Raw genomic sequence first — 57116 nt, 5'->3', positions numbered from 1 at the left:
GCGATGTACGGCACGCTCGCGTTGCTGTCGGCCGAGGACCAGGCGCTGGTCGCGGGCTGGCTGGTGAACAAATTCCGCGGTGACGTCGGGTTGCTGCAGCCGGGTCTGAACAGCCTGGAGAAAGTCACCGGACGGCCGGTGCTCGGCGTGCTGCCGTGGCTGGACCGGGTGTGGATCGACTCCGAGGACGCTCTCGCCGCGGCCGGATGGCGGCACGAAGCCGCGCAACGCGGATTGCGCGTCGCGGTGGTGCGGTTCCCGCGGGCGTCCAACGCGACCGACGTGGACGCGCTCGCGGCGGAGCCGGGCGTGACGGTGAGCCTGACCGCCGATCCGGACACCGTCGCCGCGGCGGACCTGGTCGTGCTGCCGGGTTCGAGGGCCACTGTGGACGATCTGAAGTGGTTGCGCAGCAGGGGTTTGGCGGACGCGGTGACGGCACGGGCCGCAGCGGGGCGTCCAGTGCTGGGGATCTGCGGCGGGTACCAGATGCTCGCGGAGTCCATTGAGGACGACGTCGAATCCGGGGCCGGTCTGGTAGACGGGCTCGGGCTCTTGCCGACGCGAGTGACGTTCGCGGGGGAGAAGGTGCTCGGCCGTCCGGTCGGCGAATGGCGCGGGCATCGCGTGGACGCGTACGAGATCCACCACGGCAGTGCCGGTCCGGCGGACGCGGAGTCGTTTTTGGACGGTTACCGCGTCGGTTCGGTCTGGGGCACGACGTGGCACGGTGCTCTGGAGAACGACGGATTCCGGCGCGCTTGGCTTTCCGAAGCCGCGGCGCAGGCGGGCATCGAGTGGCGAGCGGCCGAGGGCGCGCCGGGGTTCGCGGACCTGCGCGAGGACATGCTGGACCGGCTGGCCGACGCGATCCAGTCCGAAGTGGACACCGGAATGCTGATGGCGCTGGCGGAGGCGGGCGCGCCGGGCGGGTTGCCGTTCGTGCCGCCGGGAGCTCCCTGACCGGAGGGTTCAGGCGAGTCCGGCGTCGTGCACCAGGATCGCGACCTGTGTGCGGTTCGCGGCTTCGGTCTTGGCCATGATCCGTCCCAAGTGGACCTTCACGGTCGCCTCGCTGAGCCCTAGCGCGCGGGCGATCTCGGCGTTGCTCGAACCCTGCCCGACGGCCACCGCGACCTCGCGTTCGCGGGGTGTCAGGGGTTCGAGCCGGGCGCGGGCGGGTGTCGGCGTGGCGGCGGTGGCGAAGTGCGTCAGCAGCCGCCGGGTGATCGACGGTGACAGCATCGCCTCGCCGCTGCCCACCACGTGCATCGCCTTGATCAGCTCGCGCGGCGGCGTGTCTTTCAGCAGGAAACCGGTGGCACCGTGGCGAAGCGCCTCGTGCACGTACTCGTCCAGGTCGAATGTCGTCAGCACGACCACCGCGGGCGCGTCCGGTTCGGCGGTCACTCGGCGGGTCACCTCCAGGCCGTCGACCTCGGGCATCTGCACGTCGGTGAGCACGAGGTCGGGCCGGTGTTCGCGGACGAGCGCGAGCGCTTCGCGGCCGTCGTCCGCTTCCGCGACCACCTCGATCCCCGGGTCGGACTCCAGGATCATCCGGATGCCGCTGCGCACAAGCACCTCGTCGTCGATCAGCAGGATCTTCAGCACGATTCCTCCGCTCGCAGCGGGAACGCGGCCCGCACCCGGTAGCTGCCTGTGCCGTCCGGGCCGGCGCGGAGTGTTCCGCCGGTCAGCGTGACGCGTTCGCGCATGCCGATCACGCCGTAGCCCGCGCCCGGCAGCCCGGACGAATCGGCGAGCGGGTTGGCGACTTCGACCACCAGGTCGTCGTCGGATGTGGACAGTCGCACGTCGATGGTCGTTCCTGGCGCGTGTTTCGCCGCGTTCGTGAGCGCTTCCTGCACGATCCGGTACGCCGCGCGCCCGATCGGGTCGGGCACGTCCGGCATCGGTTCCGGCAGGCTGGCGCGCACCTGCGCACCGGCGGCGGAGAGGTCGTCGGCGAGCTGGCGGACCCCGCCCAGCGTCGGATCCGGCAGCGAACGCGGCTCCGGACCGTCGTCGCGGAGCACCTTCAGGATGTCGCGCAACTCGTTGAGCGCGGCGGAACTCGATTCGCGGATCACCTCGGCGAGCTGCGCGGTCTCGTCGTCCTTGGCCCGCACGGAAAGCGCGCCCGCCTGCAGCGCGACGATGCTGACCCGGTGCGCGACGACGTCGTGCATCTCGCGCGCGATCCGCCGCCGCTCGGCCGTCACGGCCCGCTCGCCGAGCAGATCGCGCTCGCGTTCGGCCTGTTCCGCGCGGTCGCGCAGGGCCGCGAGCAAGGCCGCGCGCTGGTGCATCCACAGCCCGGCCAGCGTCGGGACGACGACCTCCATGACGAGGGCGAGCCCGAACGTCTTCCAGTCCGGCAGGTTCGCCGGCCGGACGAACGACACCAGCAGCCCGGTTTCCGCGAGCACGGCGACCGCGGTCGGCCAGCGGAGCCCGCGCAGCGAAGCGACGGTGTAAAGAGTGACGGAGGTGCCCCACAACGGCGGCGTGGCCAGCGCGACGCCGACCGAGACCAGCATCGCGGGCAAGGGGAACCGGCGGCGCAGCAGGACTGCCAGGAACATCACCGCGACCGCGACCGGCCAGAACCACGGGTGGTCCGCGTCCGGCAGGTCGCCGGCCAGCGTCAGGCCGAGCACGGCGAGCGCCACGGCCAGGTCGATCAGGTGGTTGCGCACTCCGCCACCGTAAGCCCTGCACGAAATTCCCCCACCGGGCGTCTTCGAGGGAAACCGGGGTCCGGCGGCCGCTCCGGTTGCCGAAGGGTTTTCCCCGGGTATTCTGCCGAGCGTCGCGATCAAACCCAGCCCGGGAGTGCGGATCATGTCCTACGCCGTCGATTCCACCGCCGTGTCGACTGTCGGCCTGGAGTCCTCCCCGGTCGCGGACGCGCTCGCCGGGCTGCGGGCGAACGAGGCGCGTTACTTCAAGAACAAGTACGACCACGTCTTCACCGTCGAGCCCGCGGCCGAGGTCCCCGAGATCATCGACTGGGTGCACCGGATCCTCAAGGAAGAACGCGATCTCGTCATCGCCTCGCGGCCGCTCGAGGCGACCGAATTCGAGGTCGACGGCATCCGGATGTCTTACGTGTTCTACGAGAGCGGCCTGTCGATCAACGTCATGTACACCCTCGAAGAGGGCGGCAAGCGGGCAGTCGGCTTCAAGCTGTCCGACGGGATGGACGTCCCGGAGGAACTCGCCGACAAGTTCAAGTTCGCGCGCCAGAAGTCGAAGCTCGCCGGGACGATCCGCGGGTCCTACTTCGTCATCAAGAACGCGTACTGACCCGCAGCGCGGCGCTGCGCAGGCACAGCAGCAGCGGCAGGGAACTGTCGTCGCGCAGCCTGGGCGGCAAGGCGTTCGCTTCGGCCACCGGTACGCCGTCGGCCAGTTCCTCGCCCAGCGCGGCCAGGTCGATTTCCAGGACGGTGACTCCGGCGCTGTAAAGCCGTTCCGCGCCCTTCGCGCGGCGGCTGGTCAGTTCGGTGCTGTCGACGGACAGCCGGGTCACGCCGAAGAACTCCGGTTTCGCGCCGCGTTCGAGCCAGCGTGCGAAACCGGTCAGCCGCGTCTCGGAGATCTCGTTGGGGCGGACGGCCGCCTCTTCGCACAGTTCGCGTTCCATCCCCGCGCACACCGCGGTGTGCAGGGTCCGGCGGGTTCCTCCTTGCGGGGTAAGGAGATCCCGCGGTTCCAGGCTGCCGCTTCCGGACGGGGCGAGCAGAAGCCCGCTGGCTGAGTTGCGGGCCGACTGGCGGACCACGACGAGCAGGCCGTCCGAGGTGAACGCGATCGTGGACACGCCGACGAGGTCGGCGAGCGTGCTCGCGCCGAGGGTTCGCAGCGCGCCGGACGAGTCGGTCAATTCCTCGTTGCGCAGGTCGTACTCGTGGCCGTCGGCGGAGTTCGTGATGCGCAGCGACGCCAGTTCGTTGCTGCAGACCGCGTCGAAGAACCGGGCGCGATGCAGGACGATCGGCGCCGGCCGTGCCCCGGCGACCGGCAGCGGTTCGCCGCGCATGCCGACGATCGGGCCGTTGAACAGCAACCGGCCGCGAGCCCGCAACGGCAGCACGTGCGGTGCGGTCGCCTTCAGCTTCGCGGGCAGCCGGTAGGGATCCTCGGCGACGGTGATGCTGAAGGTGGTTTCGGCCAGCGCCGCGTCGATGGCGTCGCTGACCAATGCGGTGCCGCGGGAGGGAACCGCCAGGTACTGCGCGTCGGGATAGGCCTGCGGCGGCGGGGTGTCGGCGATCGGGAACGGCGCGACGATCGCGGTGAACTCGTAACCGGCCCACCGTTTCCGCAGCAGGCGGATGTCCCGCACGAGGGTCAGCAGGCCGAGCAGGAGCGCGACGATCGACACGACGACGCCGAACGCGCTCGGCAGGATCGTGACGGCGCCGAGCACGACCCCGAGCGCGGACACGGCGACCGGCCATTCCCCGGCTCCGACGAAGACGAGATAGTCGGCCGTGGCCCGGGCCCGGCGGGTCAGTTTTCCCATCGCCGCACTGTTTAGCACGGATCGGGCCGCCGGGTCACCGAGTCGGGTGAAGTGTTACCGCGAGATCGTTCAGTAGAGGTGGTGACCTGCCGCGGTGGTCCGGCGGGTAAGGGAGGTCTCGGCACCGCGACGAAGTAGTCAAACCCGTTGCGCCGCAACGAAAACTTCTCACCGAGTGCTGATCATTCGCCCAACGCACCACGAAACTCGCGCAACCCCTCGATCAACGCCAGAATCGACGGCCGGGCGTAGTGGTCCCGCCGCCATCCGGCGTACAGCGGCACCGTCAGCATCCCGTCGGGGGTTTCGATCGGGATGGAGCGCAGGCCGAACCGGACCAGGTCGGTCACCAGGCACACCTCGCCGCGGCCGGCGGCGCGGGCCTGGGCGACGCTGGGGGAGCCGGTTTCGTTCAGTTCGGCCGGGACGAGTCCGGCGCGGTGGAACGCCTCGTCCACGACCAGGCGCGCGGCGTTGCTGCGGTTCATCACCAGCAACGGTTCGGTGGCCAGTCCGGCCAGCGGGATGGACTCCGCGTCGTACCAGCGGTGGCCGGGCCGGACCTGCGCGCTGACCAGGACCCGGCCCAGCGCGGCGGTTTCCAGCTGCGCGGGCGGCGGGGACGTCGAGATGCCGAGGTCGGCGCTGCTGTGCAGGAGCCGGTCGAAAACCTGGTCCGGCGGGACCGGGAAGGCATCCCGCAGCACCGGTCCGGCCTTGCCGGTGGCCATGAACGGCGCCAGCAGGCTGTCCACTGTGCTCGGCGGAGCGACGAGCGTCAGCGGGGTGTCCTCGGTGCGGCCGATCGCCGCCATCACCGCGCCCGCCTCCTCCGCGCGGCGCACGAGGTCCTGGGCGATCGGCACGAACCGGGTGCCTGCCGCGCTGAGGGTGAGCGAGCCTGGCGACCGCGAGAACAACGCCACCCCGAGTTCGGTTTCCAGCGCGCGAAGCTGCCGCGACAGCGACGGTTGCGCGACCCGGACGGCGCGCGCCGCGGCGGTGACCGAGCCTTCCCGCACGACGGCCAGGAAATAACGCACCACACGCAGTTCCACGCCTATGCCTCCGAGGTATCGGAATGGGTCCGGACAGGTATTGGACAGCATAGGTCGCGGGACGAAGACTCTGGGGAACACCGCCGCCAGGGAGTTGCCCGTGAACCACGAAACCGCCACCGGCCGCCGGGCCGCGCTCGCCTCCTTCGCCGGGACGGCGATCGAGTGGTACGACTTCTACCTGTACGGGACCGCGTCCGCGCTGGTCTTCGGGAAGCTGTTCTTCCCCGAGCTGAACCCGGCGACCGGCGTGCTCGCCGCGTTCGGCACGTTCTGGGTCGGCTTTCTCGCCCGGCCGCTGGGCGGGATCGTGTTCGGGCACCTCGGCGACCGGGTCGGGCGCAAGAACACGCTGGTCGTCACGCTGCTGCTGATGGGTTTCGCGACCTTCGCGGTCGGGCTGCTGCCGACGTACGCCAAGATCGGCATCGCCGCGCCGTTGCTGCTCGTCGCACTGCGCGCGGTGCAGGGCGTCGCGGTCGGCGGGGAATGGGGCGGCGCGGTCGTGCTCGCCGCCGAGAACGCGCCCGCCGGACGCGGGTCGTACTTCGCGATGTTCGCGCAGCAGGGCTCGCCCGCCGGGTCGATTCTGTCCACAGTGGTCTTTCTCGCCGTGAGCGCGTTGCCGGACGAGCAGTTCCTGACCTGGGGCTGGCGGGTGCCGTTCCTGCTGTCCGGGGTGCTGGTTGCGCTGGGCCTGCTGATCCGGCTGAAGGTCGAGGAACCGGCGGAGTTCGTGCGCGCCAAGGCGAAAGCCGCCGTCGCGAAGGTGCCGCTGGTCGAGGTCCTGCGGACTGCGTGGCGGACCGTGCTGCTCGGCATCGGCGCGAGCATCATGGGCATCGCCGCCGCGTACTTCAGCAACACGTTCGTCCTCGCCTGGTCCACGAACGAACTCGGCATCGGCCGCCAGACCATGCTGTACGTGCTGCTCGGCGCGTCGGTGGTGCAGTTCTGCTGGCAGCCGGTCGCGGCGCGGCTGGCCGAACGCGTCGGCGAAACGCGGTTCATGGCGGTTTCGCTGGGCTGCAACATCGTGGTGACCGTGCCGATGTACCTGCTGATCGCGTCCGGCAATCCGGGGCTGGCGTTCGTCGGCATCGCGGTCGCGACCGTGTGCGGCTCCGGCTACTACGCGGTGCTCGCCGGATTCCTCACCCGCGGCTTCCCGATTCACCTGCGGTACACCGGAATCTCCCTGTCCTATCAGCTGTGCAGCACCATCTTCGGCGGCACCACGCCGTTCATCGCGCAGGCGTTGCTCAACGCGACGCACGGTGCGATCTGGCCGGTCGTCATCTACCACGTCGTGCTGCTGACGTTGACCCTCACCTGCGTCCTGGCGCTCGCCCGCCGGACCGCTGCCGTCGCCGACTCCGCAAAAACCCTGACCCGACAAGGATGAGCTCAGTGCGTCTCGATGCGTTATTCCACAATGGACGTTTCGCCACGCTGGACCGGGACCGTCCACAAGCGACCGCGCTCGGCGTGATCGGCGGCCGGATTGTCGGATTCGACGACGAGGTCCGCGGTCTCGCCGCGGACACCGTGGTCGACCTCGGCGGCGCGCCGGTCGTCCCCGGCCTCAACGACGCGCACCAGCACTTGAGCATGCGCGGCAAGCTGATCCGCGGACTGGACGTCTCGGCCGAAGCCGCACCGACGCTCGACGCGCTCTACCAGGCCGTGGCGGAGCGAGCCGCGACGCTGCCCGCCGACGCGTGGGTCACCGGCGCGGGCTACGACCAGAACAAGATCGGCGCGCACCCCACCGCCGAAGCCCTGCACCGCGCCGCCGGAGGACGGCCGGTCTGGCTCACGCACACGTCGCGGCACATGGCCGTGGCGAGCACCGAAGCCTTTGCCCTGGCCGGATATCCGGACCGGCTGGATGTGCCGGACGTTCCCGGCGGCACCGTGGTGCGCGACGAGGACGGCCGCGCCACCGGCTTGCTGCAGGAACGCGCGACCGTCCTGGTCGACCGCCTGCTCCGCCCCGAGGCGACCGAAGAGGTCATCGCCAACATCGCCGCGGGTGCGCACGCCGCCCTCAAAGACGGCCTGACCAGCGTCACCGAGCCTGGCATCGGCACCGTCGACGGCATCGGCCACGGCCGCGCCGACTTCGATTCCTTCCAGCGCACCCGCGAACGCGGGCTGCTGGGCGTGCGGATGACGGTGATGCCCTACATCACCGCCCTGCGCGACTGCGGGCCGTTCGAACCCGGCGGCGAGTGGTTCGGGCTCGACCTCGGCGTGCGCACTGGCGTCGGCGACGACCGGCTGCGCATCGGCCCGGTCAAAATCCTCTCCGACGGCTCGCTGATCGGCCGCTCCGCCGCGATGTGCTGCGACTACGAGGACGCCCCCGGCAACCAGGGGCTGATGCTGTTCGAGCCGGACGAACTGCGCCGCTACATCCTCGAAGCGCACCGATGCCACTGGCAGATCGCCACGCACGCGATCGGCGACGCGGCCCTCGGAGCGGTCCTGGACGCGTATGAGGAAGCTCAGCAGAAGTACCCGCGCGAGGACGTCCGGCACCGCATCGAACACTGCGCGGTCGCCGACGATGCCGCTGTCGCGCGGATCGCGGAGCTGGGCGTGATTCCCGTGCCACAGGGCCGGTTCCTGTCCGAGATCGGTGACGGACTGCTCGCCGCGCTCGGCCCGGAACGCAGCCGGCTGGCGTATCGGATGCGGAGTTTCCTCGACGCCGGAGTGGTTTTGCCGGGCAGCACGGACGCTCCGGTGGTCGCGGCGTCGCCGTTGCTGAGCATCCACGACATGGTCAACCGCCGGACCGCGGCTGGGCAGCCGATCGGGCCGGAGGAAGCGGTGACGGCTGAGGAAGCGTTGCGGGCGTACACAGTGGGTTCGGCGTATGCGGTGCATGAGGAGAAGGTCAAAGGCACGCTGAGCCGGGGGAAGCTGGCCGACTTCACGGTGCTGAGCGACGATCTGCTGGCGGTCGCCCCAGGGAAGATCGGCGAGATCACCATCGGCGCGACAGTCGTGGGTGGTGAGGTCGCGTACAACGACGGTGCCGCGCACTAAAAAGGACGGGTGCGACGCCGTTGTCGCACCCGTCCGACAGCCGGGGCCAGCGCGGCGGCAGTGACGCGTCAACCCCGAAACTGAACGGGGCGAAGCGCGGCGACGCTGCCGCGCTCGGCCCCGAGTCTGAACGGAGCAGGCGCGGCGACGTTGACGCGCCTGCTCCGAGTTCTCAGGAGATCGGCCGGTCCGTCGGCGCGATCGGGGCCGGGAGCACGCCCCGGCCGGTCAGGAAGGCGTCCACGCCGGCCGCGCACGAGCGGCCCTCCGCGATCGCCCACACGATCAGCGACTGCCCGCGGCCCATGTCGCCCGCCACGAACACATTGTCCACAGTGGTCTTGAAGTCCTTGTCCCGCACGACGTTGCCGCGCTGGTCCAGCTCCACGCCCAAGTCGGTCAGCAGGCCCTCGCGCTGCGGGCCGAGGAAGCCCATCGCCAGCAGCACCAGCTGCGCGGGCAGCTCGGTCTCGGTGCCCTCGACCGGGACGAACTTGCCGCCCTCGTTGCGCACCTCGACCAGCTTCAGCGCCCGCACCCGGCCGTTCTCGTCGGCCAGGAACTCCTGCGTGTTGACCGAGTACAGCCGCTCGCCGCCCTCCTCGTGGGCGGACGTGACCCGGTAGATCATCGGGTACGTCGGCCACGGGTGCGCATCGGAACGCGACTCCGGCGGCTTCGGCATGATTTCCAGCTGGGTCACCGACTTCGCGCCCTGCCGGTGCGACGTGCCGACGCAGTCCGCGCCGGTGTCGCCGCCGCCGATGACCACCACGTCGAGGCCCTTGGCCGAGTACGGCGACTCCTCGAGCTCGCCCGCCGCGACCCGGTTGGCCGGCGGCAGGAACTCCATCGCCTGGTAGATGCCCTCGGCCGAACGGCCCTCGATCGGCAGGTCGCGCCACGCCGTCGCGCCGCCCGCCAGCACCACCGCGTCGTGGTTCTCCCGAAGCTCCTCGACCGTGACGTCCACGCCGACGTTCACCGACGTCCGGAATTCCGTGCCCTCGGCGCGCATCTGGTCGAGGCGGCGGTCGAGGCGGAACTTCTCCATCTTGAACTCGGGAATCCCGTACCGCAGCAGCCCGCCGATCTTGTCCGCGCGCTCGTAGACCACGACGGTGTGGCCCGCGCGGGTCAGCTGCTGCGCCGCGGCCAGCCCGGACGGACCGGACCCGACGACGGCGACCTTCTTGCCCGTCTTGGCGACCGGGACCTGCGGCGTGACCCAGCCTTCCTCGAAGGCCCGGTCGATGATCGAGATCTCGACCCGCTTGATCGACACCGGGTCGTCGTTGATGCCGAGCACGCACGCGGTTTCGCACGGCGCCGGGCACAGCGTGCCGGTGAACTCCGGGAAGTTGTTCGTGGCGTGCAGCCGGTCCGCGGCCTGCTGCCAGTCCTCCCGCCACACCAGCGTGTTCCACTCCGGGATCAGGTTCCCGAGCGGACAGCCCTGGTGACAGAACGGGATCCCGCAGTCCATGCAGCGGCCGGCCTGCTTCTCCAGCTTGGTCGTCGCGAAGTCCTCGTAGACCTCGCGCCAGTCCATCAGCCGCAGGTCCACCGGACGCCGCTTAGGTTCCTCGCGCGTGGTGGTCAGAAAGCCCTTGGGGTCAGCCATGTGCGGCCTCCATGATCGCCTCGTTCACGTCCCGCCCGTCGCGTTCCGCTGCCACCTGGGCGGCGAGCACGCGCTTGTAGTCCTTCGGCATGACCTTGCCGAACCGGTCGACCGCACTGTCCCAGTCCGCCAGCAAGGCCCGCGCGACGGCGGATTCCGTTTCGTTGTAATGCTTTTCGATGGTTTCGCGGAGGAAGTCCACGTCCGCGGTGTCCAGCGGGTCGATGTCGACCATCTCCGGGTTGACCCGGTGCGCCGGCAGGTCCAGCACGTACGCGACGCCGCCGGACATGCCCGCCGCGAAGTTGCGGCCGACCTTGCCCAGCACGACCATCCGGCCGCCGGTCATGTACTCGCCGCCGTGGTCGCCCACGCCCTCGACGACCGCCAGCGCGCCCGAGTTGCGCACGCAGAACCGCTCGCCGACCTGGCCGCGGATGAAGATCTCGCCGCTCGTGGCCCCGTACGCGATCACGTTGCCCGCGATGATGTGGTCCTCCGCGACGATCGGCGATTCCTTCGGCGGCCGCACGACGATCCGCCCGCCGGAGAGGCCCTTGCCGACGTAGTCGTTGCCGTCGCCGTAGAGCCGCAGCGTGATGCCCTTCGGGATGAACGCGCCGAACGACTGGCCCGCGGTGCCGGTGAAGGTGACGTCGATGGTGTCGTCGGGAAGGCCCTCGCCGCCCCACTTCTTGGTCAGCTCGGACCCGAGCATGGTGCCGACGGTGCGGTTCACGTTGCGCACCGGCAGTTCCAGCCGCACCTTGTCGCCCGCCGCCAGCGCGCCCTCGGCGAGCTGGATCAGCGTGTTGTCGAGCGCCTTGTCCAGCCCGTGGTCCTGCTTGACGGTCTGGTGCCGCACCGCGCGCGGCGGCAGCTCGGGCACGTGGAAGATCGGCGACAGGTCGAGCCCGGCGGCCTTCCAGTGGTCGACCGCCTTGCGCTTGTCGAGCAGCTCGGCGTGGCCCACGGCCTCCTCGACGGACCGGAAACCCAGCTCCGCCAGGTACTCCCGGACCTCCTGGGCGATGAACTCGAAGAAGTTCACCACGTACTCCGCCTTGCCGCTGAACTTCTCGCGCAGCTTCGGGTTCTGCGTCGCGACGCCCACCGGACAGGTGTCGAGGTGACAGACGCGCATCATGATGCAGCCCGACACCACCAGCGGCGCGGTCGCGAAACCGAACTCCTCGGCGCCGAGCAGCATCGCGATCATGACGTCGCGGCCGGTCTTGAGCTGGCCGTCGGTCTGCACCACGATCCGGTCGCGCAGCCGGTTGGCCAGCAGCGTCTGCTGCGTTTCGGCCAGGCCCAGCTCCCACGGTCCGCCCGCGTGCTTGATCGAGGACAGCGGCGAGGCGCCGGTGCCGCCGTCGTGGCCCGAGATCAGCACGACGTCCGCATGCGCCTTGGACACACCCGCGGCGACCGTGCCGACGCCGACCTCGGACACCAGCTTCACGTGGATGCGCGCGTCCGGGTTGGCGTTCTTGAGGTCGTGGATCAGCTGCGCCAGGTCCTCAATGGAATAGATGTCGTGGTGCGGCGGCGGGGAAATCAGCCCGACGCCCGGCGTGGAGTGCCGCGTCTTCGCGATCCACGGGTACACCTTGCCGCCGGGCAGCTGCCCGCCCTCGCCGGGCTTCGCGCCCTGCGCCATCTTGATCTGGATGTCGTCGGAGTTCACCAGGTACTCGCTGGTGACGCCGAACCGGCCGCTCGCGACCTGCTTGACCGCGCTGCGGCGCTCCGGGTCGTACAGCCGCTCCGGGTCCTCGCCGCCCTCGCCGGTGTTCGACTTGCCGCCGAGGCGGTTCATCGCGATCGCCAGCGTCTGGTGCATTTCCATCGAGATCGAGCCGTACGAGATGGCCCCGGTGGCGAACCGCTTCACGATCTCCGAAACCGGCTCGACCTCCTCGATCGGCACCGGCGTGCGGTCGCCGAACTTGAAGTCGAACAGCCCGCGCAGCGTCAGCAGCTTCTCGGCCTGGTCGTTGACCGCCTTCGTGTACTCCTTGAAGATGTCGTACTTCCCGGACCGCGTGGAGTGCTGCAGCTTGAACACCGTCTGCGGGTTGAACAGGTGCGGCTCGCCCTCGCGCCGCCACTGGTAGTCCGCGCCGGTTTCCAGCTCGCGGTGGCTGGCCCGGACGCCGTCGACCGGGAAAGCCCGCACGTGCCGCTGCGAAACCTCGTCGGCGAGCGTGTCGAAGCCGACGCCGCCAAGCCGGGAAGTGGTTCCGGTGAAACAGGTGTCGATCACCTCGGCGCCGAGGCCGACCGCTTCGAAGATCTGCGCGCCGGTGTAGGAGGCCACCGTGGACACGCCCATCTTGGACATGGTCTTGCGGACACCCTTGCCGAGCGCCTTGATCAGGTTCGTGGTGGCCTGCTTGGGAGTCACGCCCGGGATGAGGCCCCGGTGCGCCATCTCCTCGACCGTCGCCATCGCCAGGTACGGGTTCACCGCGGCCACGCCGTAACCGACGAGCAGCGCGATGTGGTGCACCTCGCGCGCGTCGCCCGCCTCGACGATGAGGCCGACCTGCGTGCGCGTCTTCTCCCGCACCAGGTGGTGGTGGACCGCGCCGGTGAGCAGCAGCGACGGGATCGGCGCGTGGTCGGCGTCGACCCCGCGGTCGGACAGCACGATCAGCCGCGCGCCGTCCTCGATCGCCTCGGACACCTCGGCGCGGATCTCGTCGAGCCGCTGCACCAGGGCGTCTCCGCCGCCGTTGACCTTGTACCGGCCCATGACGGTGACCGCCTGGAACTCCGGCAGGTCGCCGTCGTCGTTGACGTGAACCAGCTTCGCGAGCTGGTCGTTGTCCAGCACCGGGAACGGCAGCACGATCCGGCGGCAGGACGACGCGTCCGCGGCCAGCAGGTTCGGCTCCGCGCCGATCTGCGTGCCGAGCGCGGTCACCAGCTCCTCGCGGATCGCGTCCAGCGGCGGGTTGGTCACCTGGGCGAAAAGCTGGATGAAGTAGTCGAACAACGGGCGCGAACCGGATGAAAGGGACGCCAGGGGCGAATCGTTGCCCATCGACCCGATCGGCTCCGCGCCGGTGCGGGCCATCGGCTCGAGGATGGTTTCCAGCTCTTCCTCGGTGTAGCCGAACGCCTGCTGGCGGCGCACGAGCGCGGCGTGCAGCGGGACCTCGCGGTCGCGTTCGGGCAGCTGCTCCAGGCGCAGCAGCCCGGCGTCGACCCATTCGTCGTACGGGTGCTCGGAAGCGAGCTGGCCCTTGATCTCCTCGTCCTCGACGATCCGGCCCGCGACGGTGTCCACGAGGAACATCCGGCCCGGCTCCAGCCGTCCCTTGCGGACGATCTTCGCCTGGTCCAGCTCCAGCACGCCGACCTCGCTGGCGAGCACCACGAGCCCGTCGTCGGTGACCCAGTAGCGGCCGGGGCGCAGGCCGTTGCGGTCCAGCACCGCGCCGATCTGCGCGCCGTCGGTGAACGCCACCAGCGCCGGTCCGTCCCACGGCTCCATGAGCGTGGAGTGGAACTCGTAGAAGGCGCGGCGCGCGGGGTCCATTTCCTGATGGTTCTCCCAGGCCTCCGGGATCATCATCAGCACCGAATGCGGCAGCGACCGGCCGCCGAGGTGGAGCAGCTCCAGCACCTCGTCGAAGGAGGCCGAGTCGCTCGCGCCGCGCGTGATGACCGGGTAGATCCGCTTGAGGTCGCCCGGGATCAGGTCCGTCTCGAGCAGCGCCTCGCGGGCGTCCATCCAGTTGCGGTTGCCCTTGAGCGTGTTGATCTCGCCGTTGTGCGCCACGTAGCGGTACGGGTGCGCGAGCGGCCACGACGGGAAAGTGTTGGTGGAGAAGCGGGAGTGCACCAGGCCGATGGCGCTCGTCACGCGCTCGTCGGTGAGGTCGAGGAAGAACTTCTCGACCTGCGGCTCGGTCAGCATTCCCTTGTAGACGATCGTGCGCGAAGATAGCGACGGGAAGTAAACGTCGTCTTCGACCAGCTCGTGCTCGGCGCGCTTGCGCACGCAGAAGGCGGCGCGCTCGAGGGCGAGGCCGTCGAGGTTGTCCTTGTGCCCGGCCAGGAACAGCTGGGTGAAGTGCGGCATGGTCTGCGCGGCGGTCGGGCCGCAGTGCGCGGTGTCGACCGGCAGCTCGCGCCAGCCCACCACGCGCATGTCCTCCTCGGCGGCGATCCGCTCGATGGTGGTCATGGCGCGGCCGCGGCGCTTTTCGTCCTGCGGCAGGAACGCGGTGCCGACGGCGTAGCTGCCCTCTGGCGGCAGCTCGAACCCGGCGACCTCGCGGTAGAACGCGTCCGGCACCTGGATGAGCAGGCCCGCGCCGTCCCCGGTGTCCGGTTCCGCCCCGCGTGCCCCGCGATGTTCCAGATTTTTCAGCGCGACAAGGGCTTTCGCCACGATCTGATGGTCTCGGCGACCGGTCAGGTCCGCGACGAACGCCACCCCGCAGGCATCGTGCTCGTAGGCGGGGTCGTACAGGCCGTCGGTGGCCGGGGTGCTCGAACGGTGGGTCACGGCTGGCCGCCTCCCAAGGCGTTGGCGCGGGTTCTTTCACTCCGAAAGGGGGTTCATCACTGAACCGGTTAACGAAGTGGTCCGAAACCGCGATGGTCAGTCGAGAAGGGAAACCATCCGGTGCCTCCGCTGTCGCGAGGCGCGGCACTGCGTCGCGATGCGTGGCTGACCGCGGCCGGTCGACGACCGGGCCGGGTGCCGGATGGTTTGTCACCGCACGGCGATGGGCGGCGGAAAAAGTTCTGCACGTCGCTGTACAGGCACACGCGCCGGGGTCGGTCAGCCTGTGTGGTGGGGGCCAGCCGGGGCGCGTGGTGGTGACTCCCGGGTTCGCCGGGTCTTATGACGATAGTGTGAATTCGCTGTGATCGACATACGTCATCGCGCTCTCGTGGGAAAGGCCACGCATACGTTGACGCCCTCCGGGGTACTCCCATATGTCGGGCCGTCTCTCCCGCCACGCGGTCAGCGAAGCCGCTGACCTGCGTAAACCTGTCTGCCTGCCGGGTGTCAACCCCGCGTTCGATGCTGGTTGACTGGGGGTCATGAGGGGGAGCGCCGATGACTGATCGTTATCTGTCCGTGGCAGTGGCCGGGCTGCACGAGATCGAAATACGGCGTTCACGGTTCCTGTGCGCGCTCGCTCCGGTGGGCGACGAAGCGGCCGCGCGGGAGATCATTTCGGCCCGCCGGCGCGCGGAGCCCGCGGCGCGGCACCACTGTCACGCGTTCGTCCTCGGCCCGGACGGCCGTACTCAGCGCTCCAGCGACGACGGCGAGCCCGCCGGGACGGCCGGGGTGCCGATGCTGGAGGTCTTGCGCCGCCGCGAGGTCACCGACACGGTCGCGGTGGTGTCGCGGCATTTCGGCGGAGTGCTGCTCGGCGCGGGCGGGTTGATCCGCGCGTACGGCCAAGCGGTGTCGGACGCGCTCGACGCGGTAGGCCTGGTGGAGTACCGGCGATTGCGGCTGTTCGACGTAACCATGGACTACAGGCGGGCGGGCCGCTTCGAAAACGAGCTCCGCGCGTCGCCGTACGTGCTGCACGGGACACGCTTCGAAGCGGCGGCGCACTTCGAGGTCGGCCTCGCTCCCGGCGAGGAAGACCGGTTCAGCGGCTGGCTCGCCGACCTCACCGGCGGCGAGGCTGTCGCGGCCGAGCTGGGGGAGGAGTGGGTGCGCGGGTAGCCCCCGGCTCAGGCCCCGAAGATCAAGCCGCGACGGGCTTTCCGTCCAGCGCCCGCGCCCCGGCCTCGGTGAGCACCGCGCGCACCCGCGCGCCGCACGCTCCGTCCTCGGCGGGTTCGATCAGGCCCTTGCGGACGAGGTCGCGGACCGTGCCCTGGTCGCAGAGGCTCAGCCCGTCGACGAACAGGTCCGGTTCACAGCTGCAGCTGATTTCCGCGTGCCCCTCGGCGACGGCACGCAGGGTTGCCCGCTCCCGATGGTTCAACTCGGCAGTCACGGCGGTTCCTCCTTCTGTCCCGGCCCCTGGTGTACCCCGGGAACGGTTCCAGTGTCCGTCGCGATTGCCGGGTTGTCGCATATTTCACTCCTTTTTACGGGGGTATGTCGCGGGGTAGTCCGGGGGTACCCCTCATACGCCCCACCATGCGTCGGCGAGGGAGACGAAAGTAGGTTCTCGCGGCGCCGGGAGCACGTCGAGGTACCAGCGAAAGTCGCTGTACACGTGCAGAAGCGTGTACGCGAGGCAACGGCGGGAGAAGTCCGGGCCGAGCTCGGCCGGATGGTAACCGTAAGCGAGCAGAAGACTCCGCAGAAATGCCGAGTCGCCGCTCGAAACGAACAAGCCGACCGCCGCGAACTCGTATTCCGGCGCGCCGCGCATCGCGGGTTCGAAATCGAACAGGCCGGACAGCTGCCAGCCATCCCCTTCGCGGGTGACCATCAGATGGTCGCGCATGACTTCGGTGTGCAACGGCACCGTTTGCGGCGTGCCCAGATCGACCGAGTCGACGAAGTCCGGGAGCTGGGCCAGCCAGTGTTCGTCCAATGTGGTCTTGCGGTGGTGGTCGACCAGTTTTTCGCGTTGCCCGGCAAGGAACGCGGCCCAGTCCGGGGGAGCGAGCACGGACAACACCGGGTCGTTCACCGAGTGCAAGGTGGACAGGGCTTCGCCGATCTTCGGGGCGAGCGCGAGTTTGTCCGCTGTGGACAGTTCGGGCCAGACTTGCTTGAGCGGGCGCCCGCGCAGCCGTTCCATCACGACGTAACCCCAGCCGTCGCGGGTTCCGGCGTGCACGACGCCCGGGGTCGGGACGGGGAGCTTGCCGTGCAGGACTTCCAGCATGGTGCGCTCGGTGGTCAGCTCGTCCAGGTGCACCGGCGGATAGAGCTTCAGGACGAGCTGGTCGCCGACGGCGTACACCGGCAGGGAACCGTCCTCGAAGGGCACGGGTTCGCCGGGCTCGCCGAGCGTCCGGAGCAGGTCGCGTACCGCGGGCAGGAGCGCTTCGCGGGTCAGCTGGTCGGGCTCGGTGGCGGACGGGAACATACGCCGACGGTATCGGCGCGCCTTCCGCCGCTGTAGCGAATTACTTGCTGCGTTCGAGCAGGGTGCGCACGGCCGGGCCGATGAGCCGCTCGATCTCGTGGGCGGGCGCGGTGGCGAGCGGGTCCTTGCGGGTGATCGAGCGGACCAGGCCGATGCCGAGCAGCCAGGCCATCGCGAGGTCGGCGCGCAGTTCGGCGTCCGGCGCGTCGGTGAGCCCGGACAGCGCGCGGGTGTACTCGGCGTCGAGCTGCGCGCGCAGCGCCTCGTCGGCGCGGTCGGTGCCGGAGGACCGCAGGTAGGTCTCGATCGAACGGGACGCCGAGTCGTCGCGTTCGAGCAGGCTCCGCAGGGCCGCGGTGAACAGCCGTTCGGGCGGGGTCGTCTCGACCTGGGCCAGGCCGCCGCGCGCCATCACGTGCTCGAACAACGCGTCCTTGCTGCCGAAGTACCGGAACAGCAACGCCTGGTTGACGCCCGCGCGGTGCGCGATGTCGCGCACCGTCGTGCGGTCGAAGCCGCGGTCGGCGAACAGTTCGGCCGCGGCGTCCAGCAGCGCGGCCTTGGTCGCCGTCGCGTCGCGTTTGCGCGAAGGCTGGTCCGCGGCCATCGGTTCCCCCTGGTGTGCGCTGGTGTGCGCGACGAGGTTAACCCGAGTGGCCGCGGATCGGCCGGACGAACTACGCGGACCAGGCGACAGGCAGCTCCTCGGGGCCGTAGACGAGCGTGTTGTGCTTGTATGCCAAAGCTTCCTTCGGCACGGCGAGTCGCAGGTCGGGCACGCGGCGGAACAACGCGGTCAGTGCTTCCTGCATTTCGACCCGGGCGAGTTGCTGTCCGATGCACTGGTGCGCGCCGAACCCGAAGGCGACATGTGTGCGCGGCGATTCGCGGGTGAAGTCCAGCCGGTCGGCGTTCGGGTACCGGTCCTCGTCGCGGTTGGCCGAGTTGAGCGCGGCGATCAGCCAGTCGCCCGCGGCGATCGTCTGGTCGCCGACCTTGACCTCCTCGGTGGCGTACCGCAGCACGCCGAACTGCACGACCGACAGGTAGCGCAGCAGTTCCTCGACCGCGCGCGGCGGGTCGGCGAGGGCCTGCGCGCGCTGCTCCGGGTGTTCCATCAGCACGAGCGCGCTGAGCGCGATCATGTTGGCGGTGGTTTCGTGCCCGGCCACGAGGAGGCTGAGGCCGAGCATGATCAGCTCGTCCAGGTCGAGCGCTTCCCCGGACGCCTCGGCGCGGACGATGAGCTTGCTGAACAGGTCCTCCTGCGGGTCCTGTTGCTTGCCGGCGAACAGCGCGCCCAGGTAACCGGCTAGTTCGTGGAACGCCTGGTCCGTGGTGCCCGCGTCCTGGTCGGTGCTGACCAGCAGGCTGCTCTGGCGCTGGAACAGCTCGCGGTCGGCGTACGGGACGCCGAGCAGTTCGCAGATCGCCAGCGACGGGATCGGCAGCGCGAAGTCCTGGACCAGGTCGGCGCGGCCGGGCTTGGCGAGCATCGCGTCGAGGTGCCGCTCGACCTGCTCGCGGACGTATTCGCGCAGCCGCTCCACCCGCCGCACGGTGAACTCCGCGACGACCATCTTGCGCAGCCGGGAATGCTCCGCGCCGTCGAGCTGGATGATCGAACCCGGGTCGACCTCGTCGTACGGGTCCAGATCGGCTTTGACGTGCGCCGACGAGGCTCCGCGCGAGCTGAGCGCCGGGTCGGCGAGCACGGCGCGGACGTCGTCGTAGCGGGTGACCAGCCAGGTCTCGAACCCGGCCGGGCAGCGGATCCGCGACACCGGCGAGGTCTCCCGCAACGCGGCGTACTCGGCGGGCGGGTCGAACGGGCAGCCGGCCGGGCGGTCGGTCGGAAGGGCCGGGGTCTCGGACGGGGTGGGCATGCGGATGGCGCCTTTCCTCCGGCGGTGCGGGCATCTTCCACTCTGGAGACGCCCGCACCGGCATGGGGCCGTTGATCGGGATAGGCGACGGAAGGACCACACCTCTGCCCGATTCACCATTCCCGGTTAGACCGGTTCGGCGAGCGGCTCGTCGGCGAAACGGCGGGCGACCCGTTCCGCTCCTGCTCGCGCCCAGGCCGTGGTGGCGAGGACGGCGAGCGCGATGATCAGCGTGGTCCCGCCCGCGACCGCCCACCACGCCGTGGCGTACCCGGTGAGCGGGGTGGCCGCGGCGGCGAGGATGGTGCCTGCGACGGCGACGCCGAGGGTCTGCCCGACCTGCCGGGAGGTGGACGCGACCGCGGCGGCGACCCCGGCCTGGGACCGGGGCATGCCGCTGACCGCGGCGTTGGTGATGGGCGGGTTCAGCAGCCCGAAGCCGAGGCCGAACACGCCGTACGCGATCGCGAGGACCCACAGCGGCGTCGTCGCGGACGCGGTGGTGAGCAAGACGGCGACGACGGTCATCGAGATCCCCGCGGTCAGCAGCGGAATCCGCGCGCCGCGCGTGGCGACCAGGCGGCCGGACAGCGGCGCGGCGATCGTCACGGCCACGGCGGTCGGCAGCAGCATCAGACCGGATTGCAGCGCCGAAAGCCCGCGCACGTCCTGGAGGTACAGCGGCGACAGGAACAGGAACGTGCCGAACGCGGCGAGCCCGCAGACCGCGCTGATCGTGGCCGACGAGAACGGCGCGCTCCGAAAGAACCGCAGCTGGACCAGCGGTTCCCGGCGGCGGAGTTCCCAGCGGATCAGCGCGAACAAGGCGAGTACGCCGAGCCCGGCCATGCCGAGGATCGCTGGTGAGCCCCAGCCGAGCCGCTGGCCTTCGATCGCCGCGGTCACCACCGAACCGAGCAGGACCACGACCAGCACCTGTCCCACCGGATCCGGCCGGCGCGGGTGCGGGGCCCGCGATTCCGGCACGTAGCGCGCGGTCAGCACGAGCGCCGCGACGACCACCGGCACGTTGACCCAGAAAATCGCCCGCCAGCCGATGCTCTCGGTCAGCACGCCGCCGAGCACCGGTCCGACGCCCAGCGAGATCCCGACGATCGACCCCCACACCCCGATCGCGCGCGCCCGCTCGCCGGGGTCGGCGAAGACGTTCGTGATGATCGACATCGCGACCGGGTTCAGCATCGCGCCGCCGAGCGCCTGCACGACGCGCGCGGCGACCAGCCAGCCGATCGACGGGGCCACGCTGCACAGCAGCGAACCGAGTCCGAAAAGGACCAACCCGGCCTGGAAGGTTCGCTTGCGCCCCAACCGGTCCCCGGTGGCCCCGGCGAGCATGAGAAAGCAGGCGATCACGAGCGTGTAGGAGTCGATCGTCCATTGCAGACCGTTGATCGACGCGCCGAGGTCGGTGCGGATGACCGGGAGCGCGACGTTGACGATGGTGTTGTCCATCGCGACGACCAGGATGCTGGAGCAGAGGATCGCGAGAATGCCGAAGCGGCCGCGTGCGGTGTCGGCTCCCATTCAGTGCTCCGTCCAGTCGGTGGTGATTTCTTCGCCCGTTGCCCACACGTCGGCGGCGTAACCGTCCGGGCGGACGAGGACGGCGGCCAAGTCGTGCCAGTCGCGGGTTGAGCGCACGACATTCTCGCCCTCGGCAACGGTGGAACCGAAAGTCACGAGCGTGAACCGGTCCGGCCGCAGCGCGCGATGGAGGGTGCGGCCGTCGGCGAGCGGAAGGTTGGGTACGCGACGGCCGACGAGGCTGCCGTCCTCGGCGTAGGAAACGTCCAGTCCGGACAGCCAGCCGCGCAGTTCGTCCGCGGTGTCGCCGTCGCGGCCGATGAGGTCGGACATCAAGTCCCGCAACGCTTTCCCGCCCGGGGTGAAGGTGACCATGAGCGCCGCCTGGGCGAGGGTGTTCGCCGCGAGCCGGGCCGCGATGGGGCGGCGTTCGGCGTCGTAGGACTGCGGGCCGTCGATGATCCGCCGCGGCGCGCGCCCCTGTACCTCCGCGGCGAGTTTCCACGCGAGGTTCGCCGCGTCCTGCACGCCGACGTTGAGCCCCTGCCCGCCCGCTGGCAGGTGCACGTGTGCGGCGTCGCCCGCGAGGAACACCCGGCCGACGCGGTACTGCTCGGCGTGGCGCGTGGCGTCTCCGGTTCGCGACGCCCACAGCACCTCAGTGATGCCGAAATCGTCGTCGGCGAGCCGCTTGAGCGTCGCACGCAGTTCGGCCTCGTCGGGGATCTGAGTCTGGCGGCGCGCGGCTTCCTCCGGGGTGAGGCCGGTGTCGCCGGGTTCGTGGCCGAAGATCCGGTAAATGCCGCCGGGCAGCGGAAACGCGCTGTACGAACCGCGTTCGTAGTCCCAGTTGTGCGGGTGGGCCGGCGGGCGTTCCAGCTTGACGTCGGCGAGGAACCCCATGGTGGATGCGGGAGTTCCGGGGAAGGCGAGGCCGAGCGCGTGCCGGGTCGCGCTGTGTGCGCCGTCCGCGCCGATGACGTAACCGGCCCGCCGGGTGTCGCCGGTTTCCGAGACGATGGTGACGCCCTGCTCGTCCTGCGTCAGGCTGGCGAGTTTCCACCCGGGCTCGATGACGACGCCTTGCCCGGCGAGGTGTTCGGCGAGCAGTCGCTCGGTTTCCGGCTGCGGCAGCAGGAGCACGAACGGGAACGAGGTGTCGAGCCCGCGGTAGTCCAGCCGGTTCGGCAGAGTCGCGAAATGCGCGGCGGGCACGGGGTTTCCGGCGGCGACCATGCGCGCGGCCAGCGAACCCGGTTCGTCCGGGATCGCGTCGAAAAGCTCGAGGGTGCGCGGGTGGATCGTCGTCGCCCGCGACTGCCCCGCGCGGGTCGGATCCGCCTCGAAGACCCGGACCGCGACCCCCGCCCGGTGCAGGAACGCAGCCGCCGCCATCCCCACCGGTCCGGCGCCGATCACTGCGACCTCGATGTCCATTATTCCCCCTTTGTCGAAGTTCCTGTGGCGAACTCTCTTGACGTCAAGGTATTCTCCCACTGTCTTGATGTCGAGAGAAAGGTCCGTGCCGGTGAACACAGCGCCGCGGGACGCGGTCGACGATCTGGTGGACGCTGTCCGGCGCGGGGGCGGCGACGAGGGTGTGCTGGCCGCGAAGTCGCTGTCCTACCGGCTGCGCCGCGTCGCGCACCAGCTGGAACTGGCCATGCGCCGCGAACTGTCCGCGCACGGGATCGAGCTGTGGGAGCTGGAGATGCTCGCCGCGCTCAAGCGCGCGCCGGGACACCGGCTGACGCCCGGGCAGGTGATGGCCGCGGTCGAGCTGACCTCGGGTTCGGTCACGCACCGGATCACCCGGCTGGAGGCGCGCGGCTGGGTCCGCCGCGACAAGGACCCAGGCGACCGGCGTTCGGTGCTGGTGTCCCTCACCGAGGAGGGCACCCGGCAGGCGCTCGCGTCGTTCGAGCTCAAGACGGAGATCGAACGCGAAATCGCGAAGGCTCTCGACCCGGAAACCATCGACGTGGTGAACGACGCGCTGCGGCGGGTCTCGCATCACCTCAAAGGAAAGGACGAGCAATGAAGCGGGAAACCCTTGGCGCGGCGGCCGTCGTCGCGGGCCTGGCCGCCGCGGCGCCGTCGGTGTGGCAGACGGTCACGCACATCACCGATCCGAGCTACCGCGCACCGGAGGCCCGCCACGGCGAAGGGCACGTGCAGTACCACATGGCGCGCGAAGCCCTGATCACCGCGGGCGCGTTCGGTGCGGTGGGCACCGGTTTGGCCGCCGGGCGGGATCGTTCGCCCGCGCTGTGGCGGGCAATGGCTTGTGCTGCAGGCGGTTTCGTGGCAGCGATGTGGTCGGGCGGTCCGACGACGGGGGTGTGGGCGCCGAACCGGAAGGCGCTGGCGATTCACGTCGCGTCGACGAGCGCGTTGTCGGTGGGCGTCGCGTTGCTGCGGCCCAAGCGGCGTTAGAGGAACACCCGGGCGTTCTCCAGCCATGCCTTCGCGTCCTTGCCGATCGCGGCCAGACCGGTTTCGTCCAAGCCGCGGCGCTGGGTGATGCGGAGGCAGAAATCCCTTGCGCTGCCCCGGATCCGCTGCGCCGCGTCGTCCGGGCCCCAACCCCAGAGGATCCCTTCGGGACTGGTCAGTTCGACCCGGATCGGCTCGGTCGGCAGCGGCAGCTGAGCGGCGTAGAACGACAGGCCGCGCCCGGCCACGCCCAGTGCGGCGATGTGCTTGAGCCGGTCCGTCGGACGGTGCTCGACGCGCACGGTGTCGAAGATGTCCTGCCCGTGCGCCCACGTTTCCATCAGCCGAAGCGCCACCGCGAGGGTCGCGGTCGACTGCGAGCCGTACCACGGAAATGCCTGGTCCAAGGGGATTTCGCCGAGCGCCGCGGCGACTTCGGCACGTCCGGCGCGCCAGTGGTCCAGCAACTCCGCACGCGGTCGCGCGGCTCCCTCGGCCGCGACCGCGTCGGCGTTTTCGCCCAGCACCGCGGCGAACTTCTCCGGCGTCCGGATGGCGAGGACGACGTTCGCGTCGGCTGCCGCGAGATGCGCGATCTGGTGCGCGATCGTCCATCCCTCGGCCGGCGTCGGTCTCGACCAGTCGGGTTCGGCGGACACCACCGCGTCGAGGTCGTCGCCTTCCGCGAGCAAATCGGGCAGCGCGGCTTCGCGGGTTATTTCGGACAGATCCAGGCCGTAGTCCAGCATGCGACCACGCTATCGGCAACGCGGCCGCGGCCGGGTCGTTCGGGAACCGGTCATGGCACTAACGGGCAGCCGGTTTCCGCCGCGACGATCAGGAAGTTCGGCATCCGCACGTGACTCTCGATCCCGTCCGCCAGCGCGGGATCCAACCCCGGCTCGGCAACCTCCCGCACCCGGCAGCCGAGCGCGGCCACTTCGTTGAGATACGCGGAAAGCGGCCGATGGAAGTCGGACGCGTCGCGTCCGGCGATCTCGTACTCGGCCAGATACTCCGTCTGGCGGTACTCGCCGTACTTCCGCCAGGTGCCGAGCAACTCCTCGAACGCCGGATGCACGATGGCGAACACGAACAGCCCGCCCGGCCGCAGCGCCTCGACGCAGGCGCGCATCGCGGGCTTCCACTCGGGAATCGCCATGAGCACCATGCTGCAGACGACGGCGTCGAACGGCTCCATCTCCGGCAGCCGGGCGAGATCCGCCCGCACGTAGGAAATCCCCTCGCCTGCCTTCTCCCGCGCGAACGAAATCAGGCTCTCGGCCGGTTCGACCCCGGTCACCTGGGCCCCGCGTCCGGCGAGCATCCGGCTGAAGTATCCGTTGCCGCAGCCCGCGTCGAGCACCCGGCGGCCGCGCACGTCGCCGAGAAGTCGCAGGAGGACGGGGTTGAGCAGATGCTCTTTGGCGAAGTCCCCGCGCTCGGCGGTCGCTTCCATCGATTCCCGGGTGCTCCCGGAGTTCCACTGCTGGATCGCGGTTTCGTTCGTCCACGCGGAAGTCATTGAACCGAGCCTAGTGCTCCAGCCGCGCCGGAAGGTGTACTTACTACCACCTTCAAGTCGGATAGGAGCGTTACTGCCTCAGGCACGCCGCGACGACATGCTGATTTCGTGCCCGAGGGGCGGGCACCGAAGGGAGTCAGGTGCCATGGCGTGCGGTGTCCCACGGATTCGTCCGAAAACCGTGGCCACTTCGACGTTCCCCTTGCTGGCCACGGTTCTCACCGTGCTCGGGCTGGCGATGATTCCCTGGCTGGTCTTCCTGCACACTGAATTGCCTGCCACCGCTCAGGCCTCGCACTGGGCCTGGACGTGGACCGGGCTGGACAGCCTTGAGGCGCTGGGCCTGCTCGCCACCGGACTGCTCCTCCGACGCGGCGACTGCCGGGCCGGGCTGACCTCCGCCGCGACCTCGGCCCTGCTGCTGGCCGACGCCTGGTTCGACACGATGACGGCTGCTCCGGGTCCGGACTTCCAGTTGGCGGTGCTGATGGCGGTCTTCGCCGAGGTGCCGCTGGCGGTGGTCTGCGCGGTCCTGGCGACTAGGGCCTTCCCTCGGCCGGGTCGCGGAGCGGAAGAGCTCGTGCCGTGACCGGCGTTGGGCGTCGTGCAAGGCCCTTCCTTCCTCGGCCCAGTACCGGAATCGGGTGTGGGAATACCGCGGCGGCACCTCCGCCCGCTCTGGAACTTTCCCGCGATCCTCAGGCCCGGGACGCGCCGAGGAATCGCAGCACGGCGAGGACGCGACGATGGTCCGCGTCGGCCACGGGCAGGTCGAGCTTGGCGAAGATGTTGTTGATGTGCTTCGCCACCGCACTCTCGCTCACCACCAGCGCCTGCGCGATGCCGGCGTTGGAGCGTCCCTCCGCCATCAGCCCGAGCACGTCCCGTTCGCGAGGGGTCAGCCGCGCGAGCGGGTCGCTGTCGCGCCGCAGCAGCAGCTGGGCGACGACCTGCGGGTCCAGGGCGGTGCCCCCGTCCGCCACCCGCCGGACCGCCGCCACGAAGTCGGCGACATCGGCGACCCGCTGTTTGAGCAGGTAGCCCACCCCGCTGGTGTTCGCGGACAGCAGGTCGGCCGCGTACCGCTCCTCCACGTACTGCGAAAGCAGCACCACCGGCGTCCCCGGCCAGCGGCGGCGGATTTCCATCGCCGCCCGCACGCCCTCGTCGGTGAAGCCGGGCGGCATCCGGACGTCGATCAAGGCGAGTTCGGGCCGATGCTCTTCCATCGCAGCCAGCAGTCCGTCCGCGTCGCCGGCTGCCGCGACGACCTGGAACCCGCCCGCCTCCAGCACCTTGATCAGGCCGACTCGCAACAACACCGAATCCTCGGCGATCACCGCGCGCACGGCAGCTCCGCGGTGACAGTGGTGGGCCCGCCGACGGGGCTGCTGACGTGGAAGGTTCCGTCGAGAGAGCCGACCCGCTTGGCCAGCCCGGTCAGACCCGTCCCGGTGGCGGCGTCGGCACCGCCCAACCCATTGTCGGTAACGCGAACGCGCAGCACCTCGCCGATCTGGCGCACCGTCACCTCCGCCCGCATCGCGTTGGCGTGCTTCGTCGCATTGGTCAGCGCCTCGGAAATCACGAAGTACGCGACTGACTCCACGTTGGGCGCCACCCTTTCCTCCAGATCGACCCGCAGCCGCACCGGGAGGGGCGTGCGGGCTGCCAGCCCGGACAACGCCGCGTCCAGTCCTCGGTCTTCGAGCACGGCCGGGTGCAGGCCCCGCACCAGGTCGTCGAGTTCGGAGATCGCCTCCTTCGCCTCCAGGTGCGCTTTCGCGAGCACCTCGCGGGCATCGCTCGGCAGGTCCGGGCGGGTGGCGAGGGCCAGACCCAGATTGACCGCGAGAGACACCAACCGTTGCTGGGTGCCGTCGTGCAGGTCGCGCTCGATCCGGCGGCGCTCCGCGTCGACGGCCTCGATCAGGTCGGTCCGGCTCCCGGCCAGCTGATCGACCCGCTCCTGGAGCCGCTGCGCCCGACTGGGCCCGAGCAGACTCAACGCCAGGCGCGTCTCGGCCCGGGCTACTGCCCGCGCGGTCCAGGGCAGGGCGCACAGGAGGAGGAGCCCAGCCGCTGTGTAAGCCGGTAATTGGGTCAGGTAGCCGAACCAGTGCTGGCGGATTTCGGTTGGCAGCGCCCAGGACCAGGCGTAGGCGAGGGCACCCGCCAAGCCCGCCGCTGCCAGCGCGAGCACCAACAGTTCCAGTAGTGCGAGCAGCGGGCCCAGCAGGAGGTGGTAGCCGATCTTGCGCCAAGGACGCGTCGCCGCGAGCCACCGGACGGTCGAGGACCACGTCCATTGTTCCGGCGGGGGAGCGAGCCGGGGGACATCCACGCCGATGAGCGCCCGGTAGCGAACCCGCTGAACGGCCGTCAGCACCGGGGTGCCGAGCAGGACCAAGGCGGCCGACACGGGACCGGTGAGGAGCCAGTTCTCGGTCCTGGCGGCAGTCACCGCCGCCCAAGCCCATACGGGCACCAGTGCCAGGTGCGGCAGCACGCCCGCGGCGAGAAAGCCGGTGTCCCGCCGCGCCCGGATGACCGCGCGGCTCAGCCCGGCTGGAATTTTCATGGCATGACGCTAGGACACCGCCGGAAGGCGGTGCCATGAAACCCGCACCCGGTCTCATGGTGAACCTAGTGCCACCCGGCCCCCGGAAGCTCCTGGCGGATTGACGCGCGGCCGACGTCGGGTGTAGGCATGTAAGCACCTGCTTACAACGGTACCCGGGGAGTCGTTGGCATGACCACCACGCACACCGAACCGCTCGCCTACCCGTTCAACGAGGAGGCGGGCCTCGCGCTCAACGAGGCCTACACCGCCGCTCGCGAGAACGCCGGGATGATCCGCGTCCAAATGCCGCACGGCGAGGCTGCCTGGCTCGCCACCCGCTACGCCGACGCCCGGCTCGTGCTCGGGGACCGGCGGTTTTCCCGCGCGCTGGCGCAGGAAAGCGACGAACCGCGGATGTCGGAGTACCGGCGTCCGGGCGGCATCCTCTCGATGGACCCGCCCGACCACACCCGGCTGCGCACCCTCGTCGCGAAGGCGTTCACCGCGCGGCGGGTCGAGGAGCTGCGCCCTCGGGTCGCGCGGCTGGCCGACGACCTGATCAAGGAGCTGCGGGAGCACGGGCAACCGGCTGACCTGGTCGATCTGTACGCGCTGCCGATCCCGGTCGCGGTGATCTGCGAGCTGCTCGGCGTGCCGGTGGGCGACCGGCCGCAGTTCCGCGAGTGGAGCGACGCGGCGTTGTCGACCACGCGGCTCACGCCGGAGGAGTCGGAGCGCAGCCGCGAGGAACTGCGTGCGTACATGGCCGGGTTGATCGCCGAGCATCGTGCGCAGCCGCAGGACGACCTGATGACCGCGCTCATCGAGGCTCGCGACGTGCGGGATCGGCTCACTGAGCTGGAGTTGGTGGACCTGTGCGTCGGAATTCTGGTCGCCGGCCACGAAACGACGGCCAGCCAGATTCCCAACTTCGTCTACGCGCTGCTGGACCAGCACGAGCACTGGGAACGGCTGTGCGCGGACCCGTCGCTCATCCCGACCGCGGTGGAGGAGCTGCTGCGCTTCGTGCCGCTCGGCGCCGGGGCCGGGTTCGCCCGGTACGCGACGGAGGACGTCGAGGTCGGCGATGTCCTGGTGCGCCAAGGGGAACCGGTGCTCGTGGCGATCGGCGCGGCCAACCGCGACCGGCTGCAGTTCGGCGCCGCGGACCAGCTCGTGCTGGACCGCGGGGACAACCACCATCTCGGCTTCGGGCACGGGGTGCACCACTGCCTGGGCGCTCCGCTCGCGCGGCTGGAACTGCAGGAGGCGTTGCGGGCGCTGACCCGCGAGTTGCCGGGACTGCGGCTGGCCGGGGATATTGAGTGGAAGACGCAGATGCTGGTCCGCGGACCGCGGTCGATGCCGATTGGGTGGTGACGGATGACCTGGAAGGTCGAGGTCGACGGGGGCACGTGCATCGGCAGCGGGATGTGCGCGTCGCTGATGCCGGAGACGTTCGCGCTGGACGGCGCCACCGCCCGGGCGGTCGCCGAGACCGTGGAACCGGACGAAACCGTGCTGGACGCGGCGGATTCCTGTCCCGCCATGGCGATCACCGTGCGAAACGGTGCGGAGGTCGTCGGCCCGCGGCCCTAGCCGAACACGCCGTCCTCGGTGACCACCGCGGTGATCAACGCGGTGGGCGTGACGTCGAAGGCCGGGTTGAAGACCGCCGCACCGTGCGGCGCGACCTGAGCCCCGCCGAACTCCGTTAATTCGACAGCCGCACGTTCCTCGATGGAGATGTCCGCGCCGGTGGCGATGCTTTTGTCCACTGTGGACGTCGGGGCGACGACCACGAACGGAACACCGTGGTGCGCGGCGGCGATGGCCAGCCCGTAGGTGCCGATCTTGTTGGCCACGTCGCCGTTCGCCGCGATCCGGTCCGCGCCGACGAGCACGCAGTCCACCATTCCGCGTGCCATCGCCGCGGCCGCCGCGCCGTCCGGTTGCACCCGGTAGGGCACCCCGGCCTGCTCGAGTTCCCAAGCGGTGAGCCGGGATCCCTGCAGCAACGGCCGCGTCTCGTCCACCAGCACCGACTCGACCAGGCCGCGCCCGTGCAGGTGCCAGACGACCCCGAGTGCCGTGCCCCACGAGACGGTCGCCAGGTGCCCGGTGTTGCAGTGGCTGAGCAACCGCAACGGCCTGCGCGGGCACGCGTCCAGCACGACTTCCGCCGCGTGCGCCGACGCCGTGCGGTTGCGCTGCTCGTCCTCGTCGAGCATCGCTCGCGCCTCCGCGAGCACCGCATCGGCACCGTCCGGCAGCCGGTCCAGTGCCCGGGAAACGCCCCAGGCCAGGTTGACCGCCGTCGGCCGGGCGTGCGCGATCCGGTCCGCCTCCGCCCGCACGTCCCCGCCTTGTCGAGCCGCCAGCGCGACCCCCAGCGCGCCCGCCGCGCCCAGCGCCGGTGCTCCGCGAACCGCCAGCCGTTGGATCGCGTCGACCAATTCGGGCACCGTGCGCAGCGTGAGCGTGCGGTACTCGCCCGGAAGCGCGACCTGGTCGACGATCACGATCGCCCCGTCGGCCCAGTCGATGGTCCTGCGCATACGCCCTCCGTCCGGAAATCCCGTGGCGGACCGCCGCCGCGGTGAGCGACGATCCGCCTCGTGACCATTGAACGGCAGAACCCGCCCGCCTTGCATCCGACTCCCGGCTACCACCACGTGACCACCGTCGACGCGCGCCGCACCGTGCACCTCGCCGGCCAGTGTCCGCTGACGCCCGGCGGCGAGGTCGTCCCCGGCGACGTCCTCGCGCAGGTGGACCAGGTCGTCGCCAACACCGGGATCGCGTTGACGCATGCCGGCGCGACCCCGGGGGACGTCGTACGCACGGTGATCTACGTGGCCACCTCCGATCAGCCGACCCTTTCAGCGGTGTGGCAGCGGTTCACGAACTCCTCGATCGCCGCGGCGTTCACCACCGCGAGCACGCTGGTCGGCGTGACGTGCCTGGGCTTCACCGGGCAGCTTGTCGAGCTGGACGTGACCGCAGCGCTCGCCTGAATCACCGCCCAGCCGCGGCCAGGCTGCAGCGGGACACCGAGTCGGTCAGCTCCGCACGGTCGAGGTTCCGGCCGATGAGGACGAGCTTGCTGACCGGCGGTGCCGTGCCCCAGTCGCCGGCGTCCGTCAGTTCGTAAATCCGATGCACGCCTTGCAGCACCGTCTTGCGGTCGAAGGCGAGGATTCCCTTGAACCGGTACAGGTCGTCGCCGCGTTCGGCCAGCAGGGCGGTGAGCCACTGTTCGAACGCGGTGCGGTCCAGGGGGTAGTCGAGTTCGATCGAGACCGATTCCAGCGTCGGGTCGTGGTGGTGCGATTCGTCTTCGAGCCAGTCCGGGTCGGCGGCGACGGTGCGGTTCAGGTCGAAGGCGTTGATGCCGAGGATGTCGTCCAGGTCGACGCTGCCGTAGCTGGACGTGAGGATGTCCGCGGTCGCGTTGACCGAGCGGAGCTGCGTGCGCAGTTCCTCGATCTCCGGCTCGGTGATCAGGTCGATCTTGTTGAGCACGATCCGGTCGGCGAACGCGATCTGGTTGCTCACCTGGCCGCCGACACCGTCGTGCTCGCCCTCCTCGAGATGGCTGCCGACGTGCCGCGCGTCGACGAGCGTCACGATCGCGTCCAGCGCGAAGGCCGACGAAACCTCGTCGTCCACGAAGAACGTTTGCGCGACCGGGTTCGGGTCGGCCATGCCGCTGGTCTCGATGAGAATCCGGTCGAAGCGTTCGCGGCGGCGCAGCAGCGACTGCAGGATTTCGATCAGGTCGGTGCGCGCGGTGCAGCACAGGCAGCAGCCGTTGCTCATTTCGATGATCTTCTCGTCGCCGCCGAGCACGAGCGCGTTGTCGATCGGGATTTCGCCGAATTCGTTCTCGATCACCGCGATCCGGTGCCCGTGGTTCGCGGTGAGGATGTGGTTGACGAGCGTGGTCTTGCCGGAGCCGAGAAAGCCGGTCAGTACGGTCACCGGGATTTTGGCCATGGTGTTTCCCTCCTTAAACGTTCCCGCCGAGAATCCGGCGAGCGTGCTGACGTGCTTCTTCGGAGACGACAATGCGATTGCCGTCGAAGTGCGGGCCGCGGGTCGCGTCCAGGCCCATCCGGGACGTCGTCCCGTCGGAGCCCGAGGACGGGTCGAGCGGCGAGCCGGGCAGACCGTCCACAGTGAACAAGTCCTGGTGGGGCTGGAAATGCGTGGCGAGCGCCCAGAGGACGTCGCTGTCGCTGGTGACGTCGACGTCCTCGTCCACCGCGATCACGGTCTTCACGTACGGGTCCCAGCCGAGCAGGCCGAGCATCACCTGCCGGGCTTGACCGGGCCGTCGTTGGCGAAGTGCGACGTAGCAATGGAAGTGCGTGCCGGACGTCGGATAGTGCACCGCGGTGACGTCCGGGAAGCGTGCTTTGAGTTTCTCCGCCATTTCCGATTCCCGTGGCACGCGCGCGAGGTTCAGGTGTTCGTCGGTGTTTCCGCCGACGACGTCGATGAGCATGGCGTCGGAGCGGCGCAGGACGGTGTGCACGCGCAGGAGGTTGTTGGTCGAGCGATTCGAGGAATAGCCGGAGAATTCGCCGAACGGGCCCTCGTCCGCGTGCTCGGACGCGTCGATGGTGCCTTCCAGCACGAAGTCCGACCAGGCCGGGACGCCGATGCCATGCCGTGGGGTACGCACGACTTCGAGTGGCTCGCCAAGCAATCCGCCGGCTACCGCGCGCTCGTCCACGTCGTAGCCGACCCGCGCGGACGCGGCCAGCATGAACAGCGGATGCCCGCCGAGCACCATCGCGACCGGCATCGGTTCGCCGCGTTCGGCGTACTTCTGCAGCATCCGCCACAGATCCCCGCGAGAATGGAGACTGGTCGCCAGTTCGGTGCGGGAATGCGGCATCGCCCGGTGGTAGCTGAGGTTGCCGACGCCGGTGTCCGGATCCTCCGCGACGATGATCCCGCTGGTGACGTAAGGGGAACGGTCGCTGGCGAAGTGCCGCAGCATCGGGATGGTCGCCAAGTCGACCTCAGAAGTCACCTCATCCAGCACCGGTCCGCTGTCCACCATCCGCGGCGGGACCGCGCGGGGCGCCCGCTGTTGGTAGGCACTGTGCAAACCGGACGGTCCAGTTTCGAGCATGCGGGCGATCCGCTGCCGCGAAGCGAACATGTTGCTCACCACCGGCACGTCGAGCCCGGTCACCTTCCGGAACAGCACCATCTCGTGCCGTCCGGCCGCGGCGAGTTCGTAAATCACCCCGGTGACGCCCTCGTCGGCCGGGACCGGGTCGTCGAGGACGAGCACGTCGTCGGGAAACTCGTGGCGGTACTGGTCAACGAAAGCGTGGGGATCTTGCCGGTGGTTCACCGCGAAACTCCTTGCGAGGCGGGCGGCCCCTGCCAGCGCGCGAACAGGTCGTGCTCGATGCCGAACTGGTCGAGCACCTTGCCGGTCAGGTGGGCGAGGATGTCCTCAATGGACTCGGGCTGGTGGTAGAAGGCGGGCATCGGCGGCAGCACGGTCGCGCCCGCCTCGGTCACCGCCACCAGATTGCGCAGGTGCACGAGGCTCAACGGGGTTTCCCTGGCGACGAGCACGAGCGGACGGCGTTCTTTCAGGGTGACGTCGGCGGCGCGGACGAGCAGGTCGTCGCTGTAGCCGTGCGCGATCCCGGCGACGGTTTTCATCGAGCACGGCACGACGACCATGCCCATGGTGCGAAAGGAACCGGACGCGATCGACGCGGCGATGTCCCCGCGCGCGTGGCGGACGTCGGCGAGGTCGGCGACCTCGGCGGGCGGCATCCCGGTTTCCAGTTCGACGGTGCGGTGCGCGGCTCGCGACATGACCAGATGCGTTTCCACCGTGCCGAGCTTGCGCAGCGCGGTCAGCAGGTGGACAGCCAGGTGCGGGCCGCTGGCCCCGGTGATGCCGACGATCAGCCGGGGCCGCTGCGGTTCGGTGCCCATGACGTCCTTTCAGGACTGGGAAAGTTTCGCGGCGGGTTCTCGGTGCACGAGCGGCTCTGCTGGCCGCCGTTTCCGAGCAGCGAAGAAAAGCAGATTCAGCAGCACCGCCAGCACGGTTCCGGTGGCCACGCCGCTCTTGAGGAAAACCTGTGCGGCGAAGGGAAACTGCTTGTAGAAGTCCGGCGCTCCGGCCGGGATGAGGCCCACGCCGAGCGACAGCATGACGATCACCAGGTTGCCGGTCTGGTTGAAGTCCACTCGGGACAGCAGCTGGATGCCGGACACGGTGAGCGCGGCGAACGTGGCGACCGCGGCCGCGCCGATCACCGGCTGCGGGATCGCCGCGATCACCCGGCCGACCGGTTGCACCACGCCGAAAACGACGAGGATCATGCCGCCGACCGCGACCGGGTACCGGCTGCGCACCTTGGTCAGCGCGACGAGCCCGATGTTCTGGCCGAAGGTGGTGTAGGCGAAACCGTTGAACACGCCGCTGAGCGCGGTGAGCAGCCCGTCCACCCGCAGCAGGTTCGCGACGTCGCGCGGCCCGACCTTCTTGCCGACCACCTGCCCGACGGCGAGCCCCTGTCCGGACGCCTCGACCATCAGCACGAAAACGATCACCAGGAACAGCAGAATCGACGGGATGTCGAAATGCAACGCTCCGTAGTGCAGTGGTTTCAGCAATCCGAAAACGGGACCGTCGGCGACCCCGGCGAGACTGCCCAGTCCGGTCAGCCAGCCGACGATCGCGCCGACGGTCAGCGCGATCAGCATCGCCAACTGGCCGAGCAGACCGCGGAACACCCGGTAGAACACCGCGATCAGCGCGAGCGTGAACCCGGCGAGCGCGAGATTCGCGGGCGCGCCGTAATTGTGCGCGGACGGAGTGGAACCGGCGATGAGTTTCAGCCCGACCGGGATCAGCGTCAGCCCGATCAGCGTGATGACGGTTCCGGTGACGACCTCCGGGAACAGCTTGAGCAGTTTGCTGAACAACGGCGCGATCAGCACCCAGAGCACGCCGACCACGAGCAGCGAGCCATACACTGTGGACAGCCCCTGGGTGCTGCCGATCAGCACCATCGGGACGATGCCGTTGGACGCGGCCCCGACGACGAGCGGCATCCGGATGCCGAATTTCCAGACGCCGAACGCCTGCAGCATGGTGCCGATCCCGGCGAGCACCAGGTCGACGCTGACCAGGTCGGCGATCTGCGACTGCGGAAGCCCGAGCCCGGCGCCGACCACGATCGGCACCACGACGACGCCGGCGTACATCACGAGCACGTGCTGCAAACCCAGCAGCACCAGCGGACCGAACCGGGGACGTTCGTCCACCGGGGACGGGGGAGACGGGTGACTGGCCATGATTCCCTCACCTCGTTGGGCCGGCGGGGCCGGGAAACGGCCGGGCCGGGCGGATCGCGGGGCGTCGCCGGAGCCGGACGGGCTGCCGGCGGCGAGGACCCCCGGCCGCGCGCGAACCTGCCGCCGCACCTACGGGGTTATGGAATGAGCGAGGTTTTTCCTTCCCTGCAAGGAGTTTCGACTATGGTGCATCGGAAGCCGCCGAGGGTCAATACCCGGGCGCGGCTTCCGTTCCGGTGCGCGGAGCCCGTTCGCGGCGGTTGAGCACGAGGTTCAGCAGGAACGCCGCGATGCCGCCGGCGGCGATGCCGCTCGTCAGTACCGTCTGCACCACAACGGGCAGATGTTGGTAAAACTCTGGCGCGCCGACCGGCAAAAGGCCGAAGCCGAACGAGATGGCGACGATCAGGATATTGCGGCCGTTGCTGAGGTCCGCCTGGCTCATGATGCGCAGCCCGACCGCCCCGACGGTGCCGAACATGACCACGCCGACGCCGCCGAGCACCGGTCCCGGCAGCGACGCGACGGCCGCGCCGAGCTTCGGCACCAGGCTCATGAGCACCAGCACCGCGCCCGCGGTCGCGACAACGAACCGGCTCATCACGCGGGTGATGCTGACCAGCCCGACGTTCTCGCCGAAGGTGACGACGGTGAACGAGCCGAACACGCCGGCGAACGCGGTGCCGAGCCCGTCCGCGCGCAGTGCCCGGGAAATCTCGGGCGGACCGACGTCGCGGCCGACGATCTGCCCGATGGCGAGCGTGTCGCCGGTCGATTCCACCATGTTCACCAATTGCACGATGATCATGGGCAGCAAGGCGGACAACGCGAACGTCGGCATGCCGAATTCGAACGGCTTCACCACGCCGAACCAGTCCGCCTGCCCGACCGAACTGAAGTCCGCCATGCCGAGCGGAACCGCGACGAGGGTGCCGACCGCCAGCGCGATCAGGATCGCGAAGCGGCGCACCGCGGGCGGGGCGAACCGTTCCAAGCAGACAGTCAGCACGATGATGCCCAGGCCGAGAATCAGCCGTCCGGCCGAACCGTGGTCGGCCGCGTTCGGGTTCGACCCGGCGATCAGCGTCGCGGTGGAGGGCAGCAGCGAGAATCCGATGATCGCGATGATCGTCCCGGTCACGATCGGCGGGAAGAACCGGATCAGCTTGCTGAACCACGGCGCGACCAGCCAGGTCAGCAGCCCGGCGACGATCGTCGCGCCGAAGACCGCGGGCAGCCCGGCCTCCTTGCCGACGATGATCGCCGGGGTGATGCCGGTGAAGGTCGAGCCCATCACGATCGGCAGCCGGACCCCGACGTTGCCGATCCCGAGCGTCTGCAGCAGCGTCGCGATGCCGCTGACCAGCACGTTCGCCGTGATGAGCGTGGCGATCTGCGCGGTGGACAGGCCGACGCCGAGCCCGATCAGCAGCGGGACGGTGACCATTCCGGAGTAGGCGACCAGCAGGTGCTGGATGCCGAGGGGGAGCATCTGCCGGAACCGGGGGACGGTGTCGACCGCGTCGCGGGTTTCGGCTCGGGTGGTGCGCGGACGGAATCGCATGGTTTCCTCCACAGCGGGGAAGGGGGGAGCGCGGATCACCGCGCCCAGGGAGTGAGCAGTCCGCCCATGCCGCTGCGTTCCAGCAGCCGGGCCGCGTGCCGTTCCGCCTCGTCGGCGGCGGCCGCTTCGTCGACGCGGACGCACTGTCCGGCGCGGTAGACGATCTCGCCGCCCACGATCGTCAGCTCCACATCGGACCCGCGGGCGGAGTAGACGAGGGCGGCGACAGCCCGGTGCACCGGGCGCACGTGCGGACGGTCGAGCGCGGTCACGATGACGTCGGCGAGTTTGCCCTCGCTCAACACTCCCGCGTCGATTCCGGCGTAACGGGCCCCCTCGCGGGTGGCCATTTCCAGCGCGTCCTCGGCCCGCAGCGCGGTCGGGTCCAAAGTGGCCGTTCGCTGGCCGAAGACGCTGAGTTTCATCGCCTCGAAAAGATCTTGCCGATGGCCGCAGCTGGGACCGTCGGTGCCGAGCGCGACCGGGACGTGCTGTTTCCGCATGTTCGCGATCTGCGCGGTGCCGGACGCGAGATAGCCGTTGGACGCCGGGTTGTGCGAAACTCCCGCGCCCGCCGCCGCGACCTGCTCGATTTCGGCTTCGTCGAGCCAAATCGCGTGCGCGAGCGTGGCCCGTTCGTCGAGCAGGCCTTCCTTCGCGAGCCACTCGACCGGCCGCACCCCGTGGGTTTCGAGATAGCTGACCGGATCGGTTTTGCTCTCGCAGCAATGGGTGTGCCAGCGAGTGCCGTATTCCCGGGCGAGTTCGACCGTCTGGCGGACGAGTTTTTGCTCCACGTAACAGAGGTTGAGCGCGGCGGGCCAGACGGAGACCTTCGAACTCGGCGGCCGGTGCTGCATCGCCTCGCGGGTGATCGCGAATTCGTCCTCGCTCGAGTAGCGGAACAGTTCGATCGGCTGGCCGCGACGGTCGGCGATTTCGGTGCGCTCGCCCAGCATGCCGCGGGCGACCGCACCGCGAAGCCCGGCTTCCTCGATGACGTCCGCGACGGCGAGCGTCGTTTCAAGATCGCTTGGCGCGTAATGGTTGTCGATCACCGTCGTGATGCCGGCTCGCAACGCTTCGACCGCACCGAGCCGTGCCCCGGCCACCGCTTCCGGTCCGGTGATCGCGATCGAGTACGGCCACATGAATTCGCACAGCCACGGCACGATCGACATGCCTTCGCCGAGCCCTCGAGCGAGTGCTTGGTACAGGTGGTTGTGCCCGTCGACCAGGCCGGGGAGCACGGCTTTGCCGCGGCAGTCGACGACCTCGGCGGCGCGCCAGCGTTCAGTGCCAGGCCCTTCGCCGACGCCGGCGATCCGGTCGCCGATGATCGCGACGTGGCCCGTCTGATGGACAGTGCGCTGGTCGTCGACAGTCACCACGGTGCCGCCGGTCAGCAGGAGATCGCAGGGTTCCGGTTCCGCAGCCGACATCGGGCCGCCCTTCCCCGGGCGGGGTCGGACCCGGCCCGGCGGTCGTCTCCAGCGCGCGGCTGGAGGCAGCTGGCCGAACGGTTGGCCCGAAACGGGAGGTCACCGGCGCCCGGCAGCGCCGCCGGGTCGTTCAATGCAAAGCCCTCGCGGGAGCGGTGTCAAGGGGGGAGTGCGGAAAAGTCTTGCCGCGCAAGGCATTCGGCGATCATGTGTTGACACCGGGCGGCGGAGGTGCTGCACTCGGTTGCGCCGGAGCGCGAATCGCGCTTCCGGGTCCCGTAGGTGCGGTGAAGCGCGGCCGGGGAGTCCTTTACTCAAGTCTTGCGTAAGGAGACATCCGGTGATTATCGATACCCATGTCCATCCGACGAATCTCGTCGACGAAGCCTGGCGGCACACCGGAACCCCGTTCACCGGCGAACGCACGCTGGAAATGATGGACGGTCCATTCTGGATCAACGGCAAGCCGCGGCGCGTGGACGTCAGCTGCATCATGCCGCCGCCGGGGAACACGACCTGGCGCGAGGGCAACAAAACCGGCCGCGAGGGCATCCGCGAATACCAGGCGTACGTGACCTCGCTGGTGCAGCAGTACCCGGACCGGTTCGTCGGCAACTTCATGTACAACCCGCGTTTCGGCCCGGAAAACGGTGCCGCGGAGCTGGCCTTCCACGTGAAGGAATACGGCTACAAGATGCTGAAGCTGCACGCCAACATGCATTCCTACCGCCCGGACCGGGCGCTGGACTGGCTGCGGCCGGTGATGCGGGTGTGCGACGAACTCGGCGTGATCGTGCTGATCCACACCGGGGACGGGCCGTACTCGATCCCCACCCAGTTCTACCCGATCATCCGCGAGTTCCCGAACGTCACGTTCATTCTCGGCCATTTCGGCATCCAGACCGGCGGCGTCTACTGTTTCGAGGCGTTCTGGATGATCCAGGACTCCCCGAACGTGATCGGCGAATCGGGCTGGCTGCTGCAGTCGCGGATCGTCGAATTCGCCAAGGAGATGAAGAAGAGCGACCTGGTCTTCGGCACCGATTCGCCGCCGAACGAGCCCGGGATGTGGGCGCGCGAGCTGGAAGTGCTGTGCCACCAGCCGCCGCAGGGCCTGAACCTGTCCGAGGACGACCTGGAGGGCTACCTCGGCAACAACATGGCCAAGCTGCTCGGCCTCGCGCCGACGCCGCCGCCGAAGGACAAGGCGGAAGCCGAGGCGTATTTGCGCGGCGACATTCCGCAGGCTTCCGCGGCGAATACGCACGCGTCGCATTATCTCGGCTACACGCCTTCGGCGTGGGCAGAGGCCGCTAGTTCCTGATTCCGTCGGCGCGCCGGCTGCGGGGTCAGTCGCACCCGCAGCTGGCGCGCGCGGTCAGATGGACGTCGAGGACGCGGTCGTCCGGCTGGGTGTTCTCGCGGAGCTGGTCCAGAGTGGACACCGCGGCGTCGGCGAAATCGTCGAAGGAATGCCCGGCAGTGGACAGCGCGGGCCAGCTGTGCGCGGCGGCGTCGGTACCGCCGAAACCGATCACTGCAAGGTCTTTCGGCACGTTCAAGCCAAGTTCCGCGGCGACTGTGAGCGTGTCGAGCGCCAGCCCGTCCGCTGTCGCCATGATCGCGCGCGGCCGCTCCGGCGACTGCAACCACCGCCGGATATCGGCTCGCGCGGCATGCCGGTCGAGTCCGGTGCGGACGACGTTGCCCGCGCTCCGCTTCGCCGCTCGCATCGCCTCGGTCCAGCCTCGGGCGCGATCGGCCACCGGCCCGGACCGTGCGGTTCCGGTGAGACAGCCGATCTCGCGGTAGCCGTGCCCGAGCAGGTGCTCGGTGGTCAACCGTCCGCCCGCCTTGTTGTCCAGCACGACGGACGGCGCGGCAGTCCCGGCCGGGGCGTGGTGGTGCAGGTAGACGACCGGAACGTCCAAAGTGGAGTGGGTGGCGGCCGCTCCAGCGATCTCGGCGCGGACCAGCAGCAGGCCGTCCACGCGCATGTTCGCCAGTGATTCGGCGTACCGCAGCTCCTGTTCCCGGGAGAACGCCGAATTCCCGAGCAGGACAAGCGATCCGCGAGCGAACGCGGCCCGCTCGACCGCGTGCGTGAGCTGGGTGAAGTAGCCCTCGCTGCTGTCCGGCACGACCAGCCCGAGTACGTTGCTCCGCGTGGACCGCAACGCCCGCGCGACGAGGTTCGGCCGGTAGCCGAGCTCGGCGATCGCCTGCTCGACCCGCGCTCGCGTGGCGGGCGCGACCGGACGCGGGCCGTTGTTGAGCACGTAACTGACCACGGCCGGCGAGGTGCCCGCCAGCCGTGCGACATCGTCCCGGGTGACCCGCTGCATGCGCCAGACGATACCCGAAGAGCCGTTGACAGTCCCGATCTACACGTGTTGAATCCGTGCAGTCGGCAACGCAGGAAAGCTGGTGGTCATTGTGGACTCGCTGGTACGCGCCGCGGAAACCGGGAAAGCCGCCGGGGTGGGCGAAAGCGCCCTCCGTCCGGACGGCACCGCCAAGGTAACCGGCAGGTTCGCCTATTCGTCGGATTTGTGGATCGAGGGCACGGTCTGGGCGACCACGCTGCGCAGCCCGTACGCGGCCGCGCGGATTCGCTCGATCGACACGAGCAAGGCGCTCGCCCAGCCAGGCGTGCACGCCGTGCTCACCCACGAGGACGTGCCCGGCGCGAAAACGTACGGAATGAAATCCGCCGACCAGCCGGTCCTCGCGGTCGACGAGGTTCGGTATCACGGCGAACCGGTGGCGCTGGTCGCCGCTGACGACCCGGAAACCGCCCGGCAGGCAGCGAAACTGATCATGGTCGACTACGAACCGCTCGACCCGGTCACCGATCCGATGACAGTCCTGGACGAGGGCGTCCGTCCCATCCATCCGGACGGCAACCTGGTCCGGCACGTGAAAATCCGCCACGGCGATCTGGCCGCGGCGCGCTCCGAAGCGGACGTCGTGGTCACCGGCGAGTACGAAGTCGGCATGCAGGACCAAGCTTTCCTGGGCCCGGAATCCGGCTTGGCGATTCCTTCCGAGGACGGCGGCGTCGAGCTGTATGTTTCCTCGCAATGGCTGCACAAAGACCTGGAACAACTGGCCCCGTGTCTGGGCTTGCCGCCGGAAAAAGTGCGGCTGACCCTGGCCGGCGTCGGCGGTGCCTTCGGCGGACGGGAAGACCTCTCCGTCCACGTGCACGCCTGCATGCTCGCCCTGCGGCTCGGCCGTCCGGTCAAGATGTCGTACAACCGCTACGAATCCTTCTTCGGGCACGTGCACCGCCACCCGGCGAAGATGCGCTACGAACACGGAGCCACCAAGGACGGCCGCCTGGTCTACGTCAAAGCCCGCCTGGTTTTAGACGGCGGCGCCTATACCTCAACTTCACCCGTAGTCATCGCCAACGCTTGCTACTTCGTCACCGGCGCCTACGACGTCCCGAATGCCGAAATCGACGGCCTGGCGGTGTTCACGAACAACCCGCCCTGCGGCGCAATGCGCGGTTTCGGCGCCGTCCAATCGGCCTACGGCTGCGAGTCCAATATGGACAAACTGGCGCACGAACTAGGCATGGACCCGATGGAATTGCGGCTCCGCAACGCCATGACCACGGGCACCGTCCTGCCCACCGGCCAAGCCGTCGACGGCCCAGCCCCCGTCGCGGAACTGCTGCAAGCCCTCCGCGACCGTCCGCTGCCGCCGGCTGGCGCTGATGATTTGCTTTCCCTGCCCGGCGGAGCCGCCAACACGACGCACGGCGAGGGGGTGCGTCGCGGAGTCGGCTACGCGGTCGGGGTGAAAGCGATCGGCTACTCAGGAGGCGTCGACGACATCTCGACGGCCCGAGTCGCCTTGGCGGTAGTGAACGGTGCACCGGTCGTCTCGGTGCACACCGCCGCCGCGGAGTGCGGACAAGGCGTCACCACGGTGCAGTCACAGGTAGCGAGCACGGAACTGGGCGTCTCGCGGGTAGTCGTCCTCCCCGCCGACACCCAAATCGGCGACGCCGGTTCCGCGTCCGCCTCCCGAATGACGTGGATGTCGACCGGTGCCGTGCAAGGCGCCTGCCGCCACCTCGCCCGGGAACTCCTGCGCCGAGCCGCCGACGCCTACAGCCTGCCCGCTTCGGCCCTGTCGCTGGGCAACGACCACGTCCTTGACAGCGGCGGACATCCGGTGTGCCCGATCGCCGACCTCGTCGGTTCGGACACTGTCTCGCACACCTTCGAGTACCACCACCGCCCGACCCAAGGCATCGACCCGGAAACCGGCCAGGGCAACGCACACATCGCGTTCGCCTTCGCCGCGCACCGAGCCGTGGTGGACGTGGATGTCGAACTGGGTTTGGTGAAGGTGGTCGAGCTCGCGACCGCGCAGGACGTCGGCAAGGCGATGAACCCGCTGGCCGTAGAAGGCCAGATCGAAGGCGGCAGCGTACAGGGCCTGGGTTTGGCTTTGATGGAGGAAATCCTGGTCGACCGCGAGGGCCGGGTGCGCAACCCGTCCTTCACGGACTACCTGATCCCGACCGTGCTGGACGTCCCGCCGATGCCGATCAGCCTCTTCGAATTCCCGCATCCCGACTCGCCGTACGGCTTGAACGGCGTAGGCGAGCCGCCCACCCTGTCGTCGACCCCCGCGATCCTGAACGCCCTCCGCTCCGCGACCGGCCTGCCCCTGCCGAACGCCCCCATCCGCCCGGACGACATCGCCTTGGCCGGTCGTCGCGCCGCTTCGTGATGGTGGCTCGTGTGCGCTCGTGTGCAGTGGTCCGGCGTTGCCTATTCACAGCGGTCCGTTTCGTGAGCGCGGTAGCGCGTGTGCACTCGTTCGCAGTGGTCCGGCGTGCCCTGTTCGCAGCGGTCCGTTTCGTGAACGGTCCGTTTCGTGAACGTGGTGGCCCGTGCGCAGCGGTCCGCCATGACCTGTCCGCAGCGGTCCGTTTCGTGAGTGCGGTGGCCCGTGCGCAGCGTTCCGCCGTGACTGTCCGCAGCGGTCCGTTTCGTGAGCGCAGTAGCCCGTGTGCAGCGGTCCGGCGCGACCTGTTCGCAGAGGCCCATTTTTCCTTCGTGCCGCATGCCCCCGGCCTTCCTCCCCCTTCTCGCCCGTGCCCCTTTGCCCTTCCTGCCCGTCCCTGACCGGCAGTCTGCCTCCCGGAGGTGCCCCGTGGATTTCCTGACCCCCGCGACCTGGGCCGAAGCCCTGGCCGCCAAGTCCGCCCGCCCGGACGCCGTGCCGCTGGCCGGCGGCACCGACGTCCTGGTCGAACTCAACTTCGACCACCGCCGCCCGCCCGCGCTGCTGGACCTCACCCGGATCGGCGACCTGACCGAATGGACCGAGCGAGACGGCCGGATCCGCCTGGGCGCAGGCGTCTCGTACACGCGAATCATCACTGAATTAGGTACCCGCCTCCCCGGCCTGGCGATGGCGAGCCGCACCGTCGGCTCCCCGCAAATCCGCAACCGAGGCACCGTCGGCGGAAACCTGGGTGCGGCCTCTCCCGCTGGCGACGCCCACCCCATGCTCCTGGCCTGCGACGCGACCATCGAAGTCGCGTCCGTCCGCGGCACCCGGATGATCCCGGCGACGGAGTTCTACCAAGGCGTCAAACGCAACGCACTGGCCCCCGACGAGCTGATCGCCGCTATCCATCTCCCCGCGGCGACCGGCCCGCAACAGTTCGCGAAGGTCGGCACCCGCAACGCAATGGTCATCGCAGTGTGCTCATTCGCCCTGGACCTGGCCCCGGAAACCGGCTGGATCGGCGCCGCGGTCGGTTCGGCCGCCCCGACCCCGCGCCGGGCGACCGCCGCCGAAGACTTCCTCCGCGACGCCCTGTCCGATGCGTGGACCTCCCGCTCTCGGCTGCCGGACGCGGTTCTCCGCCGCTTCGGCGAACTGGCCGCGAGCGCCGCGTCCCCGATCGATGACGTCCGGGGCAGCGCCGACTACCGCATCCACGCGATCGCCGTACTGGCCCGCCGGACGTTGCGCTGGGCCTGGGAAGACTACCGGAAAGGCGGGCAGCCGAAATGCGCCTGAACCTCACTGTCAATGACGAACCGCGCACCGTCGACGAGGTGTGGGAGGGGCAGAGCCTGCTCTCCGTGCTGCGTGATCAACTGGGTTTGCCAGGCTCGAAAAACGCCTGCGAACAAGGCGAATGCGGTTCGTGCACAGTGTATTTGGACGGTACCCCAGTGTGCTCGTGCCTGGTCGCCGCGGGCCAAGCCGAGGGCAGGAACGTCCGTACCGTAGAAGGCCTAGCGGACGGCGACCAGCTGGACGCAGTACAACAAGCCTTCCTCGACACCGGCGCGGTCCAGTGCGGCTTCTGCACACCGGGCTTGATCGTCGCCGCGCACGAGTTGGTGCACCGCGTGGATGCCCCTTCGGATCCAGAGATCCGCGAGGCATTGGCCGGGAACCTCTGCCGCTGCACTGGATACGAAAAAATCCTGGACGCGGTCCGCCTGGCCTCGGCCCGGGTGGGAGAGGCCGCGGGGCCCGGGTGATGTTTGTTGCCCGCTCGATGCTCGCCAGCCTGCGGGGCCGAGCTAGCTCAAGCTGGACTGCGCGCAGCTTGAGCTAGCTCGGCCCTGCACGGGAAGGCGCATCGCGACCTCGACCATGGACCGCGGCCCAGGCTGGACGACCGCGTCCGCCCAGCCAACGGACGGCTCGCCGCTTGCCTGCAACGACCACGCGGCCCCATCCCGGGCTCCAGGTCCGTGCCGGAAACCCCACTGCTTGGTGTGTCGCCCGAGCCTTCCCCCAGCCCCGCGGCCAACGAAGATGGCTCGGCCCGAGGGTGCGCCAGCGCCGGTCTCGGGCTCGGGCCAGCAACCCGCGGGCTCGGCCCGGTCTGTCTCGGGCCTGCGGACCGCACCGGAAACTCGCATCGGACGGTTCGTCAGTCGCCGCCTTGGGCTCGGGCCGGTGACCCGCGTCTGCGGGCTCGGTCCCCGGCTGTCTCGGGCCTGCGGTCCGCAGCGTCGACTTCGCGCCCGGCGGTTGCCCGAACCGATCTTCGGCTCGCGCCGGCGACCCGCGTCCGCGGGCTCGGTCCCCGGCTGTCTTGGGCCCGCCGTTCGCAGCGGCGGCTTCGCGCCCGATGGCTCGTCCGATCCGGCCTCGGCTCGCGCTGGTAGCCCGCGCCCGCAGGTTCAGCCCGCACCTGTCCCAGGCACGCAGTCCCCAGCGCGACCTCGCACCCGATGGCTCGTCCGTCCCGGCCTTGGGCTCGCGCGAGCGATCCGCCCGCAGGTTCGGCTCGCGCCTGTAGCGGGGCCGCCGTTTGCAGCGGCAACGCGCGCTCCCGGCGGTGTGCCCGCACCGATGCCGAACATGTCGTAGGCCTCGCGGCTCGTCCGGCCCGGTCAGAGGCCCTTCATCAGGTCCGTCTCCGTCACCCCCGGCCCCTGTCCTTCCCGGATGAACCATTCCGTCCCGAAGGCCTCACCGAACTTGTCGTCCGGCAGCGCCAGGAAGAACGACTCCTCGCTGATCTGGCTCCGATGCGCGCGCATCGCCGCCCGCTTCACCTTCAGGTATGCCGTGACGTCCACTTCGGCCGTCAGCTCGGCTTCCGGTTTCCCGATGATCATGTCCGCGTCCGGGCCGCCTTCCTCGCCCGCCGCGCGGGCGGCTTCAGCGGCTCGGCGGATCTGGTCGCGGTTCGTCGAGCCCTGGTAAACGCGCGGCGTGCCCGCGAGTTCGGCCGCGCGCATGCCGACCCGGTGGACCTGGATGTGGTCCGGGTGGCCGTAGACGCCGAAGTCGTCGTACACCGTGAGCACGTCGGCCGACTCCTCGAGCAGGATCGCCGCCAGCCGCTTCGCCGCTTCCTCGACCGGCGCGCTCCAGAACGTTTCCGGGCCGTCGTTGGAAGGGTCGCCCATCATCCCCGAGTCCTGGTATCCCAAGAACTCCACTCGCGAGACGCCCAGCACCTCGGCCGCTGCCTGCGTCTCCTGCACCCGGCGGTCCGCGAGCTGCTCGCCGTCGTCGAGCAGGCCCTCGGGGATCTCGCCTTTTTCTCCGCGCGTGGCCACCACGAGCACCACCCGGTGCCCCTCGTCGGCCGCTTTGCGCATCACGCCGCCGGTCATGATCGCCTCGTCGTCCGGGTGGGCGTGGAACGTCACCAATGTCGCCATGCCACCGAACGTACCGGCACCCACCGACAAAAACCGGCGCCCGCCGGAAACGGCTTCCGGGGAATCAGCCACACCCTCCATTGTGGACAGGTCGCCCACATGGGTGGACCTGCTGCTTTATCGGCGCGAGGGGTCCCCTCGCGCGCTCCGGCGCTTGGCTTCTCCCGCCGCCCGGCTTACGTTGGGGTCCGCCGACCGAGGAGGCGTCATGGCAGAACGGACGAAATACATCCTGGACGAGGCCGATCTCCCGGCGCAGTGGTACAACGTGGTGCCGGACCTGCCCGAGCCGCCGCCCCCGCCGCTGCACCCGGGAACCCGCGAGCCCGTCGGGCCCGCGGACCTGGCTCCGCTGTTCCCGCAGGCGCTCATCGAGCAGGAAGTCACCACCGAGCGCTACATCGACATTCCCGAGGAAGTCCGGGACGTCTACCGGCTCTGGCGTCCGTCCCCGCTCTATCGCGCCCGCCGGCTGGAGAAGGCGCTCGGCACCCCGGCCCGGATCTACTACAAGTACGAGGGCGTCAGCCCGGTCGGCTCGCACAAGCCGAACACCGCTGTGCCGCAGGCGTTCTACAACGCGGCGGAGGGCGTCACGCGGCTCACCACCGAGACTGGCGCCGGCCAGTGGGGGAGCGCGCTGGCGTTCGCGTGCGCGACGTTCGGGCTGTCCTGCGAGGTCTGGCAGGTGCGCGCGTCGTACGACCAGAAGCCGTATCGCAAGCTGATGATGGAGACCTTCGGCGCCCAGGTGTACCCGAGTCCATCGGACCGCACCGCCGCTGGCCGGGCGATCCTGGCGGAGAACCCGCAGTCGACGGGCAGCCTCGGGATCGCGATCAGCGAAGCCGTCGAGCAGGCCGCGGCGGATCCGGGCGCGCGGTACGCGCTGGGCAGCGTGCTCAATCACGTGCTGCTGCACCAGACGGTGATCGGCGAGGAAGCGCTCAAACAGTTCGAACTGGCCGGCGACACCCCGGACGTGCTCGTCGGCTGCACCGGCGGCGGCTCCAACTTCGGCGGGCTCGCTTTCCCGTTCCTGCGGGAAAAACTGGCCGGCCGGATGAACCCGGTGATCCGCGCGGTCGAACCGGCGGCCTGCCCGACCCTTACCCGAGGCCGCTACGCCTACGACTTCGGCGACACCGCCGGTCTCACGCCCCTGCTGAAAATGCACACGCTCGGCCACGGCTTCATCCCGGACCCGATCCACGCCGGCGGCCTGCGCTACCACGGGATGTCGCCGCTGATCTCGCACATCTACGAACTGGGCCTCATCGAGGCGCTCGCGATCGGGCAGCAGGAATGCTTCGCCGCCGGGGTGCAGTTCGCCCGCACCGAAGGCATCATTCCCGCGCCCGAGCCGACGCATGCTCTGGCCGCGTGCATCCAGGAAGCGTTGCGCTGCAAGGAGACTGGCGAAGAGAAAGTGATCCTGACCGCGCTTTGCGGACACGCGCACCTCGACCTGCCCGCGTACGGCGCGTACCTGGCGGGCGACATGGTGGACAACGAACTTCCGGACACGGCACTGGAGGAATCGTTGGCAGCGCTGCCCTGAGAGGTGCGGCTGGCGGGGCGCAGGAAGGAAGTGGAGGGGAGCGGAGGGCAGGCGAAGGTGCGTTGGGAGGGTGCGTTTGGTGAGGGTTGGTGGGTTGGTGGAGGTGTGCTGGGAGGGTGCGGTTGGTGAGGATTAGTGGGCAGGCGAAGGTGTGCCGGGTGGGGGCGGTTGGTGGGTTGGCGAAGGCGCGCTGGGAGGGCACGGTTGGTGAAAGTTGGTGGGCTGGCGCAGGTGTGCTCGGAGGGCGCGGTTGGTGAGGGTAGTGGCAGGTGAAGGTGCGCTGCGTGGGAGCGGTCAGTGAGCTGACGAGGCTGCGGTGCGACGGCCCAGTTGCTCCCGCGTTTCGGCGAACGGGCCGTCGGTCATCGTGACCGCGCCGTTCGCGGGCGGATGACGGTGGCGGCACGCGAGCGGCGCAAACCGCCGACGAACACCCAGGCGCCGGCGGCTTTCATGTCGTCGGTGCCTGGGTCGGTGCAAGCCGTCTGGGCGGCCAGCTCCTCGCCGGTCTCCAGCGCGGTTTCGTCTCCCCGGACGGCTAGCAGGTACTGCTTCACGGCGAACTCCCCTGGCGGGGTCTCTTGCCTTGGTTATCAACGCGCGCGACGCCATGAGACACCTCGGCAAGAAGAATTTCTCACCGTTCCTTGGAGACAGTCGCCAGTAGCTCCGGACCCCGCGTCACCAGTCGTTGCTGGGCGAGCGAACCCCACCACCATGCCAGCGCGATGCCGGTCGCGATTCCGGCTGGGATGCCGAGCCACTGCAGTACCGGCAGGTCTGCCAGCTTTCCGGCCACGCCCAGTGCCACCACCGGCAGCGCGCCGAGCACGATGAGCAGTGTGGTCGCCAGCATCAGGGCGGCTCGGGCGCACCCGGGGCGTCCGCCGGAGGACCATGGGCTGCCGCTTCGGCGTTGATCCGGCAAGGGGAAGGCCAGGAAGACTGATTGCAGCATCAGGACTCCGGCACCGGCGCCCAGCGTTGCGGGGACCAAGCCTAGGACCCACGGGTACGCGCCTGGTACGCCGGTGACGCCGGGCAGGACCAGGGCCAGCACCAAAGCCACGGGGGCGACGATCAGGACCCACGCCAGTTGGCGGCCGCGGATGTCGGCTCGTTCGGCGCCGGGGACGACCAGTGTGTGCCACAGGGCGCTGCCGTCCATTCCGTACAGGTTGCCGGACTGCATCGAGGCGAAAAGGACTACTGCGACACCGAAATACGGCAGCATCACGGATTGGCCGCCCCCGCCGGACAGGGCTGGGACGACGGTGATGACGAAGCCGATCAGCAGCGTCGACAGGAGGGCGACGCGGCGGCGGGCGTCTCGCCACCAGGTGTGCAGTTCCTTGCGGGCCACGGCGCCGACCGGGGTCGCGGGCAGCAGGCTGCGTCGCGTGCGGGTGCTCTTCGCGCGGGTTCGGGAGGCTCCGCGGAACGACGGCGTGGTGACCTGGCGGGCCAGCAGCGCGCCCCAGAGCACGACCAGAACCGCTACGACGCCGAGCAGTGCGGCGAAGAGGCCGCCGACCGTGCCCCAATTCCCGACTCCGGCCGCGTGTACCGCGAGCGTGCCCCAACCGGACGGGAGGGCGTGCATGACGCTGACGAAGCCGGGCATCTGACCGGTGACGATCGCCGGGCCGACGCTCCGCATCACGTAGTTGACCGCGACGCCGGACAACCCGGTGAGCGCTACCAGGATGATGCCGAGTTCCTTGCCCTTGCGCGACGTCAGCAGCGTGCCCAGCGCGGCCATCACCACGCGGTACAGCAGCACCACGAACGCCAGCTGCAGCACGGTGAACACGAGACCGACGAGCGCGGCGCCGGCGCCGAACCGCAGGCCGTAGAACACCAAGCCGAGGAACGCCAGCAGGCTCACCACTGCGGTGACGCCCACGAAGCTCGCCGCGAGCAGGCCGACCGCCAGCTTGCGGCGGCCGATCGGCAGCAGTGCGAAGTGTTCCGGCCGCAGGGTGTCGTCGCCGCCGCCGGTCGCGATCGGCGCGAGCACCCAGCCTGCCATCCAGACCGCGTAAATCGAGGTGAGCAGGTCGACGGTGATCCGCGCTTCCGGAGCCGGGAACACCGCGATGCCGATCGTGAACAGGGCCGCCAGCAGACCGAAGAGGCCGCCGACGATCATTCCGGCGATCTGTCGGCCGCGGAGGGAGTTGCGCAGGACTCGGAGCTTTAGTCGGATGAGGATGCCGATCATGCTGGCGCCCCCGTTCCGATGGTCCGCGCGCCGACGATGGTTCCGGCGAGTCGTCCGCGGAGGGAGTTGCGCCGGTGCCGCAGTTTCAGTCGGTCGAGGATGCCGATCATGCGGGCCCCTCCGTTCCGCTGGTCTGCGCGTCGGCGATCTGTCGTCCGCGGAGGGAGTTGCGCAGGACCCGCGGCTTCAGTCGGTCGAGGATGCCGATCATGCTCGCCCCTCCGTTCCGCTGGTCCGCGCGTCGGGGATCTGCCGTCCGCGCAGTGAATCGCGCAGGACCCGCGGCTTCAGTCGGTCGAGGACGCCAACCACGCCAGCCCCTCCGTTCCGCCCGTCCGGCCGCCGACGATGTGCACGAACGCGTCTTCCAGCGTGCCTTCGCCCCGCACGTCAGCCACCGCGCCCGCGGCGACGACGCGTCCGCGTGTGATCACCGCGACGTGGCTGCACAGCTGTTCCACCAACGCCATCACGTGGCTCGACAGCACGACCGCGCCGCCGGAGGCGACGAATCGCTGCAGGATCGTGCGGATCGTCGACGCGGAAACCGGGTCGACCGCCTCGAACGGCTCGTCCAGCACCAGCAGCCGCGGGCCGTGCAGCAGTGCCGTCGCGAGGCCGATCTTCTTGCGCATTCCCGCGGAATAGTCGATGACGAGGGTGCGCTCGGCGTCCGTCAGCTCCAGCACGCCGAGCAGTTCCTGGGCGCGTTCGGCGACCGTGTCCGGCGCTAGCCCGCGCAGCAGGCCCATGTATGTGAGCAGTTCCCGTCCGGTGAGCCGTTCCGGAATGGACAATCCGTCCGGAAGAACGCCGATCAGGCTTTTCGCCCGTTCCGGTTCCCGCCACACGTCCACGCCGAACACGCGCGCTTCGCCGGCGTCTGGCCGAAGCAAGCCGACCGCCATCGACAGCGACGTCGTTTTCCCGGCTCCGTTGGGGCCTACGAGGCCGAAGAACGACCCCCGCGGCACTTCAAGCCGCACATCGTCTACTGCCAGCGTGGTCCCGAACCGTTTGGTGAGTCCGTAAAGCCCCATGGCCGCGTCGTCGGACACCGGTTCCCCCTTCCCGTGGTGTGCGCACGACTGTACGCGGGGTCACCGACAAAAAGCGGGCGGAGTGGTGTCGGAAAGCCGTGGATCCGGGGTCCCGGACATCGCGAGCAGCCCGCGCACCGCGCGCACGAGCTTGGGCCACGAGGTGGGCTTCCGGACGTCGTACGCGCGCAGCAGCTGCCGGAGCATGGTGAGCGTGTCGAAGTAAATGCGTTCGCACACCAGCTGTTCGTCCGCGTCGAAGAGGAAGTACGCGGTCATCCGGACCCGGAACCGCTGCCCGGTGGGCGGGATCTTCCCGAGCGGCCCGCGATGCGTGCCGAGAAGCCAGAATTCGACGATTACCGCATCCGCGCTGTGGCGCAGAGCGATGATTTCGTGGTCTTGATCGGGAAAAGCGCGGCGCGTTTCGTCGTAGTAGCCGCGCACGGCGGAATCACCGTCGTGCACGGTCATCGTCGGCACGATCTCGTAGTGCGGATGCGGGAACGTCGCCAGCACGTCGTCCCAGTCCTGGCGCACCTCGTCGTGGAAGTGGTCGAGGACGAGCTTTTGCCGGGCACGCAGCACTTCGGGCGCGGGGATGGCCAACGGGTCCACGGGTTCCTCCAAACCAGGGGAGCGAAGCCGCAATTTAATCCACACTGTGGGTTTAACGCAAGTGCGCCATGATGGAGCCGTGAACACCACGACGCGCCGGGGACGCCCGCGCAAGGGAGACGCCAGGCTGTCGCGGGAGGCGATCCTGACGGCCGCGCTGGAAGTGGTCGACGCCGACGGGGCGGCAGCGGTCAGCATGCGGACCGTTGCGCAGCGTCTCGGCGTGGACGCGAAGAGCCTCTACCACCACATCGACGGCAAAGAGGCCTTGCTCGACGCCGTCGCCGGACACGTACTGGGCGGGATCGATCTCCCGGAGCTGACCGGGCAGCCTGAAGCGGACCTCCGCGCCATCGCCCAGTCGTTCCGGAAAGCAACCCGAGCGCACCCGCAGGCCGCCGCGTTGGTCCTAACCAGACAGTTGCCGTCGATCGCCGCGCTCGCTCCGGTCGAGGCGGTGCTTTCGGTGCTGCGCAAGGCAGGCGCGTCACCGGAAGAGGCGGTGCACCTGCTGCGCTCGCTCCTGGCCGTCGTCGTCGGCTCGCTTCTGCGCGAGGCGGGCGCGGGACCGGCGTTCGGCGTCACCGACGAAGCCGGGATCGCCCACCGCCGCGCCGAATTGGAGCAGACCGAGCTTCCCGCCGTGGTCGAATCCGCGCCGCATCTGGCGCGGTGCGATCACGAAGCGGAGTTCGCTTTCGCCGTCGACCTCGCGGTAGCCGCCACGATGCAGCGACTCGCTACTCCCCGCAGGTGATCTTCGGCTGCGGGTTGTAGCGGACCGACCGCGTGTGCCGTGAAACTTCCCGGCCCGACGAGGCGTCGCGCAGGATCCGGGTGTCGCTCGCGGTGAAACCGGGCGCGCCGTTGGACGCGTGGCAGTTCTCCGCCGGACCCGGTTTCGTCGGCGGCGGCGTCGGATTCGTGCGCTCGCCGGGGACCGATTCGACCGTGTACCGCTTGGTGCCCCACAGTTTCACGGTGATCGACGACGGCGTCCAGACGGTCTGGATCGCGACGCCGGTATCCGAGTCGTTGGTGAATTTCAGGTCGATCACGCTGGCGCCGTTGGGGTTCTGGAACACCGTCGCCTCGCGCGCGGCCGGGTAGCGGCTGATGTAGTAGCTGTGTTCCTTGTGCCCGGCGTCCTTCATCCCGGAGAAGTACGCCGCGTTGTACAGCGTGGTGGCGAACTGCGAAATGCCGCCGCCGACCTCGCGGGCGGGCGCGCCGTTCTCGATCACGCCGGCCTCGACGTAGCCCTGCGGACGCCCGCGCGGACCGGTGAATCCGTTGAGGCTGAACGTTTCTCCCGGCTTCACGATCGCGCCGTTCACCTTCTCGGCGACCACCCGGATGTTCGTGCCGGAGTCGGCGGCGAACCCGCCGGTGGTGAACTCGCCGATGACTTCCTTGACGCCCAGCTTGTCCGCCTGCTCGGTGGTGACCTTCGCGGGCGTCTTCTTGTAGATCGCCTTGAGCTCGCGGCTGTCGGTCTGCTTCAGCGTGTTCGGCAGCGGCTTGAGGCTCTGCTCCCAGTCGACCGTGTTGCCGTCCGCGGACGGCTCGACGACCGGTTTCCCGCCGGAGAACGCGATGGCCGCGTCCTTGCCCTCCTGCTCGGTGGACTTCAGCTGCGGCGCGAGCGCGTCGGTGACCTTCTTCGGGTCGATCTGCGGGGCGAGGCCGCCGCCGTCCCCGGGCACGAACGTGAGCGCGCCGGCGATCTGCTCCGGCGTCAGCGTCGCGTCCGCGCCTTCGCCCTTGACGACGACCGGCGCGGACACCGCGGGCTTGGCGAATTCGGTGAGCGCGCGCTGAACGCCCTCGGCGGTGGTGCGCACCGGAGTCGGCGTGACCGGAAGGGTCAGTTCGCTGCCCGAAGCCCAGCCGCTCAGCACCTTCGCCCGCGCCGCCGCGACGTCCAGCTTCTGCCCGACCTGCGGCGGGACCGCGACCGGAGTGGTGCCGTCGAACCGGATCGTGCCCTCGGCGGGCGCCCGGTCGACACGGCCGCGCAGGTCCTCGAGCGCCGGGTCGAGCTTCGCTGCCTCGACGTGCGACACGACGCCCAGTTCCCGCGTGCTGAAGAACGACGCCAGCCGGGTGAAGGGGTTGATCGGCTGGTCGCCCGCCTGGTCGAGGGTGCCGCTCCAGTCGAGCCCCAGCCCTGCCTCGGTCGGCGACAGCTTGGTGTGCGCGTTGCCCGCAGTGACCGTGAGCGGCTGGGTGAGCCGCGGCTCGATCTTCCCGCGCAGCTCGCGTTCGGCGACCGGCCGCTCCAGCCCGCCGACGTCCACGCCGGCCACGACGACGCCGCGCGGCACCCGGCCCTGGCTGGTCAGCAGGTCGATGAGGTACGCGACGACCAGGACGCCGAGCACGCCGCCGCTGATCCAGCCGGCTTTGCGCAGGCCGCGCCTTCGCGGCGGGGACGGAGGTTCCTCCGGTGGTACGACCGGCAGGACCTCGGTCTGGTCGCTGTCGGTTTCCGGCCAGCGCGGTTCGTACTGCACCTCACGACCCCTTCGATTCGCTGCGGTCAGGGGCACAGCGTACGGGCCGAGCCGGACATGCCGGACTACTGCCCCCAGCGGAACAAACCGGTCACCCAGCGTCCGGTTCCGGATTGGCGCCGGCGCGGGCGAGGAAGTCGAAGTCGCAGCCCTCGTCGGCCTGCGTGATGTGCTCCGCGTACAGCGCACCGTAACCCCGCTCGAACCGCGGCGCAGGGGCGGCCCACGAGGCGAGACGACGCTCCAGTTCGGCCTCGTCGACCTCCAGCCGCAACGTCCGCGCGGGCACGTCCAGGGTGATCAGGTCGCCGTCGCGGACCAGCGCGAGCGGCCCGCCGACGTGCGATTCCGGTGCCACGTGCAGCACGCACGCGCCGTAACTGGTGCCGCTCATCCGGGCGTCGGAGATCCGCACCATGTCCCGCACGCCTTGTTCCAGCAGGTGCGCCGGGATCGGCAGCATGCCGTATTCGGGCATGCCCGGACCGCCGAGCGGGCCGGACCCGCGCAGCACCAGTACGGAATCGGCGGTGATGCCCAGCGCCGGGTCGTCGATGCGCTTCTTCATGTCCTGGTAGTTGTCGAAAACCACTGCCGGACCGGTGTGGGTGAGCAGGGCGGGGTCGGCGGCGATGTGCTTGATCACCGCGCCGCCGGGAGCGAGGTTGCCGCGCAGCACGGCCACGCCGCCCTCGCTGGCGACCGGGTTGTCGCGCGGGCGGATCACGTCGTCGTTGTGCACGCGGGCGTCGGCGAGCGAGTCGGCGAGCGGACGTCCGGTGACGGTGACCCGGTCGAGATGCAGCAGGTCGGTCAAGCGGGACAACAGCCCGGGCAGGCCGCCCGCGTAGTAGAAGTCCTCCATTAGCCAGTCGCCGCCGGGCCGGATGTTCGCCAGTACCGGCACCCGGCGGGCGATCGCGTCGAAATCCTGCAGCGACAAGGAAATCCCGCTACGGCCGGCCATCGCGATCAGATGGATCACCGCGTTGGTCGACCCGCCTAGCGCCAGCACGGTCGTGATCGCGTCGGCGTACGCGCGCTCGTCGACGATCTTCGCGATCGTGAGGTCTTCCCACACCATGTCCACGATGCGCGCGCCGCTCGCCGCCGCCATCCGGTGGTGCGCGGAATCGACCGCCGGGATCGAGGCCGCGCCGGGCAGGGTCAGCCCGAGCACCTCGGCGGCGGACGTCATGGTCGACGCGGTCCCCATCGTCATGCAGTGGCCGGGGGAGCGGGCCAGGCCGCGTTCGAGTTCGGCCAGTTCGCGGTCGCCGATCGTGCCCGCGCGCCGTTCGTCCCAGTACTTCCACATGTCGGTGCCGCTGCCGAGCACCTCGCCGCGCCAGTTTCCGCGCAGCATCGGGCCCGCGGGCACGAAAATCGACGGCAGCCCGGCGCTCGCCGCGCCCATCAGCAGCGCCGGGGTGGTCTTGTCGCAGCCGCCCATCAGCACCGCGCCGTCGACCGGATACGACCGCAGCAGTTCCTCGGTCTCCATCGCCAGCAGATTCCGGTACAGCATCGGCGTCGGCTTCTGATACGTCTCCGACAGCGTCGCCACCGGGAACTCCAGCGGGAATCCGCCCGCCTGCCACACGCCGCGCTTGACCTGCTCCGCGCGTTCGCGCAGGTGCTGGTGGCACGGGTTGATGTCGCTCCAGGTGTTGAGGATGCCGATCACCGGCTTCCCGAGGTGTTCTTCTGGCTCGTAGCCGAGCTGCCGGGCGCGGGTGCGGTGGCTGAAGTTCCGCAGGTCGTCGCCGCCGAACCAGCGGTGGCTGCGCAGGTCCTCGGGTGCCTTCATTGCTGCGCGTCCTCTCGGTCGACGGATGGCATCTGATATATGATCGTACGTGTCGACGCTCGGAGACGCCCGCCTGGTTGAATGTGCGGGGACGAGCGCGAAAGCCAGGAGGGTCGGCATGCCGTCCACGTTCAGCCTCCCCGCCTCCCGCACCGAGGTGGTGCTGGAGGAGATCCGGCGCGGCATTCTCGCCCGCGAGCTGGTGCCCGGTCAGCAGCTGGTGGAGGCGGAGCTGGCCGCGCGGCTCGGGGTCTCGAAGACGCCGGTGCGCGAGGCGCTCAAGGTGCTGTCCAACACCGGGCTGGTCACGTTCAGCCCGTACAAGGGCGCGTCGGTGTGCGTGGTCGACGGGGAGCTGGCGCGGTCGGTCTACGACGTGCGGATGGTGCTGGAACCGGAAGCGCTGCGCCGCGCGGTGCGGGCGGCGGACCGGGAGTCGTTCGACGAGGCCGCGCAGATTCTCAAGGAGGCGTCGGCCGCGGATGCCGACCAGACCACGTTGAGCCTGCTCAACCGGCGGTTCCACCGTGCGTTGTACGCCGGCTGCGGCAACCCGCTGATGGTGTCGATGCTGGACGACCTGCGCGACCGCGCCGCGCTGATCACCGTGGTCGGCTGGGACGCGAATCCCAGCTGGCGCAAGGAATGGAACGAGCACAAGGCGGTGCTCGCCGCCGCGCGGAAGGGCGACGAGGACGGCGCGGCCGAGCTGCTGCGCGTGCACATCGCGGCGTTCCTCGACCACGTGCTCGAGGCGATCGGGGAGGAGTGACGGCGTGCGGTTGCTGCTCGTCGCGGACACCCACCTGCCGAAGCGGGCGAAGGAACTGCCCGCGCAGGTCTGGGACGAGGTCGCGAAGGCCGACGTCGTGGTGCACGCGGGCGACTGGGTCGACGTGGACACCCTCGACGCTCTTGAAGCCCGCAGCACGCGGCTGATCGGCGTGTACGGCAACAACGACGGTCCTGAACTGCGGAAACGTCTGCCCGAAGTGGCCAGGGAGACGCTGGAGGGCGTCCGGGTGGCGGTCGTCCACGAAACCGGCGACGCGAAGGGCCGGGCGGCTCGCTGCGACGCGTTGTATCCGGACGTCGACGTGCTGATCTTCGGACACAGCCACATCCCGTGGGACACGGTGACGCCCGGCGGGCTGCGGCTGCTCAACCCCGGCTCGCCCACCGACCGGCGGCGGCAGCCGTTCTGCACCTACCAGACTGCGGAGATCAAGAACGGCCGTCTCGGCGACGTCGAGCTGCACGAGCTGCCTCGCCGCGGCTGAGCGGGTAAAACAGGAGGCATGGACCCGGCCCGCGCGCTGCGCGACATCGCCTTCCAGCTCGAGCGCGCCGGTGAACCGACTTACCGCGTGCGCGCGTTCCGTCAGGCCGCCGCTGTGGTCGACAGGCTCTCCGAAGAGGAGCTGGCGTCGCGCGTCGGCGCGAAGACGCTTCAGGCGTTGAAGGGGATCGGCAAAGCCACTGCCGGCGTCATCGAGGACGCGTGGCACGACCGTACGCCCGCGTACGCGGCGAAGCTGCCCGAAAGCAAGCT

The 57116-nt window shown here is 69.7% G+C and carries 51 protein-coding genes (2 of these 51 only partly in view); 20 read left to right on the top strand and 31 right to left on the bottom strand.

All coding sequences use genetic code 11. The annotated features are described in order from the left end of the window. Positions 1 to 963 carry the 3' portion of a cobyric acid synthase gene (locus WA670_RS38265; protein ID WP_336161071.1) on the top strand. Its footprint begins 516 nt before the window's first position, so only the last 963 of its 1479 coding nucleotides appear in the window; its start codon lies off the left edge, out of view; it ends in the stop codon at positions 961 to 963. A 9-nt stretch (positions 964 to 972) separates the two neighbouring features. Here the strand turns inward: WA670_RS38265 and WA670_RS38260 are convergent, their stop codons facing one another. Both WA670_RS38260 and WA670_RS38255 read right to left on the bottom strand, forming a co-directional pair. Then, a complete protein-coding gene (locus tag WA670_RS38260) occupies positions 973 to 1614 on the bottom strand; it encodes a response regulator (protein WP_043839009.1) in 642 nt (213 codons plus the stop codon). After that, positions 1608 to 2702, bottom strand: coding sequence for a sensor histidine kinase (locus WA670_RS38255; RefSeq protein WP_336161070.1), 1095 nt, complete (start codon positions 2700 to 2702; stop codon positions 1608 to 1610). Before WA670_RS38255 ends, WA670_RS38260 begins: the two co-directional genes overlap by 7 nt. A gap of 145 nt (positions 2703 to 2847) precedes the next feature. Between WA670_RS38255 and WA670_RS38250 the strand changes: the two genes are divergently transcribed. Continuing rightward, positions 2848 to 3312: a phage tail protein gene (locus WA670_RS38250; protein ID WP_336161069.1), complete on the top strand. Its 465-nt coding sequence runs from the start codon at positions 2848 to 2850 to the stop codon at positions 3310 to 3312. Here WA670_RS38250 and WA670_RS38245 read toward each other — a convergent pair. Next, on the bottom strand, positions 3296 to 4534 hold the full coding sequence (locus WA670_RS38245) for a hypothetical protein (protein WP_134730445.1): 1239 nt from the start codon (positions 4532 to 4534) through the stop codon (positions 3296 to 3298). The two genes, WA670_RS38250 and WA670_RS38245, sit on opposite strands and share 17 nt — an antisense overlap. Before the next feature lie 182 nt (positions 4535 to 4716). Then, positions 4717 to 5592 carry a LysR family transcriptional regulator gene (locus WA670_RS38240; protein WP_336161068.1) on the bottom strand — a complete coding sequence of 292 codons (876 nt, stop codon included), beginning with the start codon at positions 5590 to 5592 and terminating at the stop codon, positions 4717 to 4719. Positions 5593 to 5692: 100 nt separating this feature from the next. On the opposite strand from WA670_RS38240, the gene WA670_RS38235 reads away from it, so the two are divergent. Continuing rightward, positions 5693 to 6997 (top strand): MFS transporter, encoded by a 1305-nt coding sequence (locus tag WA670_RS38235; protein ID WP_037817577.1) that lies wholly within the window; start codon positions 5693 to 5695, stop codon positions 6995 to 6997. Beyond that, positions 6994 to 8649: an amidohydrolase gene (locus tag WA670_RS38230; RefSeq protein WP_336161067.1), complete on the top strand. Its 1656-nt coding sequence runs from the start codon at positions 6994 to 6996 to the stop codon at positions 8647 to 8649. The genes WA670_RS38235 and WA670_RS38230 overlap by 4 nt, the downstream gene beginning before the upstream one ends. A gap of 172 nt (positions 8650 to 8821) precedes the next feature. Here the strand turns inward: WA670_RS38230 and WA670_RS38225 are convergent, their stop codons facing one another. Together WA670_RS38225 and gltB are read right to left on the bottom strand one after the other, a co-directional pair. Continuing rightward, the gene (locus tag WA670_RS38225; RefSeq protein ID WP_037817572.1) at positions 8822 to 10273 is read right to left on the bottom strand and encodes a glutamate synthase subunit beta; all 1452 of its coding nucleotides are present in this window, start codon (positions 10271 to 10273) and stop codon (positions 8822 to 8824) included. Next, positions 10266 to 14798 (bottom strand): glutamate synthase large subunit, encoded by a 4533-nt coding sequence (gene gltB / locus WA670_RS38220; RefSeq protein ID WP_336161066.1) that lies wholly within the window; start codon positions 14796 to 14798, stop codon positions 10266 to 10268. Before gltB ends, WA670_RS38225 begins: the two co-directional genes overlap by 8 nt. Before the next feature lie 561 nt (positions 14799 to 15359). Between gltB and WA670_RS38215 the strand changes: the two genes are divergently transcribed. Further along, a complete protein-coding gene (locus WA670_RS38215) occupies positions 15360 to 15986 on the top strand; it encodes a YigZ family protein (protein ID WP_336161065.1) in 627 nt (208 codons plus the stop codon). 22 nt (positions 15987 to 16008) lie between these two features. Here the strand turns inward: WA670_RS38215 and WA670_RS38210 are convergent, their stop codons facing one another. The 6 genes from WA670_RS38210 to WA670_RS38185 all read right to left on the bottom strand — a co-directional run bounded on the left by WA670_RS38210 (position 16009) and on the right by WA670_RS38185 (position 22181). Further along, complete coding sequence (locus WA670_RS38210; protein WP_134730456.1) at positions 16009 to 16263, bottom strand: hypothetical protein; 255 nt, start codon at positions 16261 to 16263, stop codon at positions 16009 to 16011. 132 nt (positions 16264 to 16395) lie between these two features. Next, positions 16396 to 17313: an aminoglycoside phosphotransferase family protein gene (locus tag WA670_RS38205; RefSeq protein ID WP_336161064.1), complete on the bottom strand. Its 918-nt coding sequence runs from the start codon at positions 17311 to 17313 to the stop codon at positions 16396 to 16398. 40 nt (positions 17314 to 17353) lie between these two features. Then, on the bottom strand, positions 17354 to 17920 hold the full coding sequence (locus WA670_RS38200) for a TetR family transcriptional regulator (protein ID WP_043839001.1): 567 nt from the start codon (positions 17918 to 17920) through the stop codon (positions 17354 to 17356). Positions 17921 to 17990: 70 nt separating this feature from the next. Next, positions 17991 to 19199 carry a cytochrome P450 gene (locus WA670_RS38195; protein ID WP_336161063.1) on the bottom strand — a complete coding sequence of 403 codons (1209 nt, stop codon included), beginning with the start codon at positions 19197 to 19199 and terminating at the stop codon, positions 17991 to 17993. 126 nt (positions 19200 to 19325) lie between these two features. Then, positions 19326 to 20744 (bottom strand): MFS transporter, encoded by a 1419-nt coding sequence (locus WA670_RS38190; protein ID WP_238604915.1) that lies wholly within the window; start codon positions 20742 to 20744, stop codon positions 19326 to 19328. Next, positions 20745 to 22181, bottom strand: a complete 1437-nt coding sequence (locus WA670_RS38185) for an FAD-dependent monooxygenase (protein ID WP_037817555.1) — start codon at positions 22179 to 22181, stop codon at positions 20745 to 20747. A gap of 91 nt (positions 22182 to 22272) precedes the next feature. On the opposite strand from WA670_RS38185, the gene WA670_RS38180 reads away from it, so the two are divergent. Continuing rightward, positions 22273 to 22785 carry a MarR family winged helix-turn-helix transcriptional regulator gene (locus WA670_RS38180; RefSeq protein ID WP_336161062.1) on the top strand — a complete coding sequence of 171 codons (513 nt, stop codon included), beginning with the start codon at positions 22273 to 22275 and terminating at the stop codon, positions 22783 to 22785. After that, positions 22782 to 23180 carry a hypothetical protein gene (locus tag WA670_RS38175; protein WP_037817553.1) on the top strand — a complete coding sequence of 133 codons (399 nt, stop codon included), beginning with the start codon at positions 22782 to 22784 and terminating at the stop codon, positions 23178 to 23180. The genes WA670_RS38180 and WA670_RS38175 overlap by 4 nt, the downstream gene beginning before the upstream one ends. Here WA670_RS38175 and WA670_RS38170 read toward each other — a convergent pair. Then, a complete protein-coding gene (locus WA670_RS38170; protein WP_336161061.1) occupies positions 23177 to 23929 on the bottom strand; it encodes a maleylpyruvate isomerase family mycothiol-dependent enzyme in 753 nt (250 codons plus the stop codon). The two genes, WA670_RS38175 and WA670_RS38170, sit on opposite strands and share 4 nt — an antisense overlap. 50 nt (positions 23930 to 23979) lie before the next feature. Beyond that, on the bottom strand, positions 23980 to 24705 hold the full coding sequence (locus WA670_RS38165) for a class I SAM-dependent methyltransferase (protein WP_336161060.1): 726 nt from the start codon (positions 24703 to 24705) through the stop codon (positions 23980 to 23982). A gap of 181 nt (positions 24706 to 24886) precedes the next feature. Here WA670_RS38165 and WA670_RS38160 point away from each other — a divergent pair, with 181 nt between their 5' ends. Next, positions 24887 to 25294 (top strand): hypothetical protein, encoded by a 408-nt coding sequence (locus WA670_RS38160; protein WP_336161059.1) that lies wholly within the window; start codon positions 24887 to 24889, stop codon positions 25292 to 25294. A 109-nt stretch (positions 25295 to 25403) separates the two neighbouring features. On the opposite strand, the gene WA670_RS38155 is transcribed toward WA670_RS38160, so the two are convergent. Continuing rightward, complete coding sequence (locus tag WA670_RS38155; protein WP_336161058.1) at positions 25404 to 26054, bottom strand: response regulator transcription factor; 651 nt, start codon at positions 26052 to 26054, stop codon at positions 25404 to 25406. Next, the gene (locus tag WA670_RS38150; protein ID WP_336161057.1) at positions 26042 to 27286 is read right to left on the bottom strand and encodes a sensor histidine kinase; all 1245 of its coding nucleotides are present in this window, start codon (positions 27284 to 27286) and stop codon (positions 26042 to 26044) included. Before WA670_RS38150 ends, WA670_RS38155 begins: the two co-directional genes overlap by 13 nt. A 171-nt stretch (positions 27287 to 27457) precedes the next feature. Here WA670_RS38150 and WA670_RS38145 point away from each other — a divergent pair, with 171 nt between their 5' ends. Together WA670_RS38145 and WA670_RS38140 are read left to right on the top strand one after the other, a co-directional pair. After that, positions 27458 to 28648 (top strand): cytochrome P450, encoded by a 1191-nt coding sequence (locus WA670_RS38145; RefSeq protein ID WP_134730478.1) that lies wholly within the window; start codon positions 27458 to 27460, stop codon positions 28646 to 28648. Positions 28649 to 28651: 3 nt separating this feature from the next. Beyond that, the gene (locus tag WA670_RS38140) at positions 28652 to 28867 is read left to right on the top strand and encodes a ferredoxin (protein WP_336161056.1); all 216 of its coding nucleotides are present in this window, start codon (positions 28652 to 28654) and stop codon (positions 28865 to 28867) included. On the opposite strand, the gene mtnA is transcribed toward WA670_RS38140, so the two are convergent. Next, positions 28864 to 29826, bottom strand: a complete 963-nt coding sequence (gene mtnA / locus WA670_RS38135; RefSeq protein WP_336161055.1) for an S-methyl-5-thioribose-1-phosphate isomerase — start codon at positions 29824 to 29826, stop codon at positions 28864 to 28866. The two genes, WA670_RS38140 and mtnA, sit on opposite strands and share 4 nt — an antisense overlap. A gap of 60 nt (positions 29827 to 29886) precedes the next feature. On the opposite strand from mtnA, the gene WA670_RS38130 reads away from it, so the two are divergent. Then, positions 29887 to 30285, top strand: coding sequence for a RidA family protein (locus WA670_RS38130; RefSeq protein ID WP_336161054.1), 399 nt, complete (start codon positions 29887 to 29889; stop codon positions 30283 to 30285). A gap of 1 nt (position 30286) precedes the next feature. Here the strand turns inward: WA670_RS38130 and WA670_RS38125 are convergent, their stop codons facing one another. The 6 genes from WA670_RS38125 to WA670_RS38100 all read right to left on the bottom strand — a co-directional run bounded on the left by WA670_RS38125 (position 30287) and on the right by WA670_RS38100 (position 37621). After that, on the bottom strand, positions 30287 to 31267 hold the full coding sequence (locus WA670_RS38125) for a CobW family GTP-binding protein (protein ID WP_336161053.1): 981 nt from the start codon (positions 31265 to 31267) through the stop codon (positions 30287 to 30289). 13 nt (positions 31268 to 31280) lie between these two features. Beyond that, on the bottom strand, positions 31281 to 32642 hold the full coding sequence (locus WA670_RS38120) for a UbiD family decarboxylase (protein ID WP_336161052.1): 1362 nt from the start codon (positions 32640 to 32642) through the stop codon (positions 31281 to 31283). Next, a complete protein-coding gene (locus WA670_RS38115) occupies positions 32639 to 33244 on the bottom strand; it encodes a UbiX family flavin prenyltransferase (RefSeq protein WP_037817523.1) in 606 nt (201 codons plus the stop codon). Before WA670_RS38115 ends, WA670_RS38120 begins: the two co-directional genes overlap by 4 nt. 9 nt (positions 33245 to 33253) lie before the next feature. Beyond that, a complete protein-coding gene (locus WA670_RS38110; RefSeq protein ID WP_134730488.1) occupies positions 33254 to 34615 on the bottom strand; it encodes a nucleobase:cation symporter-2 family protein in 1362 nt (453 codons plus the stop codon). 208 nt (positions 34616 to 34823) lie between these two features. Further along, complete coding sequence (locus tag WA670_RS38105) at positions 34824 to 36179, bottom strand: nucleobase:cation symporter-2 family protein (RefSeq protein WP_205673240.1); 1356 nt, start codon at positions 36177 to 36179, stop codon at positions 34824 to 34826. Between the two features lie 35 nt (positions 36180 to 36214). Further along, a complete protein-coding gene (locus WA670_RS38100) occupies positions 36215 to 37621 on the bottom strand; it encodes an amidohydrolase family protein (RefSeq protein WP_037817516.1) in 1407 nt (468 codons plus the stop codon). Positions 37622 to 37961: 340 nt separating this feature from the next. Between WA670_RS38100 and WA670_RS38095 the strand changes: the two genes are divergently transcribed. Then, positions 37962 to 38945, top strand: a complete 984-nt coding sequence (locus WA670_RS38095) for an amidohydrolase family protein (RefSeq protein WP_238604928.1) — start codon at positions 37962 to 37964, stop codon at positions 38943 to 38945. Between the two features lie 25 nt (positions 38946 to 38970). Here WA670_RS38095 and WA670_RS38090 read toward each other — a convergent pair whose 3' ends face one another. After that, positions 38971 to 39966: a LacI family DNA-binding transcriptional regulator gene (locus tag WA670_RS38090; RefSeq protein ID WP_336161051.1), complete on the bottom strand. Its 996-nt coding sequence runs from the start codon at positions 39964 to 39966 to the stop codon at positions 38971 to 38973. Positions 39967 to 40048: 82 nt separating this feature from the next. On the opposite strand from WA670_RS38090, the gene pucD reads away from it, so the two are divergent. The 3 genes from pucD (at position 40049) to WA670_RS38075 (ending at position 44151) form a co-directional block, all read left to right on the top strand. Then, positions 40049 to 42373 carry a xanthine dehydrogenase subunit D gene (pucD, locus tag WA670_RS38085; RefSeq protein ID WP_336161050.1) on the top strand — a complete coding sequence of 775 codons (2325 nt, stop codon included), beginning with the start codon at positions 40049 to 40051 and terminating at the stop codon, positions 42371 to 42373. A 426-nt stretch (positions 42374 to 42799) separates the two neighbouring features. After that, positions 42800 to 43678 carry an FAD binding domain-containing protein gene (locus tag WA670_RS38080; RefSeq protein WP_336161049.1) on the top strand — a complete coding sequence of 293 codons (879 nt, stop codon included), beginning with the start codon at positions 42800 to 42802 and terminating at the stop codon, positions 43676 to 43678. Next, positions 43669 to 44151, top strand: a complete 483-nt coding sequence (locus WA670_RS38075; protein WP_134730498.1) for a (2Fe-2S)-binding protein — start codon at positions 43669 to 43671, stop codon at positions 44149 to 44151. The genes WA670_RS38080 and WA670_RS38075 overlap by 10 nt, the downstream gene beginning before the upstream one ends. 864 nt (positions 44152 to 45015) lie before the next feature. Here WA670_RS38075 and WA670_RS38070 read toward each other — a convergent pair. After that, positions 45016 to 45795, bottom strand: coding sequence for a PIG-L family deacetylase (locus WA670_RS38070; protein WP_037817713.1), 780 nt, complete (start codon positions 45793 to 45795; stop codon positions 45016 to 45018). A 208-nt stretch (positions 45796 to 46003) separates the two neighbouring features. Between WA670_RS38070 and WA670_RS38065 the strand changes: the two genes are divergently transcribed. Continuing rightward, positions 46004 to 47356, top strand: coding sequence for a TrpB-like pyridoxal phosphate-dependent enzyme (locus WA670_RS38065; RefSeq protein ID WP_134730500.1), 1353 nt, complete (start codon positions 46004 to 46006; stop codon positions 47354 to 47356). 362 nt (positions 47357 to 47718) lie between these two features. Here WA670_RS38065 and WA670_RS38060 read toward each other — a convergent pair whose 3' ends face one another. The 4 genes from WA670_RS38060 to WA670_RS38045 form a co-directional block, all read right to left on the bottom strand. Further along, positions 47719 to 47913: a hypothetical protein gene (locus WA670_RS38060; protein WP_336161048.1), complete on the bottom strand. Its 195-nt coding sequence runs from the start codon at positions 47911 to 47913 to the stop codon at positions 47719 to 47721. A gap of 80 nt (positions 47914 to 47993) precedes the next feature. Further along, on the bottom strand, positions 47994 to 49580 hold the full coding sequence (locus tag WA670_RS38055; protein ID WP_134662524.1) for a hypothetical protein: 1587 nt from the start codon (positions 49578 to 49580) through the stop codon (positions 47994 to 47996). Positions 49581 to 49867: 287 nt separating this feature from the next. Continuing rightward, positions 49868 to 50638, bottom strand: a complete 771-nt coding sequence (locus WA670_RS38050; protein ID WP_134662523.1) for an ABC transporter ATP-binding protein — start codon at positions 50636 to 50638, stop codon at positions 49868 to 49870. 42 nt (positions 50639 to 50680) lie between these two features. Further along, on the bottom strand, positions 50681 to 51238 hold the full coding sequence (locus tag WA670_RS38045) for an ester cyclase (RefSeq protein ID WP_037817504.1): 558 nt from the start codon (positions 51236 to 51238) through the stop codon (positions 50681 to 50683). A 79-nt stretch (positions 51239 to 51317) separates the two neighbouring features. Here WA670_RS38045 and WA670_RS38040 point away from each other — a divergent pair, with 79 nt between their 5' ends. Then, positions 51318 to 51995 (top strand): TetR/AcrR family transcriptional regulator C-terminal domain-containing protein, encoded by a 678-nt coding sequence (locus WA670_RS38040; protein WP_134730505.1) that lies wholly within the window; start codon positions 51318 to 51320, stop codon positions 51993 to 51995. Here WA670_RS38040 and WA670_RS38035 read toward each other — a convergent pair. Further along, positions 51979 to 53754, bottom strand: a complete 1776-nt coding sequence (locus WA670_RS38035; protein ID WP_275294249.1) for a VanW family protein — start codon at positions 53752 to 53754, stop codon at positions 51979 to 51981. The genes WA670_RS38040 and WA670_RS38035 overlap by 17 nt on opposite strands. Positions 53755 to 53845: 91 nt before the next feature. Then, positions 53846 to 55564 (bottom strand): L-arabinonate dehydratase, encoded by a 1719-nt coding sequence (gene araD, locus WA670_RS38030; protein WP_336161047.1) that lies wholly within the window; start codon positions 55562 to 55564, stop codon positions 53846 to 53848. Positions 55565 to 55682: 118 nt separating this feature from the next. Here araD and WA670_RS38025 point away from each other — a divergent pair, with 118 nt between their 5' ends. The 3 genes in view from WA670_RS38025 to WA670_RS38015 are tightly spaced (at most 18 nt apart) and all read left to right on the top strand, a layout consistent with a single transcriptional unit that may run on beyond the window. Continuing rightward, positions 55683 to 56336 (top strand): GntR family transcriptional regulator, encoded by a 654-nt coding sequence (locus tag WA670_RS38025; RefSeq protein WP_043838955.1) that lies wholly within the window; start codon positions 55683 to 55685, stop codon positions 56334 to 56336. A 4-nt stretch (positions 56337 to 56340) separates the two neighbouring features. Then, the gene (locus tag WA670_RS38020; protein WP_037817497.1) at positions 56341 to 56844 is read left to right on the top strand and encodes a metallophosphoesterase family protein; all 504 of its coding nucleotides are present in this window, start codon (positions 56341 to 56343) and stop codon (positions 56842 to 56844) included. Positions 56845 to 56862: 18 nt separating this feature from the next. Next, positions 56863 to 57116, top strand: the start of a protein-coding gene (locus tag WA670_RS38015; RefSeq protein ID WP_336161046.1) for a PHP domain-containing protein. 730 nt of this gene lie beyond the right edge of the window; the window shows 254 of its 984 coding nt (coding positions 1–254); it begins with the start codon at positions 56863 to 56865; the stop codon falls past the right edge of the window.

The organism is Amycolatopsis sp. VC5-11 (genome assembly GCF_037034185.1).
GTDB classification, from domain to species: Bacteria; Actinomycetota; Actinomycetes; order Mycobacteriales; family Pseudonocardiaceae; genus Amycolatopsis; species Amycolatopsis nivea.
This window is presented reverse-complemented; position numbering and strand designations above follow the sequence as displayed.

Excerpts from the sequence above, each read along its gene's own strand:
- WA670_RS38070 (WP_037817713.1), bottom strand. The coding sequence starts at position 45,795 with ATGGCGACATTGGTGACGTTCCACGCCCACCCGGACGACGAGGCGATC.
- WA670_RS38145 (WP_134730478.1), top strand. The coding sequence starts at position 27,458 with ATGACCACCACGCACACCGAACCGCTCGCCTACCCGTTCAACGAGGAG.
- WA670_RS38185 (WP_037817555.1), bottom strand. The coding sequence starts at position 22,181 with ATGGACATCGAGGTCGCAGTGATCGGCGCCGGACCGGTGGGGATGGCG.
- WA670_RS38175 (WP_037817553.1), top strand. The coding sequence starts at position 22,782 with ATGAAGCGGGAAACCCTTGGCGCGGCGGCCGTCGTCGCGGGCCTGGCC.
- WA670_RS38115 (WP_037817523.1), bottom strand. The coding sequence starts at position 33,244 with ATGGGCACCGAACCGCAGCGGCCCCGGCTGATCGTCGGCATCACCGGG.
- WA670_RS38215 (WP_336161065.1), top strand. The coding sequence starts at position 15,360 with ATGACTGATCGTTATCTGTCCGTGGCAGTGGCCGGGCTGCACGAGATC.
- WA670_RS38205 (WP_336161064.1), bottom strand. The coding sequence starts at position 17,313 with ATGTTCCCGTCCGCCACCGAGCCCGACCAGCTGACCCGCGAAGCGCTC.
- WA670_RS38245 (WP_134730445.1), bottom strand. The coding sequence starts at position 4,534 with ATGGGAAAACTGACCCGCCGGGCCCGGGCCACGGCCGACTATCTCGTC.
- WA670_RS38090 (WP_336161051.1), bottom strand. The coding sequence starts at position 39,966 with ATGCAGCGGGTCACCCGGGACGATGTCGCACGGCTGGCGGGCACCTCG.
- WA670_RS38105 (WP_205673240.1), bottom strand. The coding sequence starts at position 36,179 with ATGCGATTCCGTCCGCGCACCACCCGAGCCGAAACCCGCGACGCGGTC.
- WA670_RS38190 (WP_238604915.1), bottom strand. The coding sequence starts at position 20,744 with ATGGGAGCCGACACCGCACGCGGCCGCTTCGGCATTCTCGCGATCCTC.
- WA670_RS38170 (WP_336161061.1), bottom strand. The coding sequence starts at position 23,929 with ATGCTGGACTACGGCCTGGATCTGTCCGAAATAACCCGCGAAGCCGCG.
- WA670_RS38055 (WP_134662524.1), bottom strand. The coding sequence starts at position 49,580 with ATGATCGGCATCCTCATCCGACTAAAGCTCCGAGTCCTGCGCAACTCC.
- WA670_RS38065 (WP_134730500.1), top strand. The coding sequence starts at position 46,004 with ATGGCAGAACGGACGAAATACATCCTGGACGAGGCCGATCTCCCGGCG.
- araD (WP_336161047.1), bottom strand. The coding sequence starts at position 55,564 with ATGAAGGCACCCGAGGACCTGCGCAGCCACCGCTGGTTCGGCGGCGAC.
- WA670_RS38200 (WP_043839001.1), bottom strand. The coding sequence starts at position 17,920 with ATGGCCGCGGACCAGCCTTCGCGCAAACGCGACGCGACGGCGACCAAG.
- WA670_RS38125 (WP_336161053.1), bottom strand. The coding sequence starts at position 31,267 with ATGGCCAAAATCCCGGTGACCGTACTGACCGGCTTTCTCGGCTCCGGC.
- mtnA (WP_336161055.1), bottom strand. The coding sequence starts at position 29,826 with ATGCGCAGGACCATCGACTGGGCCGACGGGGCGATCGTGATCGTCGAC.
- WA670_RS38075 (WP_134730498.1), top strand. The coding sequence starts at position 43,669 with ATGCGCCTGAACCTCACTGTCAATGACGAACCGCGCACCGTCGACGAG.
- WA670_RS38025 (WP_043838955.1), top strand. The coding sequence starts at position 55,683 with ATGCCGTCCACGTTCAGCCTCCCCGCCTCCCGCACCGAGGTGGTGCTG.
- WA670_RS38230 (WP_336161067.1), top strand. The coding sequence starts at position 6,994 with ATGAGCTCAGTGCGTCTCGATGCGTTATTCCACAATGGACGTTTCGCC.
- WA670_RS38100 (WP_037817516.1), bottom strand. The coding sequence starts at position 37,621 with ATGTCGGCTGCGGAACCGGAACCCTGCGATCTCCTGCTGACCGGCGGC.
- WA670_RS38195 (WP_336161063.1), bottom strand. The coding sequence starts at position 19,199 with ATGCCCACCCCGTCCGAGACCCCGGCCCTTCCGACCGACCGCCCGGCC.
- WA670_RS38250 (WP_336161069.1), top strand. The coding sequence starts at position 2,848 with ATGTCCTACGCCGTCGATTCCACCGCCGTGTCGACTGTCGGCCTGGAG.
- WA670_RS38110 (WP_134730488.1), bottom strand. The coding sequence starts at position 34,615 with ATGGCCAGTCACCCGTCTCCCCCGTCCCCGGTGGACGAACGTCCCCGG.
- WA670_RS38150 (WP_336161057.1), bottom strand. The coding sequence starts at position 27,286 with ATGAAAATTCCAGCCGGGCTGAGCCGCGCGGTCATCCGGGCGCGGCGG.
- WA670_RS38225 (WP_037817572.1), bottom strand. The coding sequence starts at position 10,273 with ATGGCTGACCCCAAGGGCTTTCTGACCACCACGCGCGAGGAACCTAAG.
- WA670_RS38140 (WP_336161056.1), top strand. The coding sequence starts at position 28,652 with ATGACCTGGAAGGTCGAGGTCGACGGGGGCACGTGCATCGGCAGCGGG.
- WA670_RS38165 (WP_336161060.1), bottom strand. The coding sequence starts at position 24,705 with ATGACTTCCGCGTGGACGAACGAAACCGCGATCCAGCAGTGGAACTCC.